Source organism: Campylobacter sp. MIT 99-7217, from assembly GCF_006864365.1.
In the GTDB taxonomy this organism is placed as follows: Bacteria; Campylobacterota; Campylobacteria; order Campylobacterales; family Campylobacteraceae; genus Campylobacter_D.
Genome location: NZ_QHLJ01000010.1, coordinates 1 through 56,859, shown reverse-complemented (window position 1 = coordinate 56,859; position 56,859 = coordinate 1). Strand labels below are relative to the sequence as shown.

58 protein-coding genes, 2 tRNA genes and 3 pseudogenes are annotated in these 56,859 nt (G+C 34.6%); 19 read left to right on the top strand and 44 right to left on the bottom strand.

The annotated features are described in order from the left end of the window. Positions 1-320: 320 nt before the first annotated feature. Positions 321-1,142: a YihY/virulence factor BrkB family protein gene (locus DMB92_RS08110; protein WP_142682557.1), complete on the bottom strand. Its 822-nt coding sequence runs from the start codon at positions 1,140-1,142 to the stop codon at positions 321-323. 195 nt (positions 1,143-1,337) lie between these two features. On the opposite strand from DMB92_RS08110, the pseudogene DMB92_RS08105 reads away from it, so the two are divergent. Together DMB92_RS08105 and DMB92_RS08100 are read left to right on the top strand one after the other, a co-directional pair. Further along, a pseudogene (locus DMB92_RS08105) lies at positions 1,338-2,731 on the top strand (cation:dicarboxylate symporter family transporter). Between the two features lie 43 nt (positions 2,732-2,774). Next, positions 2,775-3,368: an NUDIX domain-containing protein gene (locus tag DMB92_RS08100; protein WP_142682556.1), complete on the top strand. Its 594-nt coding sequence runs from the start codon at positions 2,775-2,777 to the stop codon at positions 3,366-3,368. Here the strand turns inward: DMB92_RS08100 and DMB92_RS09565 are convergent, their stop codons facing one another. The 4 genes and pseudogenes from DMB92_RS09565 to rpmB all read right to left on the bottom strand — a co-directional run bounded on the left by DMB92_RS09565 (position 3,369) and on the right by rpmB (position 5,170). Continuing rightward, positions 3,369-3,929: a CZB domain-containing protein gene (locus tag DMB92_RS09565; RefSeq protein WP_409513406.1), complete on the bottom strand. Its 561-nt coding sequence runs from the start codon at positions 3,927-3,929 to the stop codon at positions 3,369-3,371. A gap of 6 nt (positions 3,930-3,935) precedes the next feature. Beyond that, a pseudogene (locus tag DMB92_RS09560) lies at positions 3,936-4,181 on the bottom strand (methyl-accepting chemotaxis protein); the annotation flags it as partial. Between the two features lie 428 nt (positions 4,182-4,609). After that, a complete protein-coding gene (locus DMB92_RS08090) occupies positions 4,610-4,825 on the bottom strand; it encodes a YdcH family protein (RefSeq protein WP_142682554.1) in 216 nt (71 codons plus the stop codon). 153 nt (positions 4,826-4,978) lie between these two features. Beyond that, positions 4,979-5,170 carry a 50S ribosomal protein L28 gene (gene rpmB, locus DMB92_RS08085; protein ID WP_142682553.1) on the bottom strand — a complete coding sequence of 64 codons (192 nt, stop codon included), beginning with the start codon at positions 5,168-5,170 and terminating at the stop codon, positions 4,979-4,981. Between the two features lie 131 nt (positions 5,171-5,301). On the opposite strand from rpmB, the gene rpe reads away from it, so the two are divergent. Then, a complete protein-coding gene (gene rpe / locus DMB92_RS08080; RefSeq protein ID WP_142682552.1) occupies positions 5,302-5,949 on the top strand; it encodes a ribulose-phosphate 3-epimerase in 648 nt (215 codons plus the stop codon). Next, positions 5,946-6,734 carry a 3'-5' exonuclease gene (locus DMB92_RS08075; RefSeq protein WP_142682551.1) on the top strand — a complete coding sequence of 263 codons (789 nt, stop codon included), beginning with the start codon at positions 5,946-5,948 and terminating at the stop codon, positions 6,732-6,734. Before rpe ends, DMB92_RS08075 begins: the two co-directional genes overlap by 4 nt. On the opposite strand, the gene DMB92_RS08070 is transcribed toward DMB92_RS08075, so the two are convergent. Genes DMB92_RS08070 through DMB92_RS08030 form a run of 9 tightly spaced genes read right to left on the bottom strand, consistent with a single transcriptional unit; the run spans position 6,723 to position 13,659 of the window. Further along, on the bottom strand, positions 6,723-7,061 hold the full coding sequence (locus DMB92_RS08070; RefSeq protein WP_142682550.1) for a cupin domain-containing protein: 339 nt from the start codon (positions 7,059-7,061) through the stop codon (positions 6,723-6,725). The two genes, DMB92_RS08075 and DMB92_RS08070, sit on opposite strands and share 12 nt — an antisense overlap. Before the next feature lie 12 nt (positions 7,062-7,073). Then, a complete protein-coding gene (locus DMB92_RS08065) occupies positions 7,074-7,418 on the bottom strand; it encodes a hydrogenase maturation nickel metallochaperone HypA (protein ID WP_142682549.1) in 345 nt (114 codons plus the stop codon). A gap of 8 nt (positions 7,419-7,426) precedes the next feature. Then, positions 7,427-8,413 (bottom strand): hydrogenase expression/formation protein HypE, encoded by a 987-nt coding sequence (hypE, locus tag DMB92_RS08060; RefSeq protein ID WP_142682548.1) that lies wholly within the window; start codon positions 8,411-8,413, stop codon positions 7,427-7,429. Then, a complete protein-coding gene (hypD, locus tag DMB92_RS08055) occupies positions 8,410-9,501 on the bottom strand; it encodes a hydrogenase formation protein HypD (protein ID WP_142682547.1) in 1,092 nt (363 codons plus the stop codon). The genes hypE and hypD overlap by 4 nt, the downstream gene beginning before the upstream one ends. Further along, on the bottom strand, positions 9,485-9,766 hold the full coding sequence (locus tag DMB92_RS08050) for a HypC/HybG/HupF family hydrogenase formation chaperone (RefSeq protein WP_142682546.1): 282 nt from the start codon (positions 9,764-9,766) through the stop codon (positions 9,485-9,487). Before DMB92_RS08050 ends, hypD begins: the two co-directional genes overlap by 17 nt. Then, positions 9,766-10,500: a hydrogenase nickel incorporation protein HypB gene (gene hypB / locus DMB92_RS08045; RefSeq protein ID WP_142682545.1), complete on the bottom strand. Its 735-nt coding sequence runs from the start codon at positions 10,498-10,500 to the stop codon at positions 9,766-9,768. Before hypB ends, DMB92_RS08050 begins: the two co-directional genes overlap by 1 nt. Before the next feature lie 54 nt (positions 10,501-10,554). Next, positions 10,555-11,829 (bottom strand): (Fe-S)-binding protein, encoded by a 1,275-nt coding sequence (locus DMB92_RS08040; RefSeq protein ID WP_142682544.1) that lies wholly within the window; start codon positions 11,827-11,829, stop codon positions 10,555-10,557. Between the two features lies 1 nt (position 11,830). After that, complete coding sequence (gene hemN, locus DMB92_RS08035) at positions 11,831-13,186, bottom strand: oxygen-independent coproporphyrinogen III oxidase (protein ID WP_142682543.1); 1,356 nt, start codon at positions 13,184-13,186, stop codon at positions 11,831-11,833. After that, the gene (locus DMB92_RS08030; RefSeq protein WP_142682542.1) at positions 13,183-13,659 is read right to left on the bottom strand and encodes a DUF2603 domain-containing protein; all 477 of its coding nucleotides are present in this window, start codon (positions 13,657-13,659) and stop codon (positions 13,183-13,185) included. The genes hemN and DMB92_RS08030 overlap by 4 nt, the downstream gene beginning before the upstream one ends. Positions 13,660-13,782: 123 nt before the next feature. Here DMB92_RS08030 and DMB92_RS08025 point away from each other — a divergent pair, with 123 nt between their 5' ends. Continuing rightward, positions 13,783-15,183: an SLC13 family permease gene (locus tag DMB92_RS08025; protein WP_142682541.1), complete on the top strand. Its 1,401-nt coding sequence runs from the start codon at positions 13,783-13,785 to the stop codon at positions 15,181-15,183. An 18-nt stretch (positions 15,184-15,201) separates the two neighbouring features. Here DMB92_RS08025 and argF read toward each other — a convergent pair whose 3' ends face one another. From argF to hemB, 3 genes are read right to left on the bottom strand one after another with little or no spacing between them, the layout of a single operon-like run. Further along, positions 15,202-16,107 carry an ornithine carbamoyltransferase gene (gene argF / locus DMB92_RS08020; protein WP_142682540.1) on the bottom strand — a complete coding sequence of 302 codons (906 nt, stop codon included), beginning with the start codon at positions 16,105-16,107 and terminating at the stop codon, positions 15,202-15,204. A gap of 42 nt (positions 16,108-16,149) precedes the next feature. Beyond that, complete coding sequence (locus DMB92_RS08015) at positions 16,150-17,394, bottom strand: hypothetical protein (protein ID WP_142682539.1); 1,245 nt, start codon at positions 17,392-17,394, stop codon at positions 16,150-16,152. Between the two features lies 1 nt (position 17,395). Then, positions 17,396-18,379 carry a porphobilinogen synthase gene (gene hemB, locus DMB92_RS08010; RefSeq protein WP_142682538.1) on the bottom strand — a complete coding sequence of 328 codons (984 nt, stop codon included), beginning with the start codon at positions 18,377-18,379 and terminating at the stop codon, positions 17,396-17,398. A 61-nt stretch (positions 18,380-18,440) separates the two neighbouring features. Between hemB and ribA the strand changes: the two genes are divergently transcribed. From ribA to DMB92_RS07995, 3 genes are read left to right on the top strand one after another with little or no spacing between them, the layout of a single operon-like run. Beyond that, positions 18,441-19,004 carry a GTP cyclohydrolase II gene (ribA, locus tag DMB92_RS08005; RefSeq protein ID WP_142682537.1) on the top strand — a complete coding sequence of 188 codons (564 nt, stop codon included), beginning with the start codon at positions 18,441-18,443 and terminating at the stop codon, positions 19,002-19,004. A 13-nt stretch (positions 19,005-19,017) separates the two neighbouring features. Next, the gene (rsmG, locus tag DMB92_RS08000) at positions 19,018-19,635 is read left to right on the top strand and encodes a 16S rRNA (guanine(527)-N(7))-methyltransferase RsmG (RefSeq protein ID WP_142682536.1); all 618 of its coding nucleotides are present in this window, start codon (positions 19,018-19,020) and stop codon (positions 19,633-19,635) included. A 27-nt stretch (positions 19,636-19,662) separates the two neighbouring features. Then, positions 19,663-20,025, top strand: coding sequence for a hypothetical protein (locus DMB92_RS07995; RefSeq protein ID WP_142682535.1), 363 nt, complete (start codon positions 19,663-19,665; stop codon positions 20,023-20,025). On the opposite strand, the gene DMB92_RS07990 is transcribed toward DMB92_RS07995, so the two are convergent. The 3 genes from DMB92_RS07990 to secA all read right to left on the bottom strand — a co-directional run bounded on the left by DMB92_RS07990 (position 20,015) and on the right by secA (position 25,166). Then, on the bottom strand, positions 20,015-21,286 hold the full coding sequence (locus DMB92_RS07990; protein ID WP_142682534.1) for an inner membrane CreD family protein: 1,272 nt from the start codon (positions 21,284-21,286) through the stop codon (positions 20,015-20,017). The two genes, DMB92_RS07995 and DMB92_RS07990, sit on opposite strands and share 11 nt — an antisense overlap. A gap of 18 nt (positions 21,287-21,304) precedes the next feature. Then, on the bottom strand, positions 21,305-22,435 hold the full coding sequence (locus tag DMB92_RS07985) for an ABC transporter permease (protein ID WP_260604786.1): 1,131 nt from the start codon (positions 22,433-22,435) through the stop codon (positions 21,305-21,307). Positions 22,436-22,595: 160 nt separating this feature from the next. After that, the gene (secA, locus tag DMB92_RS07980) at positions 22,596-25,166 is read right to left on the bottom strand and encodes a preprotein translocase subunit SecA (RefSeq protein ID WP_409513404.1); all 2,571 of its coding nucleotides are present in this window, start codon (positions 25,164-25,166) and stop codon (positions 22,596-22,598) included. 160 nt (positions 25,167-25,326) lie between these two features. Between secA and lolA the strand changes: the two genes are divergently transcribed. Next, positions 25,327-25,833, top strand: coding sequence for a LolA-like outer membrane lipoprotein chaperone (gene lolA, locus DMB92_RS07975; RefSeq protein ID WP_185900182.1), 507 nt, complete (start codon positions 25,327-25,329; stop codon positions 25,831-25,833). On the opposite strand, the gene recR is transcribed toward lolA, so the two are convergent. Genes recR through DMB92_RS07960 form a run of 3 tightly spaced genes read right to left on the bottom strand, consistent with a single transcriptional unit; the run spans position 25,834 to position 28,314 of the window. Continuing rightward, positions 25,834-26,412, bottom strand: coding sequence for a recombination mediator RecR (recR, locus tag DMB92_RS07970; protein ID WP_142682531.1), 579 nt, complete (start codon positions 26,410-26,412; stop codon positions 25,834-25,836). Then, on the bottom strand, positions 26,393-27,643 hold the full coding sequence (locus tag DMB92_RS07965) for an ArsS family sensor histidine kinase (protein ID WP_142682530.1): 1,251 nt from the start codon (positions 27,641-27,643) through the stop codon (positions 26,393-26,395). Before DMB92_RS07965 ends, recR begins: the two co-directional genes overlap by 20 nt. Then, a complete protein-coding gene (locus DMB92_RS07960; RefSeq protein ID WP_142682529.1) occupies positions 27,640-28,314 on the bottom strand; it encodes a response regulator transcription factor in 675 nt (224 codons plus the stop codon). Before DMB92_RS07960 ends, DMB92_RS07965 begins: the two co-directional genes overlap by 4 nt. A gap of 132 nt (positions 28,315-28,446) precedes the next feature. On the opposite strand from DMB92_RS07960, the gene dnaJ reads away from it, so the two are divergent. Next, positions 28,447-29,571 carry a molecular chaperone DnaJ gene (gene dnaJ, locus DMB92_RS07955; protein WP_142682528.1) on the top strand — a complete coding sequence of 375 codons (1,125 nt, stop codon included), beginning with the start codon at positions 28,447-28,449 and terminating at the stop codon, positions 29,569-29,571. Between the two features lie 4 nt (positions 29,572-29,575). On the opposite strand, the gene DMB92_RS07950 is transcribed toward dnaJ, so the two are convergent. The 3 genes from DMB92_RS07950 to DMB92_RS07940 all read right to left on the bottom strand — a co-directional run bounded on the left by DMB92_RS07950 (position 29,576) and on the right by DMB92_RS07940 (position 32,120). Further along, positions 29,576-30,727, bottom strand: a complete 1,152-nt coding sequence (locus DMB92_RS07950) for a MalY/PatB family protein (protein ID WP_142682527.1) — start codon at positions 30,725-30,727, stop codon at positions 29,576-29,578. Next, positions 30,724-31,566, bottom strand: a complete 843-nt coding sequence (locus DMB92_RS07945; RefSeq protein WP_142682526.1) for a DUF3737 family protein — start codon at positions 31,564-31,566, stop codon at positions 30,724-30,726. The genes DMB92_RS07950 and DMB92_RS07945 overlap by 4 nt, the downstream gene beginning before the upstream one ends. Before the next feature lie 254 nt (positions 31,567-31,820). Continuing rightward, entirely contained in the window at positions 31,821-32,120 is a 300-nt protein-coding gene (locus DMB92_RS07940; protein WP_142682525.1) for a c-type cytochrome, read from the bottom strand. Between the two features lie 95 nt (positions 32,121-32,215). Here DMB92_RS07940 and gmhB point away from each other — a divergent pair, with 95 nt between their 5' ends. Genes gmhB through DMB92_RS07905 form a run of 7 tightly spaced genes read left to right on the top strand, consistent with a single transcriptional unit; the run spans position 32,216 to position 38,534 of the window. Then, a complete protein-coding gene (gene gmhB, locus DMB92_RS07935; RefSeq protein WP_409513405.1) occupies positions 32,216-32,806 on the top strand; it encodes a D-glycero-beta-D-manno-heptose 1,7-bisphosphate 7-phosphatase in 591 nt (196 codons plus the stop codon). Further along, positions 32,803-33,798, top strand: a complete 996-nt coding sequence (rfaD, locus tag DMB92_RS07930) for an ADP-glyceromanno-heptose 6-epimerase (RefSeq protein ID WP_142682523.1) — start codon at positions 32,803-32,805, stop codon at positions 33,796-33,798. Before gmhB ends, rfaD begins: the two co-directional genes overlap by 4 nt. A 9-nt stretch (positions 33,799-33,807) precedes the next feature. Then, positions 33,808-35,202, top strand: a complete 1,395-nt coding sequence (gene rfaE1, locus DMB92_RS07925) for a D-glycero-beta-D-manno-heptose-7-phosphate kinase (protein WP_142682522.1) — start codon at positions 33,808-33,810, stop codon at positions 35,200-35,202. Beyond that, positions 35,199-35,759, top strand: coding sequence for a D-sedoheptulose 7-phosphate isomerase (gene gmhA, locus DMB92_RS07920; protein ID WP_142682521.1), 561 nt, complete (start codon positions 35,199-35,201; stop codon positions 35,757-35,759). The genes rfaE1 and gmhA overlap by 4 nt, the downstream gene beginning before the upstream one ends. Before the next feature lie 9 nt (positions 35,760-35,768). Further along, positions 35,769-36,737, top strand: coding sequence for a glycosyltransferase family 2 protein (locus DMB92_RS07915; protein ID WP_142682520.1), 969 nt, complete (start codon positions 35,769-35,771; stop codon positions 36,735-36,737). Next, entirely contained in the window at positions 36,727-38,172 is a 1,446-nt protein-coding gene (locus DMB92_RS07910) for a DUF6056 family protein (RefSeq protein ID WP_142682519.1), read from the top strand. The genes DMB92_RS07915 and DMB92_RS07910 overlap by 11 nt, the downstream gene beginning before the upstream one ends. After that, positions 38,169-38,534, top strand: a complete 366-nt coding sequence (locus tag DMB92_RS07905) for a GtrA family protein (protein WP_142682518.1) — start codon at positions 38,169-38,171, stop codon at positions 38,532-38,534. Before DMB92_RS07910 ends, DMB92_RS07905 begins: the two co-directional genes overlap by 4 nt. Positions 38,535-38,599: 65 nt before the next feature. Here the strand turns inward: DMB92_RS07905 and DMB92_RS07900 are convergent, their stop codons facing one another. From DMB92_RS07900 to DMB92_RS07820, 18 genes and pseudogenes are all read right to left on the bottom strand, one after another. After that, on the bottom strand, positions 38,600-39,580 hold the full coding sequence (locus DMB92_RS07900) for an agmatine deiminase family protein (protein WP_142682517.1): 981 nt from the start codon (positions 39,578-39,580) through the stop codon (positions 38,600-38,602). A 15-nt stretch (positions 39,581-39,595) separates the two neighbouring features. After that, entirely contained in the window at positions 39,596-40,090 is a 495-nt protein-coding gene (locus DMB92_RS07895) for a TlpA disulfide reductase family protein (RefSeq protein ID WP_142682516.1), read from the bottom strand. Continuing rightward, positions 40,051-40,536 carry a TlpA family protein disulfide reductase gene (locus DMB92_RS07890; protein ID WP_142682515.1) on the bottom strand — a complete coding sequence of 162 codons (486 nt, stop codon included), beginning with the start codon at positions 40,534-40,536 and terminating at the stop codon, positions 40,051-40,053. Before DMB92_RS07890 ends, DMB92_RS07895 begins: the two co-directional genes overlap by 40 nt. Continuing rightward, the gene (locus tag DMB92_RS07885; protein ID WP_142682514.1) at positions 40,533-41,183 is read right to left on the bottom strand and encodes an ABC transporter ATP-binding protein; all 651 of its coding nucleotides are present in this window, start codon (positions 41,181-41,183) and stop codon (positions 40,533-40,535) included. Before DMB92_RS07885 ends, DMB92_RS07890 begins: the two co-directional genes overlap by 4 nt. Beyond that, entirely contained in the window at positions 41,180-42,295 is a 1,116-nt protein-coding gene (locus tag DMB92_RS07880) for an ABC transporter permease (protein ID WP_142682513.1), read from the bottom strand. Before DMB92_RS07880 ends, DMB92_RS07885 begins: the two co-directional genes overlap by 4 nt. Beyond that, positions 42,285-43,565 (bottom strand): ABC transporter permease, encoded by a 1,281-nt coding sequence (locus tag DMB92_RS07875; protein ID WP_142682512.1) that lies wholly within the window; start codon positions 43,563-43,565, stop codon positions 42,285-42,287. The genes DMB92_RS07880 and DMB92_RS07875 overlap by 11 nt, the downstream gene beginning before the upstream one ends. Positions 43,566-43,574: 9 nt before the next feature. After that, positions 43,575-44,969, bottom strand: coding sequence for a Fe-S-containing protein (locus DMB92_RS07870; RefSeq protein WP_142682511.1), 1,395 nt, complete (start codon positions 44,967-44,969; stop codon positions 43,575-43,577). A gap of 85 nt (positions 44,970-45,054) precedes the next feature. Further along, entirely contained in the window at positions 45,055-45,594 is a 540-nt protein-coding gene (locus DMB92_RS07865) for an iron transporter (RefSeq protein ID WP_142682510.1), read from the bottom strand. Then, positions 45,594-47,705, bottom strand: coding sequence for an FTR1 family protein (locus DMB92_RS07860; protein WP_142682509.1), 2,112 nt, complete (start codon positions 47,703-47,705; stop codon positions 45,594-45,596). The genes DMB92_RS07865 and DMB92_RS07860 overlap by 1 nt, the downstream gene beginning before the upstream one ends. A gap of 158 nt (positions 47,706-47,863) precedes the next feature. Then, a complete protein-coding gene (locus tag DMB92_RS09190) occupies positions 47,864-48,040 on the bottom strand; it encodes a hypothetical protein (protein WP_185900181.1) in 177 nt (58 codons plus the stop codon). 111 nt (positions 48,041-48,151) lie between these two features. Continuing rightward, complete coding sequence (locus DMB92_RS07855; protein ID WP_142682508.1) at positions 48,152-48,760, bottom strand: thiamine phosphate synthase; 609 nt, start codon at positions 48,758-48,760, stop codon at positions 48,152-48,154. Next, positions 48,750-49,898 carry a 2-iminoacetate synthase ThiH gene (gene thiH / locus DMB92_RS07850; RefSeq protein ID WP_260604785.1) on the bottom strand — a complete coding sequence of 383 codons (1,149 nt, stop codon included), beginning with the start codon at positions 49,896-49,898 and terminating at the stop codon, positions 48,750-48,752. The genes DMB92_RS07855 and thiH overlap by 11 nt, the downstream gene beginning before the upstream one ends. Position 49,899: 1 nt before the next feature. Beyond that, a complete protein-coding gene (locus DMB92_RS07845) occupies positions 49,900-50,658 on the bottom strand; it encodes a thiazole synthase (RefSeq protein ID WP_142682507.1) in 759 nt (252 codons plus the stop codon). Positions 50,659-50,984: 326 nt separating this feature from the next. Then, a pseudogene (locus DMB92_RS07840) lies at positions 50,985-51,317 on the bottom strand (winged helix-turn-helix domain-containing protein); the annotation flags it as partial. A gap of 48 nt (positions 51,318-51,365) precedes the next feature. Next, positions 51,366-52,199 carry a methylenetetrahydrofolate reductase [NAD(P)H] gene (gene metF, locus DMB92_RS07835; RefSeq protein ID WP_142682505.1) on the bottom strand — a complete coding sequence of 278 codons (834 nt, stop codon included), beginning with the start codon at positions 52,197-52,199 and terminating at the stop codon, positions 51,366-51,368. Further along, complete coding sequence (gene metE, locus DMB92_RS07830) at positions 52,196-54,460, bottom strand: 5-methyltetrahydropteroyltriglutamate--homocysteine S-methyltransferase (RefSeq protein WP_142682504.1); 2,265 nt, start codon at positions 54,458-54,460, stop codon at positions 52,196-52,198. Before metE ends, metF begins: the two co-directional genes overlap by 4 nt. 20 nt (positions 54,461-54,480) lie before the next feature. Continuing rightward, positions 54,481-55,254, bottom strand: a complete 774-nt coding sequence (locus DMB92_RS07825) for a MetQ/NlpA family ABC transporter substrate-binding protein (protein ID WP_142682503.1) — start codon at positions 55,252-55,254, stop codon at positions 54,481-54,483. A gap of 10 nt (positions 55,255-55,264) precedes the next feature. Continuing rightward, positions 55,265-56,275 carry an isopenicillin N synthase family dioxygenase gene (locus DMB92_RS07820; protein WP_142682502.1) on the bottom strand — a complete coding sequence of 337 codons (1,011 nt, stop codon included), beginning with the start codon at positions 56,273-56,275 and terminating at the stop codon, positions 55,265-55,267. Between the two features lie 409 nt (positions 56,276-56,684). Here DMB92_RS07820 and DMB92_RS07815 point away from each other — a divergent pair. Next, positions 56,685-56,760 (top strand) — tRNA-Lys (locus DMB92_RS07815). A 1-nt stretch (position 56,761) separates the two neighbouring features. Further along, positions 56,762-56,837: transfer RNA gene (locus DMB92_RS07810), tRNA-Val, on the top strand. Positions 56,838-56,859 lie beyond the last annotated feature (22 nt).

Here is a 56,859-nt window from a genome sequence, read left to right as displayed (position 1 = left end):
TTTTAAAGTTTGGGAGTTTATTTCTTGTCCTGATTGATAAGCAAAGGCATTTGCATTTACAACAGAAGCATCAAGCTTATAAGTTGAAGCCCCCCCCCCCCATTTTCTATCGTAGTATTTGTTTCTGCAAAAAGCAAAGAAGAAAGAACGATAGAAAAACAAATTTTCTTTTGAATATCCATGAAACTCCTTTTATTTTGATAAAAATTATAAAAACTAAGATAGAATTATAAGCTTATGATACTTAAATTATCTTTAAATTTATATACACAAATGCATTCATTGAGAAATGAAGAAAATAAGAGTAGAAAATAATAAAATCAGTGTATTTTCCTAGACTTTTTAGTTGTAAGCTTTCTTGGTTTTACTTCATCATCTTGAGTATTGCTTAAAAGATGACAAAACTTCAAGCCATAAAGATAAATCACCCAAGAAATATAAATCCACACAAAGAAAAACAAAAGTGTAGAAAAAGAGCCATAGATATTTGTATAAGTTTTATTATACACGACATAATACACAAAAATATTTTTACTGATATACCATATCATCGAACTTCCAAAAGAAGTAAGAGCTAGAATTTTAAGCTTTGATTTTGCAGAAGAGCTAGAAAACGAGACAAAAAACAAAGCCCAAATGATAACAAAGGGCAAAATTTCAAAAAAGTTAAATCCCACCTCAAAATCATCTAAGGTCTTTTGAATATAGTTTGATATATAAAAACTAAGCCCAAGCCCTAAAGGAGTGAGCGTTATCAAGGTCCAATGCGTGCTTATACTTTGCCAAAGGGTTTTGGGTTCATTTTTTGTGATACGATTAACCACAAAATCATAGCTTGAAAAAAAGGCTAAGGTTGTAAAAGCGGTAGCCACAAGCCCAACTATACCTAAATTTACGCTATTTTTTAAAAAGGTATCAAGATAAGTAGAGATAAGATCTTGTTGTGCTGGGATCAAGAAGTTAAAAATCAAACCCTTGATCTTTGTATAATACACCTTAAAACTTGGAATTTGGGTAAAGATAGAAAAGCACACAAATAAAATCGGTATCAAAGAAAGCATAGTATAAAAACTTAAAGCTGCCGAATAAATAAAAAGTTCCTTATCTCGCAACTCCTTAATAAACCGCCAAATTTGAGACACAGCATTATTCCTTTACTCATCAATTTTAAAGCAAAATTATATCAAAACTTACTTAAATCATACTATATGAGTTTTTAAGAGTGTAAAAAAGTAAAAATTTACAATAAATTTAAAAACATTTTTCAAAAATAAAAGAAAATTTAATTTACAAAAAGTTACAATACAATAAACACAAAAATTTAAAAGGTCTTGTTTATGAATACAGCAGATGTTTATACCTATAAGAATCCTATAGCAAGAAAGCTTGGAAAAAGTCTTGTATTTTGGGTTTTTATTGGGCTATTTTTGGGGATTATTTTTGGTTCTATTGGAAGTTTTTATGATCCAAATTCAAGCTCTTCGGTGGTTCAGTTTTTTCATGATTTTTCCGTAGCCTCTAAAAAATACACCATAGATCCTTTTATCAAGGGCTTGAAGCTTCTTATGGGTCCTATTATCTTTTTAACCATCATCACAGGTATTATTCGTTTAGAGGATCTTAAAACTTTAGGGAGTTTAGGCTTAAGACCTTGATTTATTTTGAAGTAATAAGCACTTTTGCTTTAATTATTGGCGTTTTATTTGGAGAACTTTTACAGCCGGGAGCCAATATGCATTTAAACGCAGCTAACCTTGATAGTGCCAGCGTTTCAGGCTATATAGAAAAGGCAAGTTCAGTTCCGCAAACAGCTGGTGCAGAAATTTATCATATCCTAATCAGTGCCATTCCACACGACCCTATAAGTCCTTTTGTTGAGGGCAAAACCTTGCAAGTTTTAGTTATGGCTTTAGCTTTAGCGATTTTAATCTCTTTTATGAAACCAAGTTTCAAAGAAAAAGCACTTCATTATTTTGAAAGTATGCAAGAAACTTTCTTTAAGGTCTTAACCATACTCATTTGGTATAGCCCACTTGCGACCTTTGGAGCTATGGCGTTTTTGATAGCTAAATTTGGTTTTGCTTCTATAGGTGGTATGGCTATGCTTTTAATCACTATGGCTTTAGCCGTTCTTGCTTTTATTTTTATTATATTAGGTTCGGTTTGTGCGGTAGCAAAGATAAACATTTTTAAATTTATGCGTTTTATTTACAGAGAGGTTTTAGTCGTCTTTGCTACTTCAAGCAGTGAAACCGCACTCGCACCACTTATGAGAAAGCTTGAAAAAGCAGGCATTCAAAAAGCAAGTGTGGGTCTTATCATCCCAACAGGATATAGTTTTAATCTTGATGCGACAAATATTTATCTAAGCTTAGCAGTTATTTTCCTTGCTCAAGCCTTTGACATACCTATAAGCTTGGAACAAACAATCACGCTGATTGTTATTTTAATGATTTCATCAAAGGGTGCTGTTGGTGTTACCGGAAGTGGATTTATCGTTTTGGCTGGGACACTTTCAGCTCTTACAAGTGCTGATGGAACAAGCATCATACCTGCTGTAACTGTGGCTGCGATTTTGGGTATTGATAAATTTTTAAGCGAAATGAGAAGCGTTGGAAATCTTTGCGGAAATGCTGTTGCTTGCGTGATAGTAAGCATATGGGATAAAAAGGTGGATATGACAAAATTTCGCTACGCACTTGATCATCCTAATGAATTTAGGGTAATGTAAGTTAAATTAATTTAAAAACTCAAATTAAATAAAAAGGTAAAATATGGACTTAAAAACATTAAGAGAGGAAAAATTTACAAGCTCTAAATTTATAAAGCTAAAACACTACAAATACGAAAAAAACGGCAAAGAATACACTTGGGATTTCATTGAATCTATGGATAGCGTAGCTATACTTTTATATCACAAAACTAAACAAAGCTTCGTTTTTGTGCGTCAGTTTCGAATTCCTTTGTATGATTATCAAAAAAGAAACAATATAAAGCTTGATAAAAATGAGCTTGGATATAGCATAGAACTTTGTTCTGGTCTTGTGGATAAAAATTTAAGTCTTGAAGATATAGCTAAGGAAGAATGCGTTGAAGAGCTTGGATATATGCCAAAGTCTATAGAAAAAATTTCTGATTTTTACTCTGGTTTTGGCTCTGGCACGAGTAAGCAAAGCCTGTATTTTGCCGAGATAGATGAAGATGATAAGATAAGCAAAGGAGGTGGAATAGATGATGAGGAGATAGAAAGTGTTTTTGTAAAAGTTCATGAATTTGAAAATTTTAAAGAAAAAATCATTCGATCAACAACACTTGACTTTTCTTACCTATGGTTTATGAAATTTAAAGCCCAAAAATATGGGCTTTGATCATTTCTTTTCTTCTTCTTGAGGATCTTGCACAGAAGTAGAATCTGTTTCTTGTGGAGCTTTTTCTTCTACTTTTTCATCTTTTTGCGGTGCTTTATTTGCTTCTACCTTGCTAGATCTAATATTGCCACTTGTTTCTTTTTGAGCAATTTCAATCATATCCTTAAATATCCCAAAGAGTTTAACAGAACCTTGCTCAGCATAGGTACATTTTTCAATAATCGCATCTGCATGAGCAAGAGCATCTTGCTTAGCAAGTTCAATAGCACTATTTATGCACTCATGAACTCTTGCGTGTGGCTCATTGATCTGTGGAAACATAACATTATGACCAAAACGAGCCTTACCATCTCCTACAACCCATTTACCAAGTCTGCAAGAAAAATGATCACTAAGTTTATTGCCTGAATGGGCAAAAATTTCTTTATAGCCATTGAGTTTAAAAATAACATGATCAAGTTTTACCAAGGACACAAAGGCTTCTGAAACAATATTTGTCGCATTGATATTATTTTCTGCTGCTTGATCTTTAAGCTGACGAAACTTGTCAGAAAACTGCATAATATGATCATTTGAATCCATTGAAACTTTTTCTACCTGTTCGCTTTGAGCAAACATTTCATTTGCATTTTGCTTAAGCAAATTGATATTCATTTCAACCTCAGCTGTTGCTTTTTGAGTTTTTTCAGCAAGCTTTCGAACCTCATCGGCAACAACAGCAAATCCTCGTCCATGCTCCCCTGCACGGGCAGCTTCAATAGCAGCATTTAAGGCTAAAAGATTAGTCTGATCAGAAACATCTTTAATTAAATTAATAACATTAGTGATCTCATCAACGCTTCTGTGCAGTGTCCCAGCTGTATCGCGTGATTTATTAGTAGATTCTATGATATTTCCCAAAGAATCATTTATGGAATTTGTAATCTCATCAAGATTTTCCATAACCTCTAAAGATGAATTAGAAGAAGTTGAGATTACCTCAGCCTTATTGACATTTGCAAGCATATCTCCTTGCACAACAGCTATACCTTCCAAAGCACCCGAAAGCATGACACTAAGTAATTTATTGTGTAAAGTATCTTCAGCTCCATTTTTATTTGAGGCTTCAAGTTGTTCTTTTAGCTGAGAATTTTCTATCCTAAGCTGCTGAATCTGAGCTTGGAGTTTTTGAATTTCTGCAGATGTATTATTTGCTGAACTTGCAGAATTTTTACCTAAACCAAACATTCTTATCCTTTATGCTATTTTTTATAATTTGCCAAATACACGCCTAATTCTTCTTTGATACGCAATTTTTCTTTCTTCAGCTGTGAAATTTCCATGCTATCTAAAAAAATTCTTCCCTCTTCAGCGTCTTTGATCTTATCATCAAGTTCATTGTGTTTTTCAAACAAACTATCAAATCTTCCATCTTTACCCTTAAGTTCGGTCATCAACTCTCTATACTCATGCCACATAAAAGCTCCTTTTAAACTTGTTATTGTGAGAGATTATATCTAAAATGTTACATTTTTGCAAGTAAAAACAAGAAATATTTAATATAAAATAAACAAAATATCGTCTAAGAGTAAGTGTAAAGGGATTTTAAGGAATTAATAATCCCTTAAAAATTATTTAGAATTTTTTCTAAGAGTTCTTAAAGTAGAAGCTGCAACCTTGATCTTTCTTGTAGTGCCATCTTCTAAAGAAACACGGATAGTTCTTAAATTTGGCAAAAAGCGTCTTTTTGTTTTATTATTAGCATGAGAAACATTGTTGCCCACCATTGGTCTTTTTCCTGTGATTTGACAAGTTCTTGACATTTTTCTTCCTTAAATTTTATTAATTTTCAGCGTATTCTAACAAAAAAAAACTTAAAAATTTCAAATATTTATATTTTTTTTATACTTTAAAGTGTAAAATTCCTAATTTTAATCACTTTAAGGTAATGAAAATGTATGTAGCACCAAGTCTTTTATCGGCAAATTTTTTAAAACTTGAAGAAGATGTAAAAGCTGTGTGCGAAGCTGGGGCTGATTTGCTTCATATTGATGTTATGGACGGACATTTTGTCCCAAATTTAACCTTTGGTCCTTGTGTCATAAAAAACATACAAAAAATTTCAAATACCCCTTTAGATGTGCATTTGATGGTTCAAAATGTAAGCTCTTTTGTTGATATGTTTTTACCCTTAAAGCCAAAATTTATCAGCTTTCATATAGAAGCAGAAAATCACCCCATAAGACTTTGCGAACACATTAAAAAACAAGGTGTTAATGCTGGCATAGTGCTTAATCCGCATACACCTATAAGTATGATGAAACATTTGATTGATTATGTGGATTTAGTCCTTTTAATGAGCGTGAATCCGGGTTTTGGCGGACAGGAGTTTTTACCCTTGGTGTATGAAAAAATTAGCGAATTAAGAGAGCTTATAGATAAAAAAAATGCAAAGGTTTTTATCGAGGTTGATGGGGGAGTAAATGGACTTAATGCTTCAAATTTAGAAGAAGCTGGAGCTGATATTTTAGTAGCTGGAAGCTATATTTTTTCCTCAAAAGACTATAAAACAGCCATTTCATCTTTAAAGCTTGAATTTTGAGCAGACAACAAATTGATGAGCTAATCGCTAAGCTTGGCAAAGAAAGTAAGCCTTATAATTGGCTCAAAGAAGAAATTTCTAAGATCGAAGAACTTGAATTTATGGATTTTGATCTTGATATGTTGGAGCTTTTAGGACTTGGAATTTTCCTTAATGCTAATAATGAAATTTCTTTAAAGACAAGAACAACCAAGATCAAAGAAGAAATTTTTTGCGTAGTGGATATAGAAACAAGTGGAAGCATTAGAAGTGGGCAGATCATAGAAATTGGTGCTGTTAAAATTCAAAACTCAAAAGAGATCGCCCGCTTTCAAAGCCTTATAAAAGCTACTGATATACCGCCAAATATCGAAGAGCTTACAGGTATAAATCTCACCATGCTAAAAAACGCTCCAAGCCTTGCTAGCGTGCTTAATGAATTTAGAATCTTCCTTAAAGATAGTATTTTCGTAGCTCATAATGTAAATTTTGACTATAATTTTATATCAAGCTCTTTAAGTGCTTGTGATTTTGGCATACTTTTAAACAAAAAGCTTTGCACCATAGAGCTTGCTCGCAGAATCATCTTATCAGAAAGATACGGACTTGATAGCTTGAAAGAAATTTTAAATATCAATACCCCTCATCACAGAGCCTTAAGCGATGCTCTAGCAGCAAGTGAAATTTTAAAATACTGCCTTTCAAAACTGCCAAGACACATAAAAACTACAGAAGAACTGATAGGCTTTAGTAAAAGTGCAACACTTAAATCAAAACTTGCCCAAGCACAACAATCAAAGCTTTAAAACCTTGCTCACCCTAGCAACATCATCGCTTTTTGCCAAACTTAAACGCACTATGCTATCTTGAAGTGCTTTTAAAGAATGCGGAATCTTTGCTTCAAGACAAATCATATCAAGCTCTTTGAGTAAAAACTTCTCATCTTTTACAACAAATTCAAGCTCACCTTGTAAAAGCTGAACACTGATATCATAAGGGGCGATATGCTCTTTCATAATGCTATCTTTTGGCATAATGATTTGAATTTCCTTGCTGGAATGATTTTGTGCTAAGACATTTATACTGATATCTTTTTGTGTGAAATTTTCATTTTTCCATGAAATAACTTGCATTTTTAAACTCCTTTAATCCATAACTAAACGCATAAGCGTTAAATCCTCGCCACTAACGATCTTATAATGCGTGCTTTTACAATGCGAGCACTCGAAAACATTTTCTTTTAAAACGCTTTTTTTATCACAATCAAGGCATAAAATTTCAAGCGGGGCAAGCTCTAAAAAAAGCTTAGAATTTTTGCAAAGCTTTGAATTTTCTTTAAAGGTTTCAAAACATCTTTGAAAAAGATCGGTTTCAACCCCACTTAAACGCCCAATTTTCACATAAATTTCTTGCACGCTTCTAGCATTGTTGTTTAAGGCATTTTCCTCGCAAAGCGTGATCAAGGCTTCTACTATACTAAGCTCGTGCATTTAAAATCCTAGCAAATTCGAGGCAAAAGCTCGCCTTTTGGAGCTTCTAAAAATCTTTTTGCTCCAAAAGCATTTTGCAAGATGACGCGTGCTTTTTTTTCCTTTAAGACCTCGCCGATTATATTTGCGTTTGGGTTAAATTTTCTTAAAATTTCAAGGGCTTTTTGCTCATCTTCTTTTTCAACGCAAAGCACAAAAGTACCTTCATTTGCAAGCTCATACGCTTCATAACCAAAAAGCTCACAAATCCCCATAACTTCATCTTGAATGGCAATTTTTTCCTCATAAACTAAGATATCAAAGCCACTTTGCCTAGCCCATTCGTTTAAAACCGCACTAAGCCCACCACGCGTTGCATCACGCATACAAACCACCCTTATCTTTGCTTCAAGCAGGGCTAAAACCTCTCCCGTAAGGCTTTTGCAATCACTTTTTATATCAGCCTCAAGTTCATTTCTTTGCACCAAAACAGCCCCACCATGCCTACCAATATCGCCTGAAAGCAAGAGGCTAAGCCCTTCTTTTATGTTTTTTGTTTCTTTTTTGCAAAGCACTTCGCCAAGGCAGGTGGTGTTGATATAAAGCAAATCGCCCTTGCCCTTAGGAACGACCTTAGTATCGCCACAAACTACCTTGACGCCTGCCTTATCACACTCTTTTTTAATGCTTTTTAAAATTTGCTCAAGCTTTGCAAACTCTAAACCCTCCTCGATAATAAGACCTAAACTAAGATACAAAGGCTTTGCTCCGACCATCAAAACATCATTTACCGAGCCACAAACGCAAAGTTTTCCGATATTTACTTCCTCGTTCAAAAAAAGCGGACTTAGGGTGAAATTATCCGTGCTGATGGCTAAATTTGAGCCTAAGTTTTCAAGCAAGGCACTATCATTTGCCTGGTTTAAAATTTCATTATCAAAAAGCTTAAAAATAAAGCTTACAAGCTCATTCATTTCCTCGCCACCGCCTCCATGAGCTAAGCTAATTTCTTTCATTCATTTACCTTTGAGTATTTATAATACGCCGCGCAAGCTCCCTCGCCTGAAACCATGCAACTTCCAATAGGCGTTTTTGGAGTGCAAGCCTTGCCAAAAACCTTGCAATCATAAGGCTTTGCTACACCCCTTAAAATTTGTCCGCAAATACAAGCCTTGCTTTCGTTTTTGCTTTCCACTTCGCAGTCAAATTTAAGCTCAGCGTTATATCTTGCAAACTCATCTTTTAGCCTAAGCCCACTTTTTTTAATCTCGCCAAGCCCTCTAAATTCAAAATCACATTCATCAAAATAACACTTTACAAGCTCCTGTGCTTTGAGATTTCCCTCCTTGCTTACCGCTCTTTGATACTGGTTGAAAACCTCAAATTTGCCCTCATTTTTTTGACGCACGATGTTTAAAACACTTTGCATGATATCAACAGGCTCAAAACCACTTACAGCAATGGGCGTTTTATAAAGCCTAGCAATGTCCTCGTAAATCCCCCAGCCTGTGATAACGCTTACATGAGAAGGACCTAAAAAGGCGTCGATTTTGACATTTTCATCATTCATAATAGCATGGATTGGAGCTGGAACGGTGATGTGATTGATATGAAAAAAGACATTTTCAAGCCCTAAATTGATGACCTTTTCTAAAAGTAACGCTGTCATTGGCGTTGTCGTTTCAAAGCCTATGGCAAAGAAAATGATATTTTTATCTTGATTTTGCTCAGCGATTTTAAGCACTTCTAGTGGAGAATACAAAGCCCTTACATCACAGCCCTTAGCACGAAGCTCAAGCAAAGAAAATTTACTTCCAGGAACTCTTAAAAGATCGCCCAGCGTGCAAAAAATGGTGTTTGGCATGGCTGCAAGCTTGATCGCCATATCTATACGCTTGCGTGGCATGACACACACAGGACAGCCTGGACCATGCACGAAATTTATACCCTTTGGCAAAATGCTAGGTAGGGCATATTTCATAATGCTATGCGTATGCCCTCCGCAAATTTCCATGATATTTATGGGTGCTTTAAGCTCTTTTTTGATCAGTTCATTAAAGGCTAAAATCGTATTTTTATCTCTAAATTCATCGATGAAATTCATTAAGACCTAGATCTCCTTCATCTGCTGAAATTTCGCCATTTTGCATTTTTGAAACGATTTCTTGGTAAGTTTTAATGCTTTCTTTGGCAAAATCTTTGTCGATCTTTTCCATGGCAACGCCTACATGTATAAGCACAAAATCACCTATTTCACAAGCTTCTGGGACAAGATCAAGGCTTACTTTTCTTTTTACGCCCAAGGTTTCAACTAAGGCATTGTTAAACTCATCAATTTCTAGAATTTTAGAAGGGATTGAAAGACACATTAATTCATCTCCTTTTTAAGCTTCAAATACTCAAACCAAGTGTTTAAATTTGTGCCATTTTTTGCATCAAGAACCAAAAAATCTGCTTTTGGATTAAGCTTCTTGCACTCAGCCTTAGCCTTTTGTATATCAAAGTCAAACAAAGGTGCTAAATCAGCCTTTGAAATGATCACCAAATCAGCCTTTTTAAACATCACAGGATATTTTGCCGGCTTATCATCGCCTTCTGTTACGCTAAGTAGCACGACATTTAAATGCTCGCCCAAATCATAGCTTGCAGGACAAACCAAATTCCCCACATTTTCAATAAACAAAAAATCACTATCCTTTAAATCCAAATGATGCAAAGCCTTATGCACCATGAAAGCATCTAAATGACAGCTTTGCCCTGTGGTGATTTGAAAGGCTTTTGCACCTGCTTTTTGCACTCTTAAAGCGTCATTTTCAGTTTCTAAATCGCCCTCAATCACCGCAAATTTAAACTCATCTTTTAAGGCTTTTATGGTGCTTTCTAAAAGCGTGGTTTTGCCACTTCCTGGTGAACTCATGAGGTTGATACAAAGCACGCCAGCTTCATCAAAATGAGCCTTATTGTGCCAAGCCTCCTCGTCGTTTTTACTTAAAATTTTACTGATCACTTCAACGCTTTTGCTTTCATTTAAGATAGGGTGATCATGTGTGTGTTCGTGAGAATGTTCATGCGAATTTAGGGAACAACCGCAATCTTTACACATCTTAGCTCCTTTATTTTTGGATACATTGTAACTTTAAAATGATTAAAAACAACTTTATAAACTTGAGGCAATAAGCTCAAGCGGGCTTTTAAACACGGCCTTTGTGCCATTTTGCTCTAAGGCATTTGAAATTTGCATTCTACAAGCTGAACATTCAGCACTCACAACGCTTGCCTTAGTTTTTTCTATATCTTTTGCCTTTAAAAGCCCTACTTTCAAGGACTTTTCGTAATTTTCAAGCTGCATACTCACGCCACCAAAGCCACAGCAAGTATTTTGCTCGCTAAGCTCTATTAGTTTGAAATTCGCATTTAAAAGGGCACGCGGTTCTTTAAAAACGCCTTGCATTTTTCGTGCATGACAAGGATCATGATAAGTGATCAAAAGCTCATTTTTATCCCTTTTTTCAAGCAGTTCTTTAAGCGGGGTAAAATCATGAAAATACTTTGTCGCAAGATAAATTTTACTCGCTACTTTCTTGGCTCTTTTTGCCCAAAGCTCATCTTTTTGAAGCTTGAAAAAATGCTCATAATCAACATTTAACATCGCCGAACAAGTAGCCTCAGGCACGATAATAGCTTCTAAATTTTCAAGCTTTTTTTCAAAATACGCGATATTTTTCTTAGCCAAATCCTCAACCCTCTTAAAATCGCCCGTAAAATACTGAGGCGCTCCACAACAAACCTGATCCTTCATCAAATCCACATTAAGCCTTAGCTCTTTTGCGATCTTAAGCACCGCTTTTGCCGTGTCTGTGTAAGAATAATTTGACAAACAGCCCACAAAAAAGCCTATACTTTTACTTCCGCCATTGTCGATAAATTCAGGATTTTCACTCAAAAAGCTTTTTTTGCTAAGGCTTGCTAAAAATCTTCCCTTTTTGATCAAAGGTAGGGAAAATTTCGCTCTCATGCCTGAATTTTGATTTTCTTGATCTTGAATTTTAAAAGCACAGCTTTGAAAAACAAAGCCTAAACGAGCGATAAAATCAAGCACCTTTCGCTTGCTTAAAAGGTAAAAAGCAAGCCTTTTATACCATGCAATGCCAAATTTATGAGCAATTTCAAAACGAACAGCCTCGATCGCACTATCAACTCTAATATGAGAAGGACAAGCCTCAACGCAGTTTGTGCATAAAAAACAGGATTCAAAAATCTTTTTAGCGTTTTGATCAAGGCTTAGTTCGTGGCTATTTACGGCTGAGATTAGATCCAAAAAACCGCGTGGGCTAGTTGTTTCATCAGCATTAATCTTATGTATAGTGCAATTTGGAATGCACTTGCCACATTTAACACAGCTTTCATAAAATTTGCTTGTATCTAGGAGCATTTCACACCGTTTTAGAAAAGACTTTCTTATCTTCGCTGATATTTTTAAGATAAGCATCAAAGCACATAGCGATATTTCTTATCAGCAAAACGCCTGTTTCATTCACTTTTATATGCTTTTCATCTAAACTTAAAAAATCCTTATACTCATCTAAAGCCACCAAATCTTGCTTAAAATACTCTTTGAAACTAATCTTAAATTCATCTTCTATCTTTTTTATATCTAAGGCAAAATTTGCCATCAAGTCCATAATGACAGCTTTTCTGATCCTATCATCTTCGCTTAGCAAAACACCTCTTTCAAAAGGCAAATGCCCCTCATCAATCATTTTTTCATAGCTTGGCATATCCTTGAAATTTTGCGCATAATGAGCTTGCCCCTCGCCTATGCTCGTAAGCCCTACTCCTATCAAATCCGCTCCACCTTTAGTGGTATAACCTTGAAAATTTCTATGCAAAGTCCCATTTTCAAGTGCTTTAAAAAGCTCGTCCTCAGGCTTTGCAAAATGATCCATACCTATCATTTTATAGCCATTTTCAGTCAAAAACTGCTCGCAAAACTCTAAAATTTGAAGCTTCACATCAGGGCTTGGCAGGGTGGTTTCATCAAATTTACGCATGTTTTTTTTAAGCCAAGGAACATGAGCGTAATTAAAAATCGCAAAGCGATCAGGATTTATAAGCAAAGCCTTTTGTAAGGTGTTTTTAAAGCTTTCAAGACTTTGAAAAGGAAGTCCATAAATAAGATCCATATTTACAGAGTTTATCCCTCTTTGACGCACCATTTTAACGGCATTTTGCGTAAGCTCAAAGGGCTGAATTCTATGAATTTCTTTTTGCACCTTTTCATCAAAATCTTGCACCCCAAAGCTAATGCGGTTAAAACCCTGCCTTGTCAAAACTTCAGCTTGTTCCTCGTTTAAAAAACGCGGATCGATCTCGCAACTTATCTCAGCTTCCTTATCAAAATTTACAAAAATACTTTTAATCTTTAAAATCAAGCTTTCAAGCTGTTTAGCACTGAAAAAAGTAGGCGTTCCGCCACCAAAATGCATTTGAACGACTTTTCTTTGCGTATTTGTCTTATCTTTTAAAAGCTCAAGTTCTTTAAAAATATAGCCCAAATAACGCTCTTTGCTTTCTTCTTTTGCCGTATAAATCACATTGCAACCACAAAAATAACAAGCCGAGCGACAAAAAGGCAAATGAAAATAAAGCGATAAATCCTGAGTTTGCTCTCTTAAAATTTCAAGATATTTTTCATAGCTAAATTTATAGCTAAACTCCACAGCCGTAGGATATGAGGTGTATCTTGGACCTGCTTTGGAGTATTTTACAAAGGCTTTGTAATCTCTCATTGCACGACCTTAGCCAAACTTTGCATATCCATAAACAAATTTGGGTGCTGTTCTTTGATCTTTGAAATGAGCTGCTCAAGATTGATATTAACCTCTACAAGTCCTTGTTTTGCTTGCTTTTTGATCTCGTCCATAGCCACAACCCAAACATCGTTAAAATCAATAGGAATTTGCTGATAAATAGCCTTTTCAAGCTTAAGTTCAAAATTTTCTTTTTGTAAATCTTTCAAGCCCTCGAGCATATTTTTAAGACTTTGAAGAGAAATCATCGTGTGGATTTTATCTTCTTCATCAACGACGAACCAAGGCTCAGGAGCTTGCCAATGTCCGCTTTTTAAGCTTAAAGTTTTTTCATTTTCGTTGTTTGTTTTAGTGATTTCTAGCACGGTTTGATCGGCTTTTTTGATACCTAAACTTTTTCTAAATTTATCGATTTTTTCAAGACAGGAGTCTTTTTTTTCAAGCTCTTTCATCAATTTTCCTTAAAAATAATCTTTCATTTTATCAATTTTTGCCTTAAAATTTAAGCTTATTTTACTAATAAAAAGATAATTTTTAGCTATAATCTCAAAAATATTTTCATTTCAAGGTTAAGAATGACTCAGGCAAAAAAAACTCAAGTAAATAATGAAGAAAAGCTCAGTAAAGTCCTAAAAGGTATAGCCTTGGCTTTGTTTTTTCAAATCATTACCCTTCTTATATCATTTTTTTATCTTCATGCCTCATTTAAGGTGTCTGTTTTGTTAAGTATAGTAGCCTTTTTGGTTACTCTTTGGACTAACAAAGCCTTGCCTATTGGCGTAGTTTCACTTTTACCTATCATCTTGTTTCCTAGTTTTGGTATCCTAGATACACATAGTGCAACGGCAAATTATGCTAATCCTATTTTGTTTTTATTTTTAGGTGGCTTTATGATCGCAGCTGCAACTGAAAAAATAGGACTTCACAAAGTTATAGCCAAAACTTTTTTGGATAAATTTCCTAAGACTCCAAAGGGCGTGATCTCAGCACTTGCACTAGCTTGCGTTCTTTTAGGGTCAGCTCTTTCAAACTCAACAGTAGCCTTGCTTTTACTTCCTGTTGCTATGAGCATTAGCGAAGATCCTTTTTTAAGGACCCGTTTTTTGCTTGCTATCGCCTTTGCAGCAAGTATTAGTGGGATTACAACGCCCATTGGTAGCCCTCCAAATTTGATCTATCTTGGCTTTTTAGAATCAAGTGGGCTTGAAAGCATAGGCTTTGCTACTTGGATTTTTATGATGCTACCTTTAACCCTACTCATGCTTGTAGCTATGGTTAAGATCCTTTCTCGCAATACCAAGGACATGCAACTTGACTTAAGAGCTTTTGAAGATGTAAAAATCAACAAAAAACACAAAAGAATGCTTTTTTTCTTACTTGCTCTACTTGTTGTGCTTTTTTTAAATTCGCCAATTAAACCCCTGTATAATGGCTTAGGACTTAATGAAAATTTGATCTTGCTTTCCTTTGGCTTAATGATGTTTTTACCTAAGATAGGCTTTTTGACTTGGAATGATTCAAAGTCTATTCCTTACGAGCTGATCTTCTTGTTTGGTGCTAGCTTTTGCATAGCCACTGCCTTTTCTCAAAGTGAGCTTGGTGGGGCTTTTGAAGAATTTTTCCTACTTTTTAAAGATACCCCTTTTATATTTTTTATACTTTTTGCTTGTTTTTGGGCTATCATCTTAACAAGTTTTTTATCAACAACGGCTCTTATTGCCATCATTTTACCTATCATCAATGTCGCAACAGGCGGTTTTTTAACAGAAGAACAAAGGGTTTTATCTATGCTTGTGATGACAATATGTGCAAGTTTTTCTTTCATCGTGCCAATTTCCACACCGCCAAATGCCCTAGTTTTTGCACAGGGTGGAATTAGTGCTTGGGACATGGCTAAGTATGGCTTTTTGCTCGCTCTTGCTGGGGTATTTTTTGTAGCGATTTTTGCTCTTGTGTATTGGAGATGGTTTATTTAGAATTTAGTCTCTAAGAGACTAAATTCCTCTAAATTTATCCAAAAAGCACAAAACAGCCTTTACCACATGCAAGCGGTTTGTTGCCTCGGTAAAAATCACCTCGCTATGTGCTTCAAAGACTTCTTCGCTTACCTCATAGCCTCTGTAAGCTGGCAAGCAGTGTAAGAAAATCGCCCCCTCATTTGCCACGCTCATAGCCTTGTTATCTACGATAAAACCCTCAAAATCCTTAAGTTTTTGTACCTTTTTAGCTTCCTCGCCCATAGAAATCCAAGTATCAGTAATCACCACATCTTTTCCCTTTAAAGCCTCAAATTTATCGTGAGTGATAAGAATTTTTGCCCCACTTTTTTTAGCTTCATTTTTGGCAAATTCTAAAATTTCGGCATTGATAGCATAGTTTTGCGGGATAGCAAGAGCGATTTCAAAACCAAGTATAGAAGCAGCAATGAGCCATGAATTTGCCATGTTATTAGCATCGCCGATAAAGGCTACTTTGCCCTGTTTATTAAACTCTTTTATGGTGAGCAAATCTCCAAGCACTTGAGTTGGGTGGTAAAGATCACTTAAACCATTGATAATAGGAGCTTTAGAATACCTTGCAAACTCTAGCAAGCTCTCATGAGAATTTACCCTCAGCATAACAAAATCCACCATAGACCCGATCACTCTAGCCGTGTCCTTGATAGGCTCGCCGCGGCTTATTTGCAAGTCATTTGAGCTTAAAAACAAAGACCTTCCGCCAAGCTCCTTAATGCCAAGCTCAAAAGCCATTCTCGTGCGTGTGGAGTTTTTTTCAAAAATCATCGCCAAACTCTTATCCACCAGCAGTTTTTTAGGCTCTTTTTTAATAGAGCTAGCAAAATTTATAAGCTCTAAAATTTCTTCTTTGCTAAAATCCCTTAAAGTCAAAAAATGTCTCATCAATCTTTCCTTAAATTTTTATTTTTATGCTCTTTAATTACCCTACGCACATCGATAAATACGAACTTGAGCAACCCCCCCCCCCCAAGCGTTATTACAAGCTTTTATGAGGGCAGATCCAAGCTTATAGCTTAAATGCTCTTTAAATTTCAAAGCCTCTTTATAATCTTTAAATTCTTCAAGCCTTAAAGGCTGCGGGATAAGACCTTGTTTGATATTGATTTCTTGGACTTTGGCTTCAAATTTATGTTCTTTTGAAATTTGATACAAGATAAAAGGTAGCTTAAAATAGCCTTTCAAAGACTTTGAATTGCTTATCATCGCACTGCCTAGCTTATATGAAAGCTGGTTTTTCACTCTTAAAACTGCTCCATTTATTTTAGCTGGCTCTTTTATCGCTGGCTTAGCTGCTGGCTTTGGCTTAAGCATTTCGAATTTAAGCTCTTTAAAAGGCGTTTTGCTCTCATCTTTGTAAAGCTCGCACTTGCTTATATCACTATCTTCAAACAAGGCAAAGCGGTTTTTATGCGTGTTGTTGTAGATATAATCATACACAAACTCAAGCTTTTCATAAGCACTTTCAAGCTCATCTAAACGCTTATCAAGCAAGCTTGGATTTAAAAATTTATCCTTTTCGAAGTCAAATTTAAAGTCATCTTTATGCATAGATGAAAACTGAGCTGTTTTATCCTTATCCCACCTTTGGGCAATAGGATCTTCTCTACTCCAAAAAATATCTTTTTTAAGATAGCGACTAGGATTTCCAGCATAAATAGCATTTGAAAATTTCAATCCAGCGTTAATACTTTTCGCACCCAAAACACTGCCACTTCCAACCAAACTTCCCTTTAAAACTCCTACTTCTTGAGCTATCCAAACATGATCTCCTACAAAAATGCTTTTACTATGATTTATGCGTTTATAAGAATTCTCATCAAAAATCAAATGATGATCACATGTTAATAGCCAAATACTCCAAGAAAACATACAATCATCGCCTATGATAATACTTTTTCCTTCACAAGCTCTATAAGTTACACCATTTGTAGTGCTATTACACCCAACATAACAAAGCCCATTGGTTATGATACTAAAAGAACCATTGCTCCAGCCTCCACCGGCATGAAAAAGCAAGCCATTATCGCCATAAAAAGTAACATTAACATTAGTGCTAACGCCAGCAAGAAAAAGAATGTTGTTTTTACCCTTAAAATCAAATTTAAGATTTCTTTGCAAGCTTAAATCGCCGTAAATTTTATTGTTATTTGAGTCTGTGAGAACTTGCATTCTAATCCCTTGCTTTTAACATTCTAGCCAGCTCTTTAGCATGATAAGTGATGATGAGTTTAGCACCAGCTCTTTTAAAGGCTATCATCGTTTCAAAAAGCACCTTTTCATAATCAATCACCCCAAGCTTAGCCCCAGCTTTTAAAAGTGCGTATTCGCCGCTTACATTATAAACGCAAATTGGCAAAAGCGTGTTTTGACTAAGCTCTTTGACCACATCAAGATAAGCAAGTGCTGGTTTTATCATCAAAATATCAGCTCCTTGAACCTCATCTTCGAGGCTTTCAGCTAAGGCTTCTTTGCCGTTAGCAAAGTCCATTTGATAGCTCTTTCTATCTCCATAACTAGGGGTTGAATCAGCCACTTCCCTAAAAGGACCATAATAACTTGAAGCAAATTTAGTCGAATACGCCATGATAGGCAAATTTTCAAAGCCATTTTCATCTAAAGCCGTGCGAAGCGTGCTTATAATGCCGTCCATCATGCCACTTGGTGCTATCATATCAACCCCGGCTCTTGCATGAACTAAGGCTTGTTTGGCTGAAATTTCAAGCGTAGCGTCATTATCCACCTCCTTAGTGCAAGGATTTATAATGCCACAATGCCCATGATCTGTGTATTCACAAAAGCAAAGATCGCTGATGATAAAAAGTTGTGGAAATTTAGCTTTGATTTGTTTGATAGTGCTTGCGATAAGCCCCTCATCATCGAGTGCATCACTTCCTATGCTATCCTTTTTATCCTCGCTCACAACGCCAAATAAAATGATCGCTTTAATGCCAAGCTCTAAAAGCTCTTCGCACTCTTTTAAAAGCTCATCAAGGCTTAGTTGAAAGACGCCGGGCATGGAGCTTATCTCATTTCTTACGCCCTTGCCAGCCACCACAAAAAGCGGATAGATCAAATCTTGTGTGCTTAGGGAGTTTTCCCTTACCATAGCCCTTAAATTCGTATTTAATCTCAATCTTCTAAATCTTTTAAACATCATTAGTCCTTTTTGTGTAAAATTGCGATTTTAACATAAATTTAATAAGAAAGAGTTTTGAATGCAGGTAAAAATTTCAAATATCGCAAATTTACCAAGTCTTTGGGGGGATTTTAAAATCCAAGCTTTTAAGGAGGGAGAGAAAGAACATTTATGCATATTTAAAGGAGAAATTAAAGACACTTTGAATTTAAGAATTCACTCAGAATGTCTAACAGGCGATGCTTTGGGAAGCTTGAAATGCGATTGTGGACCCCAACTTCAATATGCGTTAAAATATATCAGCGAACATGGCGGAATGGTGATTTATCTAAGACAAGAGGGGCGTAATATCGGGCTTTTTAACAAGGTTAATGCCTATGCTTTGCAAGACAGCGGACTTGATACTATAGAAGCAAATTTAAAGCTTGGTTTTAAGGCAGATGAACGCACTTATGAAGTGGTGGAATTTATCTTAAAGCACTTTAATATCAAAAAGATCAATTTACTTACCAATAACCCTATAAAACTAAACACGCTTACTGATATCGAGGTGCTTGAAAGATTGCCCATTATCATCAAGGCTAATTCTCACAATGAGGGCTATTTAAAAGTAAAACAAAAGCAAATGGGGCATTTGCTGTAAAATTTGAGATAAAATGCGGGATTTAAAAACAAAACTTAAATTAAATTTAAATTTTACAAAAGATTTAAGCGAGGATAAATTTGATGAACTTTGCGATAAAATAGAGCTTTATAAGCAGATTTTTCAAGATTTTAACAAGGTGCATAATTTATCAAATTTTAAGGATTTAAACGCTCAGATTATTGATTCTTTAAAAATACTTGATTTTAAGGATTTTAAAAATGCTAGGATAATCTGTGATATAGGAAGTGGGGCAGGATTTCCGGCTGTTTTTTTAGCCCTTGTTTTAAAGGCAGAGTTTTATCTTTTTGAGCCAAATCCCAAAAAATCCGCCTTTTTAAGAAGCGTTAAAATCACTTGCAAAATGCCAAATTTAAATATCATCAAAGAAAAGGTGCAACATTTCAAGGCTGATTTTAAGGCTGATATCATCACTTCAAGGGCTTTGATGAGCATTTTAAACCTGCTTGAAATTTGCAAAAACTTAGAAAACGAAAATACCAAATTTGTGCTTTTTAAAGGCTCAAATTTAAAAAACGAGCTTCAAGAAGCAAGCAAACTCATCAAAACGAGTGAAATTTTTGAACAAGATCTTAGGAAATACTGCGTTTTAAAAACAAATATTTGTTAAAATAATAAAAAAAAATAAGGGTTTGTGATGCTCATTTTTGGACATAGCTTAGGTGCTTCTTATGAGTTTAAAAAATTTAAAGGTGTATTTGAAAGTTCTAGTATCAACTGCTTTTTTTATGATGAAAGCTTGATAAAAAAGGCTTTAAAAGAAGAAATCCCATACGCTGTTTTTGCTAAAAACACCGATGAGGTGCTATTTAGCAATGCTTTTAATGCTAAATTTATACTCATAAGTGATAAAAATTTAGCAAAAAAAGCTAGCAAAATGGCTGAATACTATCTTTTTGATAGCAAAATTTTACTCCTTGTTGATACGCTTCATAAGCTTGAAAAAGCCTATAAACTTGGGGTTGATGGCGTGCTTTTAAAATCCTTTATCAAGGAGTAATTTCATTTTCATTTTTGTTTAAATTTCTTGTCAAAAACATTGTGATGTATACAGCAAACATTGCTATAACCGTGCCTGTTAAAAAGGCATACTGATCTTGTTTAAGCATGATAAATAAACACACATATAAAAGCGTTAAAACACTAAAGATGATACCTGCAAAGATTTTATTCCCCATAATGCTGAAAGTATAAAAAGAAACAGGGATAATAACGCTAAGACTTGAGATGAAATAAGCAAGATTAAAACCTATATGTTCGCTAAAAGCTAATAAACAAAGATAAAATACAGCCAAACTCACACAAACAACAGCATACTGAATCAAAGCAACACTTTTCTTTCCTACAAACTCACACAAAAATAAAGCAAGTAAACTTAAACCGACAAAGAAATAACCATATTTAAGCATTCTTTCTATAAGCCTGTATTCGCTCACTCCTCCATAAATTTCCATTTGTACAGGCGAAATTTCAAAATCTTTCAAGCAAGATATAAAATCACTATGTAAATAATCATCATCAAGACAATTTATAGTAGTATTTTTAGGAAACTTCCCCTTATAAAAAGCCTTAAATTTGCCCTGATCTTGTTCATAATTTTGTGGCAATACCCCACCAAATGATAAGTTCTTAGAATTCGATGAAAGGTTTATTTCCCAATCTTTAGCCAGCATATAAATTTCAAAAAGCTCGCTTCCTTTTAGCTCAAAACTTGCTTGAATATCTGTAATAAAAGGTTTTTTTATATTTTCTTGAGCGATATTAAAAAGTAATTTATGATCAAAAATTTCTTCTTTTAAATTTAAAGTCTTTGATTCAAATTTTTTAACAAAGTCTGTAAATCCATAACGAGTATAAAGCACAAAAGAAAGACTTTTTACATAAAGATTTTCGTTTGTTTCTAAAATCTCAGCAAGTTCATTGAAATCAAAACTTGCATTTAAATCTACTAAAGCCTTATAAATAGGAAGTTTAAAAATACCCTTTTCACGATCAAGCACATTAAAATCAAGACCAAGCTCAGCAAATTTTGATTGAAAATAAATACGGCTTTGTTTTTTCTCTTTGATATCATAAAGTTCTGCTTTTAAAAAGGGGATAATAAGCTCATTTTGAGTACCCCAATCAGCACTCACACTCTTGGCATTCTGTGCATTAATAATCCTCTCATCAAGAATACTTATTTTAAAAATCGAAAGGAAAAAAACAAAAATAAGAGAAAAAATAAAAAGATAAAAAGCTTTTGTATTATAAGATTTCATTTTTAAATCTCTTTTGTATTATTCATTTCTCAAGGCATCAAGTACATCAACTTGAGTGGCTTTTTTGGCTGGATAATAAGAGCTAAAAGCCACGATCAAACTTGCTCCAACCAAGGTGAGTAAAAAATCGCTCAAAGAAAGATCTAAAGGCAATTTACTTGAGCCATAAACATCAGCAGGAAGCTCGATAATGTCAAAATTCCCAAGCACCCACATCGTTAAAAAAGCAAGGATCACACCAGCTATCATTCCACCACCGCCTATGAGTGTTCCAAGTGTAAAAAAGCTTTTTTTAACCTCGGCTTTACTTGCTCCAAGTGCGAGCAATAAGGCTATTTCGCTACGGCGGTTCATCACTATCATGAGCAAAGAGCTTACTATATTTAAACTAGCAACCAAAATAATAAGCATTAAAACAATAAACAATGCCCTTTTTTCAAGCTCTAAAGCCGAAAATAAATTCGCATTTTGTTCCCACCAGCCAAAAACGGAAAAACTTTCCCCTAAAAAGGCTTTGATCTTTGGTAAATCAGCCATAGCGTCCTTGCTAAAAACATGAACTCCATCATAAATTTCAGGATAATTCAAAACCTTTCTTAAAGCCTTAATATCTGCATACATATAAGCCTTATCATAAAGCAAAAGCCCTGAGCGAAAACTTGCCTTTACATCAAATCTTTTTGTTTGAGGAATGAGAGCTAAGCCACTTGGATTTAAATTTGAAAAGATAATGGGAAGCTTATCGTTGAAATTGAGCCTAAATTCCTCCTTTAAACCCTGTCCTATGAGTATATCAAAGTCGCTTAAATTCCTATCTTTTAGAGCCTCTTTTACAACCTCATTGATCTTTTTTTCTTCTTCAAAATGAACGCCAAATAAAAGCCCACCCTCAAAGCCATTATCGCCCTTTGCGATCACTTGAGTACTAATATAAGGACTAAAATGTAAATTTGGAAATTCCTGTCTTAAATACCAAATCAAATGATCATCGATATTTGAATAAAATTTAGGCATTATAGTTAAAGGATAATTCATAACAAAAAATCTTTGTTTAAAATCCTTATCAAAACCATTCATAATCGCCATAGCCACAAGCAAGACGCAAAGCCCTATACAAACGCCAAAAAAGGCTAAGAGCATAGAAAGCATGATAAAGGGTTGATCCTTATCAAAACGCAGATATTTAAAAAGTAAGTAGCCAACAAGGCTTTTTTGCTTTGCTTCTTTCAAACTAAAAGCCTTGTTGAGATATTTTTATAAAAACATTGTTTTAAAATTTCTTCACAAAAATTAGTTTTTTTACTCACTTTCAAGCTAAAATTCCTTGCTTTGGACCACTTTTGCCATGACATTCTTTAAATTTCTTTCCACTTCCGCAAGGACAAGGCGAATTTCTTGGCACTTTTTTAAACTCGCTTTGACCCGGATTATCCTCATTTGCACCCATTTCAACAGATTTTTGCAAAAGCTCTTTATTTTGCTTTTCTGCTTCATTTTCAAGCTCATCACTTCTTTTTAAAACCACTCTAAAAAGCACTTTCACGCTGTCAAATTTAATGCGTTCAACAAGCTCTAGGAAAAGATTGTAACTTTCTTTTTTGTATTCAACTAAAGGATCTTTTTGATTGTATCCGCGAAGTCCTATGCCTGTTTTTAAAATATCCATTTGATATAAATGCTCGCGCCAAGCATTATCAAGCATTTGAAGATACAATATGCGTTCTATCTTTGCTAGCTCATTTTCATCAATACCTTGCATTTTAAACTCATAAGCCTTTTGTAAACGCTCACTCAAGCTTTCTTGAATTTGCTCCAAACCCATATTTTCGAGTTCTTTAAGATCAAGCTCTAAGCCAAGATCGTTTAAAAGCTCATTTTTAAGCTTATTAGCATCATAGCCTTGCTCGTCAAAAACAGAACCTAAAATGAAATTTGCATACTCGCCGATATTTTGAGCTATCTTAGCCTTAATGTCGTATTCATCATCTAAAAGCTCATTTCTATAACGATAAATAGTCTTTCTTTGCTCATTTGCCACATCATCATACTCAAGCAAATGCTTACGACTTTCAAAATGAAGGCTTTCAACCTTTTTTTGCGCATTTTCAACAGCCCTTGTAACTATGCGGCTTTCTATGCTCTCACCCTCCTTTATGCCAAGCCTTTCCATAATGCTTTTTATCCTATCGCCTCCAAAAATTCGCAAAAGATTATCCTCAAGACTTAGATAAAAACGGCTCATTCCAGGATCTCCTTGACGCCCAGCTCGCCCTCTTAATTGATTGTCTATTCTTCTGCTTTCATGCCTTTCAGTGCCTATTATATAAAGTCCTCCAAGCTCACGCACCTCATCATCTATTTTTATATCCACCCCACGCCCTGCCATATTTGTAGCTATGGTAACGGCTGATTTTTTGCCAGCATCAGCGATGATTAAGGCTTCTTGTTCGTGATTTTTAGCATTTAGCACATGATGAGGGATCTTTTCTTTTACAAGCATATTGTGAAAAACCTCGCTTCTTTCTATGCTAGCAGTTCCTACCAAAACAGGCTGACCCTTAGCATTTGCCCTTTTAATCTCCTCAATGACAGCCTTAAATTTCTCATTTTGACTCTTATAAATCAAATCGTCCTTATCCAGCCTTTTTACAGGGATATTGGTCGGAATTGAGATCACATCAAGGCTATAAATTTGAGAAAACTCAGCAGCCTCTGTTTGGGCTGTGCCTGTCATTCCGGCTAGTTTTTCATACATTCTAAAATAATTTTGAAAGCTTATATCAGCTAGGGTCTGGCTTTCTTCTTGAATTTTCACTCCCTCCTTAGCCTCTAAAGCCTGATGAAGCCCCTCACTAAAGCGTCTGCCCTCGCTCAAACGCCCTGTAAACTCATCAACGATAATAACTTCTTTATTACGCACCACATAATGCACATCTTTTTCAAAAAGATTGTGAGCCTTTAGGGCTTGATCAAGCTGATGAGCTAAGATAGCATTATCAAGGCTGTATAAATTTTCCACTCCAAAAAGCTCTTCAGCCTTTGAAATTCCAGCTTCTGTTATGAGTATGGAGCGGTTTTTCTCATCAACAACAAAGTCCCCACTAGGCTTTTGAGGCGGCAAAAGAGCCTCTCCTCTTTGCATCTTTTTAGCCACCTCATTTGCCCTTATGTAGCCATCTAGGGTGCGATTTGTGGGACCGCTTATGATTAAAGGCGTTCTTGCCTCATCTATTAAGATACTATCAACCTCATCAACGATGACAAAATGATGTCCTCTTTGCACCTTTTCAGCCTTTGAAAATTTCATATTATCACGCAAATAATCAAAGCCAAATTCATTGTTTGTGCCGTAAGTGATGTCGCATTCATAGGCTTTTTTGTGATCCTCATCTGAATTTGAACTTGAAAGCACCACACCTACACTAAGGCCTAAAAAATTATAAATTGCTCCCATTTCGCTGGCATCTCTTTTGGCTAAATAATCATTCACAGTTACTACATGAACGCCCTTGCCGCTCATTGCATTTAAAACCACAGGCAAGCTTGCTACAAGGGTCTTTCCCTCCCCTGTTTTCATCTCAGCTATCTTGCCCTCGTGCAAGACCATGCCGCCTATTAATTGCACATCAAAATGTCTCATATTTAAAACTCTTTTTGAAACCTCACGAACTATAGCAAAGACCTCATTTAAGAGCTTATCAAGGCTTACGCTCTCTTTAAGATGTCTTTGTTTAAGGCTTTCAAACTCAGCTCTTAAAGCCTCATCGCTTAAATTTTGATACTTGCTTTCAAGAGAATTGATCTCATTTACTCTTGAAAAGTATTTTTTAACCTCTCTATCATTTTTTGTACCAAATAAAGCTTTGATAATCTTTAGCATAATTTATCCTTTAAATTTACAAAGTGAAATTATAGCTTGTATTTGTTTAAAAATAAATCAATAATATAAATTTTTCAAAACCATGATTTAAATCTTTGATTACACACAAGCAAAGAATTTAAGTTATAATCAAAAATGAAATCGAAATTTGGAGAAGATGATGAAATTCTTAGGATTTTTACTATTTTTTTGCGTAAGTTTGTGGGGTTTTGAGGCAGATTATAAGAGCTTTAGCAGTGATTTTACACAAATTGTAAGCAACAAAAACTCAAAGATTAGCTATAAAGGAAAGCTCATCATCACGCAAAATAAAGCATTTTGGAGCTATGAAGAGCCTACTCAAAAACAAATTTATATCAAAAATCAAAATATCACGATAGTTGAGCCTGATTTAGAACAAGTTATACTCACAAAGCTTGAAAAAGTGCCAAATTTAACGCAAATTTTTAAAAATGCAAAACAAAACAAACAAGGACTTTATGAGGCAAATTATGAGGGTGTAAGATATATTGTAAAACTTGAAAATGATGAAGTGCAAAGCATTTCTTATCAAGATGATTTGGAAAATGAAGTGAGCATAATCCTTAGCAAGCAAAAAAGAAATTTCGCAGTTGATGAAAATATTTTTGAAGCAAAATATCCTAAAAGCTATGATATATTACGCTAATTACTTGATCTTCATTCTGTGATTTAATGCTCTATGCAAGGAGATAAAATCCACATTTTCTAAATGCACCCCACTTGGAATTCCTTGTGCGATCTTGCTGAAATTAAGATCAAGATCTTTAAGCTTATCTTCTATAAAAAAAATGATAGCATCTGAATTTATAGAGTGCGTAAAAGCAAAGATAAGCTCTTTGCACTTAAATTCTTTTATAAGATCTTTTAGCTTTTGAATTTTTTCTTCATTCAAATCATCAAAAACAAAATACCCTCCATCAAAACTGCCACTTTCTTCTATGATCAAAATATCCTTAGGGCTTTCAACCACACATATAAGTTCTTTGTTTCTTTGACTATCAGCACAAATGTCGCAAAGTTCATTTTCGCTTAAATTTCCACACTTTACGCAAGGCTTGATAAAACGGATAGCATTTTCTATATCATGAGCAAGTTTCATGCCCAAAAAATGATCACTCATACACACAAAATACGCCAAACGCACCGCTGTTTTCTTGCCTATGGTCGGCAAAGAAGTAAAGCTTTGAACAAGCTCATTAAATTTTTCAAGCCCCTTGTTTGCCATCTTTATCCTCTTTAATCTTAAATATACTAAAATAATGATAACCCTCTTTATAATCATAAGCTAAACTAAAATTATGCATTCTGCAAATACTCTCAACGATATAAAGTCCAAGCCCCATGCCCTCAACTCCTGTATTTTTATCTCTCACAAAGGCTTTGATATACTCTTTAAAGTCCATTTCTAAGGCATTTCCCTTATTTTTGATGATGATTTGATCTTGAAAGATCTCAATGAAGCATTGATGATCGTTTGAATGCTTGATCGCATTATCGATCAAATTTTTGAGCATAAGAGCAAAGACCTCAAGATCAACCTCAAAATAAAAATCCTCTTTCATGTCGATCTTGACCTTTTCTTTAAAATTATCAAGCATTAAAAAATTTTCAACCTGTTGTAAAATTTGTGAAATTTTATACGAATGCACATCAAGATAGTAATTTCTTGAGAACAAACTTTCTATCCTCGCAGCCTCATTGATCAGCAAATTTAGCCTTTCAAATACACTAATAAGGCGTGATTTTTGCTTTTCTTCTTTGATCATCTCAGCAATGATCCTACCCTTACCAATAGGCGTTTTTAGCTCGTGCATAATGCTTCTTAAAAAAAGCTGTCTTGACTCGACTAGTTCGTGATTTTTCCTCATGGATTTTTCAAACTCAAAGGCTATTTTACCGATTTCATCGTTATTGTAGCCCTGAGCTATAAATTTTTGATTATACGCTGCTGCTGCAACTTCTTCTCTAAGTCTTTCTAAGGGAGTAAGTGAATTGATGATAGAAAAATACAAAAAGACCACCAAACCCAAAGAGATCAAAAACCCTAAGAAAATAAACTCAAAGGTTGAATCTTTTCTGTCTATTTGCATCATATACTCATGATCTTTAGTTTTTGCTTCTAAAAAAAATCTATCTCCATAAGCATAAAAGGTAAATTCCTCTATGCCTGATTTGATATCAAAGAGTTTTTTACCATTGACTCTAATAAGATCAGAAAAAGCTACACTTTTCACATAAGAAAAATCATTGCCAAGTAAAATTTGAGATAAACTTGAATTTGGTTTAGAAATGTATTGATTAATCAAAGATTTAGTGATTTCTTGATAATTGGCATCCCTTTCTTGAAAATGGTTTTGAGTTGTTAAGATCAAGGATATAACAAAGCAAGCACAACTTAAGATAAAAACAATAAAAAAAAGCCAATTAATCTTTGTTTTAATATCACGAGCTTTCATCCTATCAGTTTATACCCTATACCTCGAACTGAAAAAATATGCTTTGGACTCTTAGAATTATCTCCTATCTTAAGTCTTAAACGCCCAATAATCACATCAAGACTTTTAGAATCTTTATCTTTCAAACTTTTGCAATTTTTCACAAGCTCTTCTCTTGAAACTGAAAATCCATGCTGACGGATAAGATGATTTAAAATTTCATATTCTGCTGGAGTAAGCGTTAAAACCTGCTCATTATAACTGATCTCATGTCTTCTTTCATCGATAGAAAAAGCCGAACTTAAATTTGTGATCATATGGCTTTCATGACCTTTTTTATAGCGACGATGCAAGCTCATAATCCTTGCATACATTTCCTTAGGATCATAAGGCTTAGGTAAATAATCATCTGCTCCTATTTGAAGTCCTATAACCTTATCACTAAGATCGCCTCTTGCTGAAGAAATGATGATAGGTACATCACTTTTTTGACGAATTTCACGGCAAATTTCAAGCCCATCAACCTTAGATAAAGTTAGATCAAGAATCAAACAATCATAATCCTCAAATCTTAAATTTAACACCTCGCAAGGATCTTCAAAATTACTCACTTTGACATTAAACTGAGCTAAATACTCGGTTAAAAGCTGAGCAAAATCAGGATCATCTTCTATCATCAAAACATTTACCATGATTTCTCCTGTTCATCAATTTTCTTCATTTACTTATAAATAAAATTATATCAAAAATAATAAATTTTAACCTTGCTTTTAAAAAATTTGGTAAAATACGCTTTTTAAATCAAAAAATTTAAGGAAAATTTGGTGGAAATTGATTATTATGAACTCTTAGAAATTTCGCAAAATGCAGACAAAGAAACGATAAAAAAAGCTTACAGAAAACTTGCTTTAAAATACCACCCTGATAGAAATCAAGGAGACAAAGAAGCAGAAGCTAAATTTAAGCTCATTAACGAAGCTTATGAAATTTTAAGCAATGACGAAAAAAGAAGTATTTATGATAGATATGGAAAAGAAGGCTTGCAAGGCAAGAGTGCAGGCTTTGGCTTTGAAGACTTTGACTTAGGAGATATTTTTTCAAATTTCTTTGGCGGAGGCTTTACAAAATCAAATAAAAACAAAAGATCAGCTCCAAAAGAAGACAAATACGAAGCAAGTTTTGCTATCAATCTTCGTATAAATTTCAAAGAAGCTGTTTTTGGCTGTGAGAAAAAAATTGATTTTATTTTCAAGCAATCTTGCAAAGAATGCAAAGGCAGTGGTTCAAAAGGTGGAGTGATGAAAACTTGCCCAAAATGCGATGGAAGCGGACAGGTTGGGCTTTCAAGAGGTTTTATGACCTTTGTGCAAACTTGTGAAAACTGCAGTGGAAGCGGGGTTGTGCCTGAGGAAAAATGCTCAGCATGTGGCGGAAAAGGCTATGAAGAAATCAAAGAAAATACAAGTATCAAGATCCCTGAAGGCGTAGATGATGGCATGAGCTTAAGAGTTCCTAATAAAGGAAACATACTTAAAAGTGGTGCTAGAGGGGATTTATATGTAAAAATAGCTGTTGATGAAGATGAAAATTTCATAAGAGATGGCAATGATGTCTATCTTGAAATTCCTGTATTTTTTACCCAAGCTGCATTAGGGCAAAAAATCAGCGTTCCTACCTTAAGATCACAAGCCTTACTAGAGCTTCCTGTGGGTGCAAAGGACGGAGATAGATTTGTTTTAGCTAATGAGGGGATAAAAGATCTTCGCTCAGGAAGATTAGGAAGACAAATCATACAAATCAATGTCAAATTTCCAACCAGCTTAAACGCTGAACAAAAGGAACTTCTAAATAAACTTAACGAAAGCTTTGGTATCCAAAACGATGGCTTACATCATGAGCAAAAAAGTTTGTTTGAAAAAATCACCTCATGGTTTAAGAAAGAAAGTTAAGACTTTATCTTGCTTTTAGCTCAAACTCTTTTGCACCTTTTACAAGCCTTTTAAGTCCTTCTTCAAGTCTTGCTCTTGGCAGGGCTAAATTTAGCCTTAAAAAGCTTTGTCCGCCTGCACCAAAGGCACTGCCCTTTGAAACATAAAGCCTTGCTTTTTTATAAAGAAAGCTAAAAAACTCATCAGCATTCACGCAAATTGCCGAGCAATCCACCCATAAAAGATAAGTAGCTTCCCCTAATACAACCTTAAGCTTTGAGTTTTTTTCGATAAATTCACTTGCAAAGGCGATATTTTGGGCGATATAAGCATTTAATGCCTTGAGCCAAGGTTTAGAATGCTTGTAAGCAGCTATGCTCGCAACCATGCTAAGCGTGCTTGGCTCGATGATCTCATCGGTGTTAAAAGCTGTTTTTATTCGTCCTCGTAGCTTTTGATCTGGTGCAAAAACATAGGCTGCATGAATGCTAGCAAGATTAAAAGCCTTGCTTGGAGAACTTGCGCTAATAGCCCTTTTGCTCACGCTTAAAATCGGCACAAAAGCTTTCGTGCTAATATCACAATGAATTTCATCGCTAACCAACAAAACGCCGTATTTATCGCACAAAGAAGCGATTTTACTAAGCTCGCTTTTGCTCCAAATTTTGCCTATGGGATTGTGCGGATTGCAAAGTATCATCATCGTAGTTTGTGGCTCTTTGAGCTTGTTTTCAAGGTCTTTAAAGTCGATTTTATAGCCTTTTTTATCATAGATGAGCGGATTTTCCACGACTTTACGAGCATTGTCTTTGATGATATTATAAAAAACGCCATAAACAGGCGGTTGGATCAACACGCCCTCATTAATGCTAGTAAATTTTCTAATCATGCTTGAAAGTGCCGGAACAACGCCTTTACAAAAGATAAGCCATTCTTTTTCAAGCTCTAGTTTATGCTCATTTTTCCACCATTTCATGACACTTTCATAAAATTCATCACTTACTTTTTCGTAGCCAAAAATGCCAAGCTCTATTTTTTCACGCATAGCCTTGATGATTTGCGGTGCGGTTTGAAAGTCCATATCCGCCACCCACATGGGCAAAATGTCCTTTGAGCAGTTGTATTTTACGCTATTTGTACCAAAACGATCATGCACTTTATCAAAATCAAATTTCATAAACCCTCTTCAATGCTGATTTTATCAAGGCTTATCTTGCTTTCATCAAGGATAAGCTCTTCTACTTTTAAGACTTTGATTTTAGCAGAATTTGGATTAATGATACTTTTAATGCTTGATATTATCGTGCCTTTTACACTTGAGTATTCAAAGGCTAGGCTTGTGTCTATGAATTTGCATTCTTCAAGGCTTAAATTTTCTACATAACAAAGTCCTTGCAAGCTTGAAATCACGCAGTTTTTAAAGCTTAAATTCTTGGAATTCCAGCCCAAATATTCACCCACGATAAAACTATCCTCAACGATGACATTTTCGCAGTTCCAAAAGGCGTCCTTGCTGATGAGCTTAGCCTTTTTTATATGTAGATTTTTAGCCCCATCAAAGCAGTAATTTCCGTAAATTTCAAGATTTTCAGCCCTTAAATTTAACGCATTCATCGCAAAATAATCCCCCTTAGCACTCACATCAAAAAGCTCTATATCCTCGCAGTTCCAAAAGCTTTCTAAGGCATTTGCAAAATGAGCTTTGTAAATTTTGATTTGCTTGCTTTTTCTAAAGCATTTTGGAGCATCAAAACTACACTCCTTAAGGCTTAAATTATTACTATACCAAAGCCCGCTTCTAGCATTTTCTAAAAAAAGCGTATTTTGTGCCTTGATATTTTCAGCATACCAAAGTGGATATTTATACTCAAATACGCATTTTTCAAGCTCTATATCTTTGGCATGCTTGAGCGGGGATTCACCCTCTTTAAAAAGGCAGTTTTCAAGCTCTAAATTTGAACTCATAAAAAGAGCCCTTTCGCCACTAAAAACCTCGCCGATGATTTTTCTTTGCATGATTTTTCCTTGTGAATTTGTTTTTTATAATTATAAAAGATGAGAGCAACTCTAAGTCAAGGGCAAAATGCAAAAAAAATTATAAATTTTATTTTAGATAACAATATAAAGTCAAATGCTTTTTCAAATGACTTTCTTAAAAAGAATTAAAGCTATATTTTTCATTTCAAAGTATTTTAGTTTTTTTAAATTTATGTGATATTTAAAAAATTTAAAAGTAAAAGGAGGACTTAGGGCTTTTAAAGCCCTAAAAATTATAAGCTCTCGATATAAGTTTCAATAGCCTTAAAATCATCTTCTGTCAAGCCTTTAAGATTGATCTTCATAATCGCACCTTGACCGTAAGCGTTTCTTTTGCCCTCAGCATACTCTTTCATATACTGAAGTCTGTCAGCTGATTTTAAAGACTTAAGAGCTGGAACTTTGTTTAAATACACTTTATCTGCATTAGGTCCATGACAAACTGCACATTTTTTATAAAGTGTAGCACCATCAGCAGCAAAGGCTGAAACACCAAGACAGGCTAAAGCTGAAATAGCTAAAAACTTTTTCATTATTTTCTCCTTTTTGAAAATTTTATCCTCAGCATTATACTAAATTTTTTGCTAATACTCAAATTTTTTGATAAATTTATCATCAAAATAAGCAAATAAGGCGTATTTTAACAAATTTATATTATAATCAAAACATGAAAAAAGCTTTATTTTTAGATAGAGACGGCGTGATTAATGTTGATAAAAAATATGTCCATAAGATCGAAGATTTTGAATTTTGTGAGGGAATTTTTGAGCTTTGCGATTTTTTTCAAAAAAAAGGCTTTTATCTCATCGTAGTTACTAATCAATCAGGCATTGCAAGGGGTTATTACACCGAAAAAGACTTTGAAATTTTAAGTGCTTTTATGTGCGAGCAGTTTTTAAAAAAAGGCATTAAGATAGATAAAATTTATCATTGTCCGCATTTAGAGGGCTGTGAGTGTAGAAAACCTCGTGCTGGCATGCTTTTGCAGGCTGAAAAAGACTTTGATCTTGATCTAAAACAAAGCCTTTTTATAGGGGACAATTTAAGCGACATGAAAGCAGGTTTAAATGCAAATTTAAGCGAGCTTATACTTGTAAAAAAGGCTTTAGATGACGAGCTTAGAGACAAAATAAAGGCTGAATTTAAGCCAAATTCATTTAAAATTTTTAAAAATTTAAATGAGATAAGAAAATTTTATGAAACAAAGGATAAAAAATGAAAATAGCCATAACCGGAGGTGCAGGCTTCATAGGCTCAAATTTAGCCCTAGCCTTACAAGAAAAGCATGAAATTTTGGTGGTGGATAAAATGCGTTCTTTGGAGCGTTTGGATAATGGAAATTTAGAAAGTTTTGGGCATTTTAAAAACCTGCTTGATTTTAAGGGCGAACTTTTTGTAGGCGACATAAGAGATGAAAAAAGTTTAAAAAAAATTGCTGATTTTAAACCTGAGGTGATTTTCCACGAAGCAGCCATTTCAGACACCACAGCTTATGATCAAAACAAGGTTTTAAGCGTAAATTTAAACAGCTTTCAAAGTTTTATCGACCTTGCTTTAAAGCTTAATGCCAAGCTCATTTATGCAAGCTCAGCTTCTGTGTATGGAGATAGCCCTAGTCCCCAAAGAGTAGGCGTTGAAGAGCCTAAGAACCCTTACGCTTTTTCAAAGCTTATGATGGATAATCTAGCCTCAAAATACTTTGACAAGCTTCATATCATAGGGCTTAGGTATTTTAATATTTACGGAAAAAACGAGTTTTTTAAGGAAAAAACAGCTTCCATGATACTGCAATTTGGCTTGCAAATTCTAAGTGGAAAAAGTCCGCGTTTGTTTGAGGGAAGTGATAAAATTTACAGAGATTTTACCTATATAAAAGATGTTGTAAGTGCGAATTTAGTAGCACTTGATGGCAAAAGTGGGATTTATAATGTAGGAAGTGCTAAAGCAAGAAGTTTTCAAGATATAGTTGATATTTTGCAAAGCTTGCTTAAGACAAATTTGCCTTGCGAATACTTTGAAAACCCTTTCAAAAAAGCCTATCAGTTTCACACTGAAGCAAAGCTTGATGAAAGCTTTTCGTATCGTCCTAAATTTAGCCTTGAAGAGGGGATTGAGGATTATTTGGGCGAGATAAAACGCATTTTTGAACAAGAAATTGACGAAGATAAAAAGAACTCATCTTTGTTTAAAAGACTAGCAGACCGAATTTAAAGGAAGATTATGTTTGATAGCTTAAGCCTTAAACAACCTAAAATTTTAGTTTTGGGCGATTTTATGGTGGATAATTACATTTTTAGCGAATGCTCACGCATAAGCCCTGAAGCTCCTGTTTTAGTGGCAAAGGCTTTAAGGCAGGATAAAAGACTTGGCGGTGCTGCAAATGTTTATGCGAATTTAAAGGGCTTAGGAGCTGATGTTTTCGCACTTGGCGTGGTGGGCGATGATGAGAGTGCGAGCTTTTTAAAAGCAAATTTAAAGGGCATTTTGCTCACTCAAAAAGGGCGTAAAACCCCACTTAAAAACCGCATTGTCGCACACAATCAGCAAGTTTTGCGTCTTGATGATGAAAGCACTGAGGATATTTGCTTAGAAGATGAACTTTTGCTTGAGTTTGAAAAAATCGTGCAAGATTTTGAAGCTATCGTGTTAAGCGATTATGGCAAGGGCGTTTTGACGGCAAAAATTTGTCAAAATATCATCAAAAAAGCAAACGCACTAAATCTGCCCGTTTTGATCGATCCAAAGGGCAGTGATTATAGCAAATACAAAGGTGCGACGCTTTTAACGCCAAATAAAAAAGAAGCCTTAGAAGCCTTGAAATTTAGCGATTTAAACGGGGATAATCTTAAATTTGGCATAGAAAAGTTAAAAAAAGATTTTGATTTAAAATACTCCATTATCACGCTTTCAGAAGCTGGTATAGCGATCTTTGATGAGGATTTAAAAATCGCTCCAGCAAAGGCTTTGGAAGTTTTTGATGTAACCGGAGCTGGCGATAGCGTAATTTCTATGCTTGCATTTTGTTTGGCAAATAAAATCGAAATTTTCAAAGCCTGCGAGCTAGCAAACGAAGCAGCAGCCGTTGTCGTAAGCAAGATAGGAAGCGTAAGCGTAAGCTTTGATGAGATCAAAAGTTTTAAAAAAAGCGAATTTGAAAAAAAGATCAAGAGCAAAGATGAGCTTGCAGGGCTTTTAAAAGATCTTAAAAATTCTGGCAAAAGGCTTGTTTTTACGAATGGTTGCTTTGATATCGTGCATTTTGGACATATCAAATACCTTGAAAAAGCACGAAAACTGGGCGATATCTTAATCGTTGGCTTAAATTCAGACTCAAGCGTAAAAAGGCTTAAGGGCGATTTGCGTCCGATAAATAAAGAATTTCAAAGAGCTTGCATGCTTGCTAGCTTTTATTTTGTGGATTTTGTGGTGATTTTTGATGAGGATACGCCTTTAGAGCTGGTTAAGGCTTTAAAGCCTGATATTTTGGTTAAGGGCAAGGATTATGAGGGAAAGGAAGTTGTGGGAGCAAATTTGGTCTCAAAGCTTGAGTTAATAGACTTTGAAGAGGGGTATTCCACGAGTAAAATCATAGAAAAAATTAAGGATAAAAAATGATAAATTTAATCGAAAAAGAATGGCAAGAACACGCCAAAACACTCAAAGAAAGCGAAGTTTTAAAGGGTCAAATCGCAAAAATAGCTGAAATTTTAAACAAAAGCCTTAAAAATGGAGGCAAGATTTTGATTTGTGGAAATGGAGGAAGTGCGGCTGATTCTCAGCACTTTGCAGCTGAACTTAGTGGGCGTTATAAAAAAGAGCGAAAGGCTTTGGCTGGGATCGCTCTAACCACCGATACTTCGGCTTTAACAGCCATTGGCAATGACTATGGCTTTGAATTTGTCTTTTCAAGACAAGTTGAAGCCCTAGCTTGCAAAGGCGATGTGCTTATCGGCATTTCAACGAGTGGAAAGAGTCCAAATGTCCTAAAAGCCTTTGAAAGCGCTAAGGCTTTGGGTGCTGTTTGTATAGGGCTTAGTGGCAAGGGAGGCGGAGAAATGAATGCGCTTTGCGATATCAACCTAGTCGTGCCAAGCAATGATACAGCTCGCATTCAAGAAATGCATATTTTGAGCATTCACTGCATTTGCCAGCTCATCGATGAAGCGTTTTAGGAGCAGATAATGAATTTACAGGGGGGGGGGGATTTAGATCTTAGCATCGTCGTTCCTTGTTATAACGAATCCTTAAATTTAAATAAATTTTATCAAGAGCTTTTAAAAGAGCTTCTTCGCATAAAAACACAGATCAAAGAAGACCTAAGTTATGAGCTTATCTTTGTTAATGACGGAAGCAAAGATGGTAGCTTAAAAATTTTAAAAGGGCTAAAAAAGCAAGATCTGTGTATAAAAATCATTAATTTTTCTAGAAATTTTGGTAAAGAAGCAGCTATTTTAGCAGGGCTAAAGCAAAGCAAGGCAAAAGCTTGTATACTCATTGATGCAGATTTACAAGATCCCATAGAGCTAATTTATACCATGTATGAGAGCTTTTTTTACAAAAAAGCAGATATTATCTATGCAAGGCGTGTAAATAGAGATAAAGAAGGTAAAATAAGGGCTTTTTTTTCAAAGACATTTTATCTTATTTATAATCTCTTAAGCGAGGTAAAGCTTCAAAGCGGAGTAAGGGATTTTCGCTTGATGAGCAAGGAGGTGGTTCAAGCTATCTTAAAACTCAATGAATACCACCGCTTTTGCAAGGCTATCTTTGAATGGGTGGGCTTTAAAAAAATCTGTCTTGATTATACTTATAGACCAAGAGAAGCTGGAGAAAGTGGCTGGAGCTTTTATAAGCTTTTAAAATACGGATTTGAGGGCATTATCAGCTTTTCTACCTTTCCTTTAAAAATTTCTTTTGTCCTAGGACTTCTTACGAGCTTACTTGCCTTTTTCTACGCCTTATATATCTTTTTTGATACCTTGATCTTTGGAAATGAAGTAAAAGGCTATGCTTCTTTGATTTGTGTGATTTTATTTTTTGCAGGAGTGCAACTTATCATACTTGGCATTATAGGAGAATATATCGCAAGAATTTATGAGCAGGTTAAAAACCGCCCACATTTTATCATAAAGGAAGATAATGAAAAATAAAAAGAATATCATTTTATTTTTAGCCGTTTTTGCCGTGCTTTTTGTGTTTAATTTCTTAGTTGTTGCCCAAAGTGATGACTGGGCACATTATTTTACAGCTATAAATCCTAATATTCCTTGGTATGATACTTATTTTACATGGAATGCTAGAATAGGAGAAATTCTTAACACAGGCTTTTTGGCAAGCTTACATCAAAATCTTTTTGATATTTTAAATGCTTTAGTTGGTAGCTCATTTATCTTTGCTGTATTTTATCTATGTTTTCTTCGCTTACCAAAAAACAAACTTGATTTGCTTTGTTTTTTACTCCTTTGTATCTTTTTTATCTTTTTAAATTCTTTTTCAGCTACTTTTTTGTGGGGTGCTGGAAGCTTAAACTACCTTTGGGGTGTAAGCCTTATCATTTGGTTTTTAATCCCCTTTAGAAAATTTTTCCACGATAGGAAAAACTTAGAACATGAGAACTTTTCATTTTTATCTTTGATCTTTGCTGTATTTTTTATGTTTTTTGGTGTTTTAGCTGGCATGGCAAGCGAGCTTATGGGTGCTACTATTTGCCTTTTATTATTTATTTCTTTTATATACGCGTTCATTAAAAAAATAAGCCTTAGAATTTGGTATGTTTTGGGAAGCCTAGGCTTTTTTGTTGGCTATGCTCTACTTTTCTTTGCTCCAGCAAATAAGGTAAGAGGGGCGGTAATAAAAGAGCTTGATTCAAAATTTTTGTTTTTAAGCGATTTGCTTGATTTAAGCTTTTTTGAGCTTGTAACTAGGATAAATAAAATGACAAGAGGATTTTATGATACAACTTTTCTTATTTTTATGATCACTTTAGTGTTTTTCTATCTTCTTAAGAAAAATATAAAATTAAAAATGTATCAATACTTTTTATCTATACCATTTTTCATCGTGGCTAGAAATATTGCAAAAGGGGTATGTGGAATTTTAGTTTATCTAAGCCTTTGGTATCTGTGTTTTAAACTCACTAAAATCAATAAAAAATATTTTATTTTTGTGATTTTATTTGGAAGTTGGATACTGATGTCTTTTATGCTTATACAGGTATATCATCTCCCTTCTCGTGCAAGATTTGGGGATCATTTAATCTTGTTTATGCTGATTTTATTTATGTTTAGAGAAATTTATCTTAAAACAAAAATAAAAATTTGGATACAAAGGCTCATATATGCTTCTTTAGGGATTTTGTTGATGATATATTTTGCAAATTATTCTTATTTATTTTATAAATGGAAAAAAATGGAACATTTTATCGCAGAGCAAAAGGCTATGGGGATAAAAGATATAGTGGTTTCAAAGGAAACATTTAAATCCTTCATAAGAAACGACTGGGCTAATCCTAGCGAAAACAAAGATGAGTTTCCAAACCCAACCTATGCAAAATATTTCGAAGTAGAAAGTTTTATAGCCAAGTGAAGGAGCTGATAAAATACTGCTTGGTTGGAATTTTAAATACCCTTGTAGGCTTTGGCGTAGTACTTTTGCTAAGCTTTTTAGCCCTCATGCCAGAGCTTGCAAATTTGATAGGATACACACTAGGGATTTTCTGCTCTTTTTTCTTAAACAAGTATTTTACCTTTAAGTCAAAAAGCAAGTCTCATCGTGATTTCTTAAAATTTGTTTTTGCTATGTGCATAGCCTATCTTATTAATCTTTTAGTGCTATTTATAGCTTATAGAATTTTTCATATAAATGTATATCTTGCCCAGCTTTTTGCTGCTCTAAGCTATACTTTAAGTGGCTTTTTGCTAAGCAAATTCTTCGTTTTTGTAAAGTAAGATTGATAAATTTAGTAAGCTTTTTGGCATTTTTTAGCTCTAAATTTATCATTCCTGCTTTGAAACTATCTTTTTCCTAAAAATCTATTTTGACAAGAGCAGTGTAAAGAGCCATTTTGCCTTAAAAAAACCCTAGCATCAATCGGAACAATCTTTCTTTGAGGTAAAGCCTTGGCTAGTCTTTTTATAACCAGCTCATCATTTTCATCAGCATACACAGGCAAGATCAAGGCGTCATTAACAAAAACAAAATTTGCATAAGTAGCCCCAAGTCTCTTGCCCTCGTAAAATAAAGCCTTAGGCAGGGGAAGTTCAAGTAACTTAAAGCCTGTTTTACTAAGCTCTTCTTTCATCTTCAAAAGCTCTTCATAATGCTCATCTTCTTTATCCTCACAAACACAATGTACTATAGTATCCTTACTTATAAATCTTGCCAAGGTATCAATATGCCTATCCGTATCATCGCCTTTTATGAAGCCATGTTTAAGCCAAATGATTTGCTTAAGATTAAAAATTTGCTTTAGTTTATCTTCAATTTGTACTTTGCTTAGATGAGCGTTTCTGTTTTCATTAAGCAAGCAATACTCGCTCGTAAGCATAATTCCATCGCCGTTAAAATCAATGCTGCCACCCTCTAAAACCATATCCACATCAATAAGCTTACTTTGAAATTTATCCTTAAAAAGCTTTGAATTTACTTTATCATCAAGATCACTTTGAAATTTATTTCCCCAAGCATTAAAGTGAAAATTTAAAGAAACAAGCCTATCATCTTGCATGATATCAATAGCACCAAAGTCCCTAATCCAAGTATCATTGATAGGACATTGAAAAAACTCCACCCTTTCATCATCTTTAAAATTTGCCTTATAAAAATGCTCATCATTTCCTATCAATAAAACCTTTTGAAAGCAAATCACAGCATTGATAAATTCCTTATAAGCACTTAAAATTTCGTCTAAATAAGGCTTCCAATCAGTCTTTTCATGGGGTAAAGCAAGCATTAAAAGCTCTTGTTTGCTCCATTCTGCCAAAGCTTTGTTCATATTTTTACCTTAGGATTAAATTTGGATATTTTTAAGCTCTTTTTCCAAAACACCCTTTGGAGTTAAGCCTATAAATTTTTGTCTAAGCCTTGAGTTTTCATCGTAAAAAACGATCACAGGCACGCCATAAATCCCTCCAACCACACGAGATAAAAAATCAGCCGCCTTGCTCTCATAAAACAAAGTCAAATCAAGCCCCTTTTGCTCAGCCCACAAAATAGCATCTTGCTTGTCTCTTGCATCGCCTAAAATCGTAAAGATTTTGATCTCATTTTCCCTTGAAAAATCCTTCAAAATGGCAATTTGCTCCTTACAAACCCCACAATCTTTAGTAAAAAACGCCAAAACAAAAGGCTTTTGCTGCCCAAAAGAAAGCTCCTTGCTAAAGCCATCAAATTTAAACTCATAGCTTAGATCTGGATTAATGCTTTTAAACTCGTGATTATCGCAAGCTATAAATAAAAATGCGATTAAAGTAAGGACGAAATTTTTGATTCTATAAAGCTCCATGGCTTTTCTCCAATGATTCTTTCTTTGATGATATTATCTTTGATGATGATTGTTGTGGGTAGGGCAAAAATTTTATACCTTTGCCATGAAATATCTAGATCATCTTTTAAAAGCTTAATATTTTGTATATTATACTTATCTTTGATCAACTTAATCACTTCCTTAGAATCTACCGAATTTATACCCAAGGCAAGCACTTGTCCCTTATGCTCTTTTAAGTAAGTATCAAATAAGGGAAGTTCTTTGATACAAGCAGCACAGCCGTTTTCAAAAAAGATCAAAACCTTTACACTCTCATCAAAGTCCCTAAGCTTCACACTTTCATCTTGTAGATTTTTTGCTGAAATTTCACTTGCTTTAAAGCCCACTTTTCCCTCATTTTTAGTATCTTGCATGCAAGAGCTAAGCAAGAAAGCAAGGACTAAAACACAAAGCTTTTTGATCATTTTAAGATCCCATGACTTAAGATCGCGCTTTGATCGGCAAATTTGGCTAGGTCTGGATTGTGTGTGATTAAAACTATGGTTTTACCCTCTTTTTTAAGCTGTTCTAAAAGCTCTAAAACGATCTTTTCATTCGCTTCATCTAAATTTCCTGTGGGTTCATCAGCGATTAAAAGCTCTGGGTTGTTGATCAAAGCCCTTGCTATGCACACTCTTTGTTGCTCTCCTCCACTTAACTGACTTGGTAAATGCATAAGCCTATGTCCTAAACCTACTTTTTCAAGCACAAATTTAGCATCTTCTTCATCGACACTTGAGTGATAATACTGAGCGAGCATAACATTTTCAAGAGCGTTAAGATAAGGGATAAGATGAAATTGCTGAAAAACAAGCCCTATTTTTTCACGGCGGATCTTGATCTTTTCTTCTTCTTTAAGCTCGCTAAGCTCGATACCATCTAAAAAATACTTGCCCGAACTTGGATAGTCCATTAAAGATAAGATATTAACCAAGGTTGATTTTCCGCTCCCACTAGGTCCCATGATCGCAAGCCATTCGCCTTTTTGAACGCTTAAATTTATATCCTGCAAGGCTTTGACCTCTTGGAAGTTTTTACAAATTTGTTCTAATTTTATCATCTCTTTCATCATTCACCTTTCAAATTTTCACACACATTGATATTTAAAGCCTTTTTGATAGGAAAAAAAGCCGCCATAAAAGAAAAAATCAAAGAAATAAGCACAGCGATCACAAAGGCTTGAAATCTAAAATCAATCCCTGCATTAAAGATCAAATACCCAAAGATATTTGCTAAAAAATACCCACACAAAGCCCCTAAAACTGAAGCAAGTATGGTTAAAAGCAAGCACTCAAAGCCAAAAAGTTTGATGATATCCTTTTTGCTTGAACCTAATGCCAAATGCAAGGCTATTTCTTTTTTTCTCGAAAAAATCACCGAACTTAGGGTGGTATTCACACTCGTTGAAGCGATGATCAAAACCACAAGTATGATCAAAAACATTAAGGCTTTGATTTTATTTAAGATTAAGCTCTCGCTTAAAGATACTGATGAAATAGGCTTTGCATACAAAAAGTCATTACTTACACTTAAAGCCTTAGCATTTACCTCATCAAAATTCCCATACACAAGAGCATTAGCAAAATTGATATTTGCATTATCATTTAAGCTTTGAAGCACTCTTAAGGGCATTAAAAGTAAAGAATCAAACTCATCATTACTGATCAATATAGCCTTGATTTTAAGCTTCACGCTTTTTGCGGTGTTTGGATTATAAATTTGAATATCTTGTCCCACCTTGGCTTCAAGTTGCTTTGCCAAATCAACACCCACAAAGGCTGAATGCTCATCAAAATCACTCAAAGAAAAACTGCCCTCTTTTACTTCCATAAAAGGCTTAGTAAGCTTTAGCTCCTTAAAATCAGTTCCCAAAACAACGCCACTTAAACTGCCTAAATTTAAATACGCATATAAATAAGGTGTTAAAGCTCTTGCTTCTAACTTTTGTTTGAGGCTTTGGAATTCTTCATTGCTGATAAAATTACTATTTTTAGGGCTTATAACCATGTTTGCTCCATAAGCTTTTAGCTCCTTTGAAAGCTTGGTGTCTATATCAAAATACACATTTAAAAAGGCTGAGCTGACCATAGAGCCGATAAAAATAGCCAAAACGATAACAAAAAGCCTTTGATATGAAAAAATCAAAGACTTAAAAATTTGTGTCCATAAAAATTTATTTCCCACAAAGCACCTCCGCAGGTTGTAAAAAGGAGATATTTCGCATAGGAAATAAACAACCAACAAGCACGATAAGCACTGCAAAAACTATGCTCAAAGGAAGAGCGATAAAAGAAATTTCTATGCTGTGATTAAAAATACTTAGGGCAATAAGCTCGGAGGTCAAAATTCCAAAAGCAAAGCCAAAAATAGATGCAAAAATACAAACAAATAAATTTTCACTCACAAAAAGCATATAAATTTGAAAAGCATTTGCTCCTAAAACCTTTAAAAGTCCGATTTCTTTCTTTCTTCTATGAATTTCTGAACTCATCAAAGCAGCTATGGCTATACTTGCAACGATCAAGCAAATCACACTTGTAAGCCCCATAAGAGACTGAATCTTTTTGACAACAAAGCTTTCAGCATCTGAAATACTTGTTTGAGGTTTGGCTGCTGAGCCTTTAAAATCTTCTTCGATTTGATGAGCGATAGAGCCTACATAAGCCGTGCAGAACCATTTATCATACTCAAGTTGATCAAGAGAGCTTTGATCTCTTCTTGCCTTTTGTGCTAAATCATCTTCTGGTATGGTAAGAGCCGATACTTCTGCCTTATCAAACAAGCCTTGTTTATTTAAAAGCTTTTGTGCTAGAGCAAGACTTGTGATGATCTTGTTTGAAGCCTTTTGAGCATGCGAAATGATAGCTGTGATCCTTACTTGCTGGTCATTTAAAAAGATAATATCGCCTACTTTAAGCATATTTTCCTTAGCAAATTCATCTCCAAGCATGATCTCATCAAGGCTATCATCTTTAGCCCACTCGCCCTCAACGCTCCACAAGGTATAAAGCCTTTTTACTCCTGTTGAAAAATCATCTTCATCATCAACTTCGATTGATTTGTCAAAATAAGTCCCCATGATCAAAGCTTCTTTAGGATCTTGATCTGCCCTATTCCAAGTGGCTTTTCCCTCTAAAAAAGGAGCAAAGGCTGTGATATTGTTCCTCCAAAAAATTTCTTTGATCTTATGTAAATTTGACTCTTCAAGATAGTTTTCATTTTTTAAAGGCTCGTAAATTTCATTTCCAACCTCTATACTTAAAGAACTTCCCTTAGGCAAAACAAGGATATTTGAACCATAGCTTCTTAGCTCCTTTGTGATTTCATTTCCTATACCAAGCGTGATATTAAGCATAGCACAAAGCAAGGCAGTAGCTAAAAAGCAGGTAAGAAAAGCTAAGCTTTTTTGAATTTTGTTTTTAAAAATCGAATTTTTGATCATGATAAATTGCATGTTCTATCCTTAAAAATCATTCACTTTGTATTTGATAATCTGTTTATTTTTTACATACTGCTGTGGATCTTCTTTAAATTTCTCGTAATTTTGCTCATTTTCAAAATAATAACTAAATCCCGCGTAAGTATAAGAATATGGTGCTTTAAGATTGATAAGTTCTGCACCTGAAACAGGATCTTTAACCAAAAGCTCTTTAATCTCACTAAAATGATTTGACCCTGCGATGACATCTTCTAACTTGATACGAACCTTTTGTCCATCAAATTCATAAGCTAGAGGTATAGGATTGCAACCGCCATCTTTTCCTACACTTGGTAAAAATATACGCACATTACAAGCAACGCAAATAAGCTCTCCATTATGTTTTACATAGCCCATATCCCCACAAATTCGGCAAGCATCAAAAACAGCAACCGGAGAATCCCTATCTTCTCTTTTGTTAATCAAGAAAAATCTCACAACCTTGCCCTCGCCTGTTACATAAGAAAAGCGGTGTAAGTCATTGTCTCTTAAAAGCTGTATATCAAAAACAAACTCATCATCAGCATTTGGCACTATTTCTTGTGGAGGATCTATGCTAATAGGTCTTGAAGCAATGAGCTGAAAGTGCAAAATGACGCCCACACCTATAAATAAAAAAAGAAAAGTAAAAATAAAAAATGAATTTATAGTGTGATTTTTCGCACTTTGCTTGCGATAAATTATATCAAGCTTATGACTTTTTTCAGGGTTCTTAAACTTAAATCTTAAACTTAAAATAGCCAAAAGCAAGATCAAAAACATATAAAAATATGCCACAAAACGCAAATAAAACTGCGTTTTTGCAACAAAGCTTATAAGCAGTGTGCTTGCTTCTATCAAGTCTTTTCTAAAGCCTATCTTAAAAATATCAGCACACAACAAATTCACTTCAAGAAAAATAAAAATAGCCAAGATGATAAGACTTAGCTTTGATTGAAAGAGGCTTTGCCACCTCACAAAGAAAAAGCAAAATAAGCAAATCATACAAGCTAAGCAAATAAATCCTAAAGAAATGATCGCACTGCTATCAAGTAAGGTGCTTGAAAAAATAGGAAAATCTTGGCTTAAGATATAATACTTCACAGCAAAACAAAAGCTTAAAACTGCTGTTAAAAAGATCTTAAACCGAGTAAAATTTGTAAAAAAACTAAAAACAAAGCTAAGTATCAAAAATAAAATCAAAAGAGCTTGAGTATAAAAGCTTAGCTCATCTGTTCGTATATAAACCTTAGCGATATAAAAAGAAAAATATCCAAACAAAAAACCCAAAAATAAAGCGATGAAAACAGCATAAATTTGTCTTTCAAAACGCAATAATACAGCTAAAATAAAACTCAAGGGTAAAAATATAGTCAAAAAGTGAAAAAAATAAATGGACATTGTTACGCTCTTTTTAGTATTTTGATTATGAAATTTTATAATTTTACAATAAAAATACTAAATCCCAGCAAAAGCTGGGATAAAATCATTTTGGTGTGCCTGTGTATTTAAATTTCCAACTCACCTTAAAAGGCTCAAACCATTTACCCACACCTGTTTCTTTATCAACATGGCGTCCAAAACCTTGTTTTTCAGGATTTGTGATAAAAAAAGTTACTTCATAATTGCCCACACCAAAGCCACCTGATTTATCTTTTTCCATAGCAATATTTGCACCATAGTGAGGACCATCATCAGCCACCATAGGCATGAAAGTTCCTCTTTTTACCTTACCGGTGTCAAGATTTTTAAGCTCATAAGCTATGGTAAGATAAGGCATCCAAAAACCTTCTGGAAAGCCATTTTTATTTCCTTTTATCGCATGAATATCAGCTTCAAGGTGAATATCAGCCAAAGAAGCAGCCAAATCAATACCGCGTGGCTCCATTTCGATAGGCTGAAGATATACAGCGGCAATTTCTAGTCCATTAAGTTCTTGAGGATCGCCGATAGGAACTTCACCACCAAAGGCATTTACTGAAAATACAGCTGCTGCTGCAACGCTTAATAATGCTTTTTTTAACATTATTGACTCCTTTTTTTAGTGATTTTATGTGTTATAAAAATGCCTGTAACAAGCAAGATTAAAACCAAAGTTTGAGGTATGATTGACTCATAATATGGATAAATTCCAAGCCAATCAATAGGATCAAAGCTTATAGGTATCAAGGTTGGCGAAACCACCTTACCCATGATAAGCTCTCCTACTGCCTTGCCCGTAAAGACAAAGACCATGTAAAAAATGATATATGCAGTGATATAAAAAAATTGTTTTGTTGGGATTTTCAAAGCTCCTGCCTTGAGTAAAAAATAAAGTATAACAATCACCAAACAACCAAGTATAAGTCCTGAAAACACACCCATATAATCCAAACTTGTTTTTGCGTCTATAAAAAGAGCTTGATAAAAAAGCACGGTTTCAGCACCCTCTCTATAAACGGCTAAGAAAACGGTGATCCAAAGCATTCTTGATGAATTTTGAGAAATAGAATCTATGGTCTGTTTTTTGATGAAATTTGCCCATTTTTCATTTCCTGCACGGCTAAGCAACCAAAAGCCAACATAAAAGAGGAAAAATACCGCTACTATCATCGTAACGCCCTCTAGGATCTCTCTATTTTGCCCTGCTGTACTTTTAAAGATCCAAGACACCAAAAAGGCTGTGATAAAACTTAGGATAATCCCTGTAAAAAGAGCAGAGTAAGCTATATTTAAGCTCTTTTTGTTGCCACTTTGTATAAGGTAAGAAACTATGGCAACAACGATAATTAAAGCTTCTAAGCCCTCTCTAAGCAAAATACCAAATGCCCAGATAAAAAGCGAGAATGGTGAAGATTCTTGAATTTTATCCAAAACACCAGATACAAGGCTATTTATGGTATCAAAATTTTTAGAAAGCTCTTCTTTTGGAGCACTTTGCTTGATCAAAGCAAGACCCTGAGTAAAAAAGCCCTCTATCTTAAGCTTTAAAGAGCTATCTACAGCACCGATCTTATACTCCATGCCACTTGCCTCAAAAATATCCAAATAAGCACTTTGCAAGGCATCAATGCTTGCTTGATTAAAACCTTGATAATCATCTAAGATATTATTAAATGCGATTTTAAGATCATCAGCGATCTTTGAATAATCCACATTTGTCGCTGAATTTTCATTAAAGCCCTCCACTTTGATCAAGGCGATTTGTTCTTGTGGAATTTGTAAAAAGGCGTCAAAAATTTGATCCTCAAGCTCTTCTAAAGACGCTCTTAAAGTCTTTTCATCAAATTCGTTATTGTTGATCTTAGTGATCACGCTTCTTATGCCTTGTTGGATTTTTTGATCGCTTCCAGCCTTTGTAAAACCACTCACCGCAACTTCTGCTTTTGAGTTTCTATAATCCTCAAACAAAGCTGAATTTAGCAAATCCTTTGCTTCTTGTAAATTTCCTGCCTTAAAATTACTTGCTGCTTCGTTGAATTTGGTCGAAATATTGTCAATTAAAAATTGAAGCTTAACATCAATGGAAGCTGCACTTTGTAAATTTGCTATAACTTCTTGATCGCTTTTGCTTTGTAAATTTGAGCTTTGTTCGTCTTTTGATGAAGTGTTTAAATTCTCTTCACTTGTATCAGCTATGATCTCGCTAGAACTACTTTGAGAAGTAACTTGTGTCCCCATCATCGAAGCAATTAAGGCTTCTGCTTCTGCTTGTCTTTTTTTCTCAGCCTCTAAAGATGAAAGCTCGGCTGCTTTTTTGTCATAGTTTTCATCGCTTGCCTCAGCCACTAAACGAAAGCCATTTTGCACGATAGGAGCAACCTCATCAAGATCGTAGTTTAAGCCCTCAACCAAGGCTTTAACCTTTTTAAGTTCCACTCCGTCCTTATACATACGACGCAAATTTGTAAATTTTCTTTCCATAGTGATAGCTTTGCGTCCTATGTTGCGACCAACTGCACCTTCCATATTTTCAAAATGTTGAAAATATGCATCTTCGGCTTTCTTTTTTGCCCCTTGTGCATCGCCATTTTCATAAAGCTTTACGCTTTCATTAAGCATATTTTTGATAATCTCAGCCTCAGCTATATAATCATCAACGCGTCCAAAAGCCAAACTGATACAAAATAATAAAACCGCAAATATACTTTTTTTCATTTATCTTTAACCTTTACTTTGATATAAGAAAAAATACTCTAGTGAGGATTATAATCATGCTTTGCTTAATTTTAGATAAAAATTATCAAAATTGAATATAGATGAGAAAAAGCGTATTGACTAGGCGTTCAACACGCTTTTAAAGAGAGGTAAAAATTTTATTCGTTAAATTCGTCATTCATCTTTGAAGTTACTTCGAGCAAATCAAATGCTTCTATGAATTGATCTAAATTTTCATAGTGAAGCACAAATTCCTCAAGCAAAAGCTCCATATCATCTCTACTTAAATCAATATAAGCTGTTCTGTCGTTTGGATTTTCAACCCTAACTACCATTTTTTATCCTTTATGTGAAAATTTAAGTGCAATTATATTCAAATTTATTAATGAAAAGTCTATGAGTGGCATTTTATTTGAAAAAATATAATTTATTTTTATATAAAGGCTTTAAGGATTTAAAATTTGCTTGCATTCTTGCACATATTTTTTTAAATTTCTATCTTTCATTAGCTCGCTTCTCATACAAACACCCTCGATATTTAAATCTTTTAAAAAACAAAGATTTTCAAGCCTTATGCCACCTATGGCATAAATTGGCATTTTAGCCTGTTTGAGTATCTTTTCTAAAAAGCCTATACCACGAGGCATTATATCTTCTTTACAAGAACTTTGAAAAATATGTCCAGCAATAGCATAATTACACTTAAAACGCTCGGCTAAAAAATACTCCTCCTCGCTGTGAATGGAAGTTCCTATGAGATGAAAATACTTCACAAGTCTTGGCTCTTTGCTTAAAATTCCAAGAGGGCAATGAAAAAACCTATGATCAAGCTTCAAAGCAACCTTATCAAAACCATGCAAAATACAAGTAAGATTTTTTTTCTTACAAAGAGCAATCACTTCTTTAGCAAGGTCAAGATATTCAAACTCGCTTAGCTCTCTTTGTCTCAAAATCAAGGCATCAATCTTTGCATTTGCTAGTTTTTCTATATGTTGTAAAAAATCTCCGGCAACCTCATCTTTTTCGCTAATAGCAATGATTTTTTTATCCCACATAAACACTATCACTCATAACAGGTTGTAAATTTGCATTTTTAATCATCTCAAACATCTCTTTTACAGCTCTTGAATCCGAAATTTCAAACTGATCATCGCCTTTTTTCTCTCCAGCTCTTTCGCCAATACCAACAGATACGCCAGCTGAAACCTTTGTTGCTCCAAGTTTAATGATATGATCTCTAAAGCCTGCTCTTTCTCTGCTTGAAACGCTGAGCGTTGCAAAAGGCAAAAAGGCTCTATAAGCACAAATAACTTGCAAAAGTCTTGATTCTGTAACATCTTTAGGATTTATCTTGCGGTTATTGATGATAGGACGAAGTCTTGGTGCTGAGAGTGAAATTTCAGCATGTGGATATTTTTTTTGGATAAAATACGCATGCAAAGCCGTTGCAAGGGCATCTTTTCTAAAATCATCAATACCAAGCAAAGCCCCAAAGCCAACCCCTCTCATACCACCAAGCAAAGCCCTTTCTTGAGCGTCAAAGCGGTAAGGAAAAACCCTTTTTTCTCCATAAACATGAATCTTGGCATATTTCTTTGCGTTATAGGTTTCTTGATACACGGTTACAAAATCGCAACCATTTTCATGAAGTATTTGATACTCATCAACATTCATCACATACACCTCAACACCAACAACCTTAAAATACTGCCTTGCGATCTTGCATGCCTTAGCGATATAAGCAACACTCGCATAATCTCTGCCCTCGCCTGTTAAAAGCAAAATCTCCTCAAGACCTGTCTTAGCAATGGCTTTCATTTCTGCATGAATTTCTTTTTCATCAAGCCTTGCTCTTGCGATTTTATTTCCTTCTTGAAAACCACAATACACGCATTTACTTGCACAATGATTACTCAAATACAAAGGCGTAAAAAGCTGAATATTTTTACCAAAATTTTGTTCTTTTATAAAGGCTGATTTTCTAGCCATTTGCTCTAAAAAAGGCTCAGCACAGCTTGAAAGTAGAGCTTTTAAATTTTCTATACTTAAATTTGAAGCCGTTAAAGCCTTCATCACATCTTCTTTTGTATAAGAGCTTTCATCAAAGCTTTCTACATGCTCTAAAACCTTATTTAAAATTTCGCTTTTAATGATTTGCATATTTTCTTGATATTCAAAAACGCTTTTTTGCATCTTAATCCCTCAAAAATCCAGTCAGCGAAGAAGAAGCCTGTGCAAGATATCTTTGCTCAGCAAGTCCTGCTAAAAAAGCATTTCGTCCTGCTTCAATACCTTGTTTAAAAGCTCTTGCCATAAGAACAACATTATTTGCACTAGCTATGGCTGTATTAGCCATGATAGCACTCACGCCCATTTGCATGGCTCTAGCTGCCTCAGCAGGACTTCCTATACCAGCATCAACAATGATAGGCAAATCAAGCTCATCAAGTAAAATTTGTATAAAAGTCTCAGTTTTTAAGCCCTGATTAGTCCCAATGGGCGATCCTAGTGGCATAATCGCAGCAGCACCTGCATCACGCATAGCCCTTGCTGCATAAAGATCAGGATACATATAAGGTAGTGCTGTAAAGCCATCTTTAACAAGTAGTTCTACAGCCTTAATGGTCTCGTAATTATCAGGCAAAAGGTATTTACTATCTGCAATCACTTCTATTTTGATCAAATCACTTTTGCAAATTTCTCTTGCAAGTCTTGCTATACGCAAAGCTTCTTGTGCATTTCTAGCACCTGAGGTATTTGGTAAAAGAGTAATATTTTTAGGGATAAAATCAAGTATGTTTTCAACACCAGCATTTGCTCTTCTTAAAGCAAGGGTAATGATCTGTGCATTTGCTTCCTCACAGGCTGCACGGATAAGCTCTAGGGAGTATTTTCCAGAGCCAAGTATAAAACGAGAGTTAAATTCGTATTTGCCAATTTTCAATATATCCATGATCAATCCTAAAATGATAAATATGAAATTTATCCTAATTAACTTAAAAAAAACTTTTCGAGTAAAAAATTTTATATTTTTTTCATTAATAATAATTGTTTCTTTAAGGTCCTAGCTTTTAGATCGATTTTTCTTAAAAAACTCCTAAATCAAAGTCTGTTTTAAATTTATACAGCAGTAGCCTTTAGTTATTTGCCTTTGTCATTTTTAGATATTTACATGAGTCTTTCAAGGGCTTCAAAACTTAAATTTATAATATTTAAGTTTTTGCATAAAATTTACTGAGTATGTAAAATCACACAATGATAATGAATTTAAGCCCAGCTCTACTCTTTATCCTCAAAAAGCTCGGCAAATCTTTTATTAGCATAAATTTGCAAATCATGTTGTAAAATTTTATAATTTTGTATAAGCTCTAAGGCTTTTGGAGTAAGTTTTGTTCCTGAAACTTGAGAGCGACCTTGTTTTGCGATGACAAGTTGTTCATCGGCTGCTTTTTGCAAGGCTTGTAAATGTGTCCAAGCCTTTTTATAACTTATACCCATGAGCTTTGAAGCTTGTAAAATACTCCCACTTTCTAGTATAAATTCCAAAAGCTCTGTTTTTCCCTGTCCACAAAGTAGCTCCCCATCTTCATTTTCTATCCAGATCTTCGAACGGATAAAAAGTTTTTTTTTGTTCTTTTTCATATCTTGCCTTTTTTGAGCTTAAAAAAGAGTATGAGTTGCCTCATAAATCCTTCTTGCGATATTTGGTTTATTCATGGTATAAAGATGAATGCCCAAAACATCATTTGTAAGCAAATCAACGATTTGATCAATCGCATAAGCAAGACCGGCATCTTTCATAGCCTCATCATTTTGCTCATATTTGTGTAAGATTTTTGCAAATTTAGTAGGGATTTTCGCCCCGCACATTTGCGTGATCTTAAGCACTTGACGCTTGTTTGTAACAGGCATAACGCCTGCTAAAATGGGCACTTTAATACCTGCTATATCGCATTTTTCTTTAAATTTGTAAAAGTCTTCGTTATCAAAAAAAAGCTGAGTTAAAAGCAGATCCACTCCACAATCAACCTTAAATTTAAGATGACGGATATCTTCTACAAAATCCCTTGCTTCATTGTGTTTTTCAGGATAAGCTGCAGCATAAATTTCAAAGTCTCCTTGCTTTTTGATAAAACTTATTAGATCGCTTGCATATTTGAAATCCCTGCTAATAGGCTTATCAGGCACAATATCCCCTCTTAAAGCAAGGATTTTTTTAAGTCCTTGCTTTTTACACTCATCTAAAATGCTTATAATATCATTTTTATTTAAATGAATGCAAGGAAGATGAACTATACTTGAAGTTTGGTATTTATTTTTTACCAAACTTGCTATATCAAGGGTCTTTTTAGAATTTGCACTGCCTCCTGCTCCAAAGGTAACGCTAATGAAATTAGGACTAAGATCCCTTAGCTCATCAAGGGTTCTTATTATGGTTTGAAAATCTGCGTCCTTTCTTGGAGGAAAGATCTCAAAAGAAAGACTAGCACTCAAAGCTTTTTCCTTATGTTAAGCGTGGCTTCAACCATGTTTTTAAGACTAGCTTCTACCTCTTTTTTCCCCCTTGTTTTAAGCCCACAATCAGGATTTATCCAAATTTGTTCCTTGTCTAATTTAGCTAAGATCTTTTCTATAACCTCTTCAAGTTCTTTTACGCTAGGAACTCTTGGGCTGTGTATATCATAAACTCCGGGCCCTACTTGGGTTTTAAATTCAGCTTCTTTTAAGCTATCAAGTAAGCTTAAATTTGATCTTGAAGCCTCAAAGGAAATCACATCAGCATCCATAGCATCAATTTCTTTGATAATATCGCTAAATTCACTATAACACATATGAGTGTGAATTTGAGTACTAGCCTTTACCCCACTGTGAACTAAATTAAAGGCTGGAATAGCCCATTCTAAATACTCCTTATGCCAATCACTTCTTCTTAAAGGTAGCTTTTCTCTTAAGGCTGCCTCATCAATTTGAATGATCTTTATCCCAGCAGCTTCAAGATCTAACACCTCATCTCTAATAGCCAGAGCAATTTGCAAGGTGCTTTGCTTAAGGCTAATATCCTCTCTTGGAAAGCTCCAATTAAGTATAGTAACAGGGCCTGTTAGCATACCTTTTACAAGTTTAGAACTAAGGCTTTGGGCAAATTTAGACCAAGCCACAGTTATAGGCTTTAAGCGACTAACATCGCCCCAAATCACAGGAGGCTTAACACATCTTGTCCCATAGCTTTGAACCCAGCCATTTTGAGTAAATAAAAAGCCCTCTAAGCTCTCTCCAAAATACTCAACCATATCATTTCGCTCAAACTCACCATGCACAAGCACATCAAGCCCTATTTCTTCTTGGAACTTAATACATTCTTTAATCTTGCTTTGATTAAACTCAGTATAAGCGGAGGCTGAAATTTCAGCCTTTTTAAAGGCAAGCCTTGTGGAGCGAACATCTAAGCTTTGAGGGAAAGAGCCTATAGTAGTACTTGGAAGCAAGGGCAAGTTTAGCTCAGCTTTTTGAAGCTCTCTTCTTTGCTTTAAATTTGGACTTCTTTTAAAATCAGCTTCTTTAAGTTCGCTAATTCTTTTATTTACAGCCTCATTTTTTTTATTTTCTTTTTGCTCAAAAAGCCTTAAATTTGCTTGAAGCAAGGGGTGCTTTTCATCTTTAGCCAAGAAAAGTTCTTTAAGTTCCTTAAGCTCGATTAATTTTTCCTCAGCAAAGGCAAAATGCTCTAAAAAGCCCTTATCAAGCTTGCTTTCATTTTTGATAGTGTAGGGCACATGCAAGAGCGAACAAGAAGTATTTAGCACTATATTTTTAGCATATTTTTCAAGCTCTTTTAATAAATTTAGGCTTTTTTGATAATTATTTTTGTAAATATTCTTGCCATTAACTAGGCCAGCAAATAAAATTTTATCAGCACTAAAGCCTTTTTTAACTAAATTTAAGCTTTCCTTGCCCTCGATAAAATCAAGCCCTAAGCCGTCAAAGTCTAAGATCAACAAATCATCATAAATATCTCTTACATCTCCAAAATAAGTTTGAAGCAAGATCTTAAGATCTGCTTTTTGGCTTAAAATATCCTTATAAAAGCTCTTAAACAAGGCTATATCAGCTATGCTTAAATCATGCACCAAATAAGGCTCATCAAATTGCACCCATTTAACCCCAGCCTTATTAAGCTCAATTAATAAAAATTTATAAGCATTTAAAAGCCTTGCCTTGGCCTCTTCTTTGATGGCCTCGCTTTGAAAATGAATGAGTTTAAAAAGGGTAAAAAAGCCTGTGATAACAACCTTGCTTTCAATGCCAAGCTGTTTTGCTTCTTTGTATTCATTTAAGATCTTTTCAGCATTAAGCTTAATATCCTCTACACTATCACATTCTGGCACTAAATAATGATAATTTGTATTAAACCATTTTTTCATAGCCAAGGCTTTCACATCGCCTTTTTCTCCTTGATAGCCACGAGCCATAGCAAGATAAGTTTCAAAGCTGTCTAAATTTAGCTCCTTGTATCTTTTTGCGATGATTCCAAGAGCATAAGCTGTATCAAGCACAGTGTCATAAAAGGAAAAATCATTTGAGGAAATAAAATCTATACCAGCTTCTTTTTGACTTAACCAATGCCTTTTTCTAAGCTCTTTAGCCATTTGAAAAAGCTCTTCTTTTGAAAGCTCTTTTTTTAAATACTTTTCAAGAGCAAATTTAAGCTCTCTTAAAGCCCCTATTCTTGGATATGATATAACTGCATTTTGCATTTTTTTCTCCTTAATTTAAATTAAAAAACGGGGATAACCCCACCATCAAAATTAGAATTGATATATTCTTTAGCCTCTTTGCTTGTTAAAGCCTTAATTAAAGCCTTTGTTTTTACACTTTGCTCCTTTCCTCTTTTTACCACTAAGATATTAGCATAAAGAGAATATTTACTTTCTAAAAACAAGGCGTCCTTTGTAGGTTTTAAACCGGCCATAATGGCAAAATTTCCATTGATCACAGCATAATCAACATCACTTAAACTCCTTATAAGTTGAGCATCTTTAATCTCAATAAATCTTAAATTTAAAGGATTTTCTATGATATCTAGCGTGGTTGCAAGTTCACTTTTTTTAAGCTTAATTAAACCAGCTTGCTCTAAAATCTGCAATGCCCTACTTTCATTTGTAGGATTATTCGGCAAAGCAAAGCTTGAGTTTTTAGCAGGTTTAAACTCGCCCTTATGCTTGTTTGAATAAACGCCCATAGGCTCTATGTGGATCTTAGCAACACTAACTAAATTTGTTTTATTGCTCTTATTAAACTCGTCTAAATAAGGCTTATGCTGAAAGAAATTAGCATCCAAGTCTCCCTCATCAGTGCTTATATTGGGTCTTATTCCGTCTGTAAATTCAAAGATTTCCAGCCTAAAACCCTCCTTTTGTAAAAGAGGGGCTATAAAGCGTAAAATTTCAGCATGAGGAGTTGGCACAGCTCCTATTTTGATAAGTTCTTCAGCCTTTAAGCCTAAGCTTAAAGATAGGCTTAAAAATAGAATTTTTAAAAATTTACTCATCTTCTATCTCCTAAGCAAAACTAAATTTTTCTATCAAATCACTATGATGAACCTTGGCTACATCAGGGTGGGAACGAATCATTCTTTTAAAATAATTTTGTGCTACATTTCTTAAAAGAGGGTTTTTAGGATCTGTATCAACGCCTTTAGCATCTTTGGCATATTTTTCCTTGAGTTTAAAAATCGGTATATCCTTATCAAGTTGCACGCCCAAAAAATACGCTATGCTAAATCTTTGCTTAGCACTTAAATTTACGCGATGAATGGTAGCTTTAAGATAGCCGTTTGTAGCCATTTCTAGAAATTCCCCTATATTAACCACAAAGGAATTTTTAACAGGAGGGATATCTTGCCAAATTCCGTTAATCAACCCTTGCAAGCCAGCTTCTTCGTGTTGCAAAACAAAGGTTATAAGTCCTCCGTCTTTATGAGCGCCTACTCCTTGAGTGTTATTATCAAAGGCTGCTGGATAGCGAATGATTTTGTAATGTTCATAAGTATTTTGTCCATAAAGCTTATCAAAAGCATCGTCTTCAAGCTCTAAAGCCTTAGAAAAAGCTTTCAAAAGAGTAATTGCAGCTTTATTCGTCTGGGCTTGATAGCTCAAAAAAAGCTCCTTAAGCCTTGGAAATGCTTTTGGATAGAGATTTGATCCCTCAAGTCTCTTGTAAAGTGGGGAATTCAAATCCCATTTTAAAGGCTTTTTATCAGTACCAAGATCAATTTGCTCTCTATAATCCTTACTTCCTGCTGTGTATTCTCCCCCTTCCTTAGAATAACCTCTAAACTGAGGAGATTTAATCATAGCTATTTCTTCTTTTTGTTCAAGTGGTAAGGCAAAAAACTGCTTTGAAAGCTCAAAAAGTTCCTCTATCAAAAGCTCATCAACAAAATGATCAACAAGATAAAATATGCCCAAATTCCTTGAAACCTGACGCAAATCATCAAAAATTTGCTCGTTTTTATTGCTTTGAAGAGCTAAATCAAGCTCTTTAAGACTAAATTTTACTAGGGTATTCATTTTTTCTCCTTTATTAACGATAAAGGATAAGAAAACTTATGTAAAAAAATTTGAGAGATTTGAAGATTTATTTATATCATCACTCCTGCAAGTTTCTTATCCGCCTCAAGCCTTAGAAACTCGCACTGAGCTTAAAAGACTTACACTAACTTTGCATCACAGACATGCTACACATCAGACACATTTGCATCATAAGTCTTTTTCCTTTCTTAAAACAAAATAAATTTCAAGAAGTCTAGCTAAATTTTTCTTAATAATTTCTTAAAACATATTAAAAGCTTTTAAAAAATAAAATCTTTAACCAAAAAAGAAATAATTTTGACAATGCAGTAAATTTCAATCAAAAAATCATTTTTATCTTGACAAAATAGCCTTTATTTTGGCATAATCACAATTTAGTTTTAATTTCGTCTCGTTAGCTCAGCCGGTAGAGCATCTCCCTTTTAAGGAGGTGGCCGTTGGTTCGAATCCAACACGGGACACCATGGTCGCTTAGCTCAGTTGGTAGAGCGCCACCCTTACAAGGTGGATGTCATAAGTTCGAGTCTTATAGCGACCACCATTTAAAGAACGAGGCATTAAAG

Bases quoted from the DNA above. Each gene is read 5' to 3' on its own strand.
- DMB92_RS08100 (WP_142682556.1), top strand. From the start codon at position 2,775: ATGGACTTAAAAACATTAAGAGAGGAAAAATTTACAAGCTCTAAATTT.
- DMB92_RS09565 (WP_409513406.1), bottom strand. From the start codon at position 3,929: ATGCAGTTTTCTGACAAGTTTCGTCAGCTTAAAGATCAAGCAGCAGAA.
- DMB92_RS08090 (WP_142682554.1), bottom strand. From the start codon at position 4,825: ATGTGGCATGAGTATAGAGAGTTGATGACCGAACTTAAGGGTAAAGAT.
- rpmB (WP_142682553.1), bottom strand. From the start codon at position 5,170: ATGTCAAGAACTTGTCAAATCACAGGAAAAAGACCAATGGTGGGCAAC.
- rpe (WP_142682552.1), top strand. From the start codon at position 5,302: ATGTATGTAGCACCAAGTCTTTTATCGGCAAATTTTTTAAAACTTGAA.
- DMB92_RS08070 (WP_142682550.1), bottom strand. From the start codon at position 7,061: ATGCAAGTTATTTCATGGAAAAATGAAAATTTCACACAAAAAGATATC.
- DMB92_RS08065 (WP_142682549.1), bottom strand. From the start codon at position 7,418: ATGCACGAGCTTAGTATAGTAGAAGCCTTGATCACGCTTTGCGAGGAA.
- hypE (WP_142682548.1), bottom strand. From the start codon at position 8,413: ATGAAAGAAATTAGCTTAGCTCATGGAGGCGGTGGCGAGGAAATGAAT.
- hypD (WP_142682547.1), bottom strand. From the start codon at position 9,501: ATGAATTTCATCGATGAATTTAGAGATAAAAATACGATTTTAGCCTTT.
- DMB92_RS08050 (WP_142682546.1), bottom strand. From the start codon at position 9,766: ATGTGTCTTTCAATCCCTTCTAAAATTCTAGAAATTGATGAGTTTAAC.
- hypB (WP_142682545.1), bottom strand. From the start codon at position 10,500: ATGTGTAAAGATTGCGGTTGTTCCCTAAATTCGCATGAACATTCTCAC.
- DMB92_RS08040 (WP_142682544.1), bottom strand. From the start codon at position 11,829: ATGCTCCTAGATACAAGCAAATTTTATGAAAGCTGTGTTAAATGTGGC.
- hemN (WP_142682543.1), bottom strand. From the start codon at position 13,186: ATGAGAGATTACAAAGCCTTTGTAAAATACTCCAAAGCAGGTCCAAGA.
- DMB92_RS08030 (WP_142682542.1), bottom strand. From the start codon at position 13,659: ATGAAAGAGCTTGAAAAAAAAGACTCCTGTCTTGAAAAAATCGATAAA.
- DMB92_RS08025 (WP_142682541.1), top strand. From the start codon at position 13,783: ATGACTCAGGCAAAAAAAACTCAAGTAAATAATGAAGAAAAGCTCAGT.
- argF (WP_142682540.1), bottom strand. From the start codon at position 16,107: ATGAGACATTTTTTGACTTTAAGGGATTTTAGCAAAGAAGAAATTTTA.
- DMB92_RS08015 (WP_142682539.1), bottom strand. From the start codon at position 17,394: ATGCAAGTTCTCACAGACTCAAATAACAATAAAATTTACGGCGATTTA.
- hemB (WP_142682538.1), bottom strand. From the start codon at position 18,379: ATGTTTAAAAGATTTAGAAGATTGAGATTAAATACGAATTTAAGGGCT.
- ribA (WP_142682537.1), top strand. From the start codon at position 18,441: ATGCAGGTAAAAATTTCAAATATCGCAAATTTACCAAGTCTTTGGGGG.
- rsmG (WP_142682536.1), top strand. From the start codon at position 19,018: ATGCGGGATTTAAAAACAAAACTTAAATTAAATTTAAATTTTACAAAA.
- DMB92_RS07995 (WP_142682535.1), top strand. From the start codon at position 19,663: ATGCTCATTTTTGGACATAGCTTAGGTGCTTCTTATGAGTTTAAAAAA.
- DMB92_RS07990 (WP_142682534.1), bottom strand. From the start codon at position 21,286: ATGAAATCTTATAATACAAAAGCTTTTTATCTTTTTATTTTTTCTCTT.
- DMB92_RS07985 (WP_260604786.1), bottom strand. From the start codon at position 22,435: ATGCTTTCTATGCTCTTAGCCTTTTTTGGCGTTTGTATAGGGCTTTGC.
- secA (WP_409513404.1), bottom strand. From the start codon at position 25,166: ATGCTAAAGATTATCAAAGCTTTATTTGGTACAAAAAATGATAGAGAG.
- lolA (WP_185900182.1), top strand. From the start codon at position 25,327: ATGAAATTCTTAGGATTTTTACTATTTTTTTGCGTAAGTTTGTGGGGT.
- recR (WP_142682531.1), bottom strand. From the start codon at position 26,412: ATGGCAAACAAGGGGCTTGAAAAATTTAATGAGCTTGTTCAAAGCTTT.
- DMB92_RS07965 (WP_142682530.1), bottom strand. From the start codon at position 27,643: ATGAAAGCTCGTGATATTAAAACAAAGATTAATTGGCTTTTTTTTATT.
- DMB92_RS07960 (WP_142682529.1), bottom strand. From the start codon at position 28,314: ATGGTAAATGTTTTGATGATAGAAGATGATCCTGATTTTGCTCAGCTT.
- DMB92_RS07950 (WP_142682527.1), bottom strand. From the start codon at position 30,727: ATGAAATTTGATTTTGATAAAGTGCATGATCGTTTTGGTACAAATAGC.
- DMB92_RS07945 (WP_142682526.1), bottom strand. From the start codon at position 31,566: ATGCAAAGAAAAATCATCGGCGAGGTTTTTAGTGGCGAAAGGGCTCTT.
- DMB92_RS07940 (WP_142682525.1), bottom strand. From the start codon at position 32,120: ATGAAAAAGTTTTTAGCTATTTCAGCTTTAGCCTGTCTTGGTGTTTCA.
- rfaD (WP_142682523.1), top strand. From the start codon at position 32,803: ATGAAAATAGCCATAACCGGAGGTGCAGGCTTCATAGGCTCAAATTTA.
- rfaE1 (WP_142682522.1), top strand. From the start codon at position 33,808: ATGTTTGATAGCTTAAGCCTTAAACAACCTAAAATTTTAGTTTTGGGC.
- gmhA (WP_142682521.1), top strand. From the start codon at position 35,199: ATGATAAATTTAATCGAAAAAGAATGGCAAGAACACGCCAAAACACTC.
- DMB92_RS07915 (WP_142682520.1), top strand. From the start codon at position 35,769: ATGAATTTACAGGGGGGGGGGGATTTAGATCTTAGCATCGTCGTTCCT.
- DMB92_RS07910 (WP_142682519.1), top strand. From the start codon at position 36,727: ATGAAAAATAAAAAGAATATCATTTTATTTTTAGCCGTTTTTGCCGTG.
- DMB92_RS07900 (WP_142682517.1), bottom strand. From the start codon at position 39,580: ATGAACAAAGCTTTGGCAGAATGGAGCAAACAAGAGCTTTTAATGCTT.
- DMB92_RS07895 (WP_142682516.1), bottom strand. From the start codon at position 40,090: ATGGAGCTTTATAGAATCAAAAATTTCGTCCTTACTTTAATCGCATTT.
- DMB92_RS07890 (WP_142682515.1), bottom strand. From the start codon at position 40,536: ATGATCAAAAAGCTTTGTGTTTTAGTCCTTGCTTTCTTGCTTAGCTCT.
- DMB92_RS07885 (WP_142682514.1), bottom strand. From the start codon at position 41,183: ATGATGAAAGAGATGATAAAATTAGAACAAATTTGTAAAAACTTCCAA.
- DMB92_RS07875 (WP_142682512.1), bottom strand. From the start codon at position 43,565: ATGCAATTTATCATGATCAAAAATTCGATTTTTAAAAACAAAATTCAA.
- DMB92_RS07870 (WP_142682511.1), bottom strand. From the start codon at position 44,969: ATGTCCATTTATTTTTTTCACTTTTTGACTATATTTTTACCCTTGAGT.
- DMB92_RS07865 (WP_142682510.1), bottom strand. From the start codon at position 45,594: ATGTTAAAAAAAGCATTATTAAGCGTTGCAGCAGCAGCTGTATTTTCA.
- DMB92_RS07860 (WP_142682509.1), bottom strand. From the start codon at position 47,705: ATGAAAAAAAGTATATTTGCGGTTTTATTATTTTGTATCAGTTTGGCT.
- DMB92_RS09190 (WP_185900181.1), bottom strand. From the start codon at position 48,040: ATGGTAGTTAGGGTTGAAAATCCAAACGACAGAACAGCTTATATTGAT.
- DMB92_RS07855 (WP_142682508.1), bottom strand. From the start codon at position 48,760: ATGTGGGATAAAAAAATCATTGCTATTAGCGAAAAAGATGAGGTTGCC.
- thiH (WP_260604785.1), bottom strand. From the start codon at position 49,898: ATGCAAAAAAGCGTTTTTGAATATCAAGAAAATATGCAAATCATTAAA.
- DMB92_RS07845 (WP_142682507.1), bottom strand. From the start codon at position 50,658: ATGGATATATTGAAAATTGGCAAATACGAATTTAACTCTCGTTTTATA.
- metE (WP_142682504.1), bottom strand. From the start codon at position 54,460: ATGCAAAATGCAGTTATATCATATCCAAGAATAGGGGCTTTAAGAGAG.
- DMB92_RS07825 (WP_142682503.1), bottom strand. From the start codon at position 55,254: ATGAGTAAATTTTTAAAAATTCTATTTTTAAGCCTATCTTTAAGCTTA.
- DMB92_RS07820 (WP_142682502.1), bottom strand. From the start codon at position 56,275: ATGAATACCCTAGTAAAATTTAGTCTTAAAGAGCTTGATTTAGCTCTT.